Annotated in this window: 50 protein-coding genes, 2 pseudogenes and 1 other annotated feature (2 of these 53 cut by a window edge); of the genes and pseudogenes, 14 read left to right on the top strand and 38 right to left on the bottom strand. The window is 43.1% G+C overall.

Features of this window, described 5'->3' with window-relative positions:
- The 4 genes from CO692_RS12570 to CO692_RS12560 all read right to left on the bottom strand — a co-directional run.
- Positions 1–218, bottom strand: partial view of a GH25 family lysozyme gene (locus CO692_RS12570; RefSeq protein WP_264291233.1) — the beginning only. 1,285 nt of this gene lie to the left of the window's left edge; the window shows 218 of its 1,503 coding nt (coding positions 1–218); it begins with the start codon at positions 216–218; the stop codon falls past the left edge of the window.
- A 38-nt stretch (positions 219–256) separates the two neighbouring features.
- Positions 257–955, bottom strand: a complete 699-nt coding sequence (locus tag CO692_RS18060) for a GH25 family lysozyme (RefSeq protein ID WP_264291232.1) — start codon at positions 953–955, stop codon at positions 257–259.
- A gap of 121 nt (positions 956–1,076) precedes the next feature.
- A complete protein-coding gene (locus CO692_RS12565; RefSeq protein ID WP_016608721.1) occupies positions 1,077–1,985 on the bottom strand; it encodes a phosphate ABC transporter substrate-binding protein PstS family protein in 909 nt (302 codons plus the stop codon).
- Between the two features lie 187 nt (positions 1,986–2,172).
- Positions 2,173–3,342 (bottom strand): pyridoxal phosphate-dependent aminotransferase, encoded by a 1,170-nt coding sequence (locus tag CO692_RS12560; protein WP_096742372.1) that lies wholly within the window; start codon positions 3,340–3,342, stop codon positions 2,173–2,175.
- A 178-nt stretch (positions 3,343–3,520) separates the two neighbouring features.
- On the opposite strand from CO692_RS12560, the gene CO692_RS12555 reads away from it, so the two are divergent.
- The gene (locus CO692_RS12555; RefSeq protein ID WP_096742371.1) at positions 3,521–4,240 is read left to right on the top strand and encodes a DUF2087 domain-containing protein; all 720 of its coding nucleotides are present in this window, start codon (positions 3,521–3,523) and stop codon (positions 4,238–4,240) included.
- Between the two features lie 160 nt (positions 4,241–4,400).
- On the opposite strand, the gene CO692_RS12550 is transcribed toward CO692_RS12555, so the two are convergent.
- From CO692_RS12550 to map, 8 genes are all read right to left on the bottom strand, one after another.
- Complete coding sequence (locus tag CO692_RS12550; protein WP_096742370.1) at positions 4,401–4,928, bottom strand: type II toxin-antitoxin system Phd/YefM family antitoxin; 528 nt, start codon at positions 4,926–4,928, stop codon at positions 4,401–4,403.
- A 101-nt stretch (positions 4,929–5,029) separates the two neighbouring features.
- Positions 5,030–7,387 (bottom strand): heavy metal translocating P-type ATPase, encoded by a 2,358-nt coding sequence (locus tag CO692_RS12545; protein ID WP_096742369.1) that lies wholly within the window; start codon positions 7,385–7,387, stop codon positions 5,030–5,032.
- Between the two features lie 127 nt (positions 7,388–7,514).
- A complete protein-coding gene (copZ, locus tag CO692_RS12540) occupies positions 7,515–7,724 on the bottom strand; it encodes a copper chaperone CopZ (RefSeq protein ID WP_077453509.1) in 210 nt (69 codons plus the stop codon).
- 37 nt (positions 7,725–7,761) lie between these two features.
- Entirely contained in the window at positions 7,762–8,208 is a 447-nt protein-coding gene (locus tag CO692_RS12535; protein WP_008377382.1) for a CopY/TcrY family copper transport repressor, read from the bottom strand.
- Positions 8,209–8,349: 141 nt separating this feature from the next.
- Positions 8,350–9,336: an aldose epimerase family protein gene (locus CO692_RS12530; RefSeq protein WP_096742368.1), complete on the bottom strand. Its 987-nt coding sequence runs from the start codon at positions 9,334–9,336 to the stop codon at positions 8,350–8,352.
- A gap of 285 nt (positions 9,337–9,621) precedes the next feature.
- On the bottom strand, positions 9,622–10,848 hold the full coding sequence (locus CO692_RS12525) for a glycosyltransferase family 4 protein (RefSeq protein ID WP_096742367.1): 1,227 nt from the start codon (positions 10,846–10,848) through the stop codon (positions 9,622–9,624).
- Positions 10,849–10,867: 19 nt separating this feature from the next.
- A complete protein-coding gene (locus CO692_RS12520; RefSeq protein WP_005237256.1) occupies positions 10,868–11,791 on the bottom strand; it encodes a YihY/virulence factor BrkB family protein in 924 nt (307 codons plus the stop codon).
- A 79-nt stretch (positions 11,792–11,870) separates the two neighbouring features.
- On the bottom strand, positions 11,871–12,635 hold the full coding sequence (gene map / locus CO692_RS12515; protein WP_096742366.1) for a type I methionyl aminopeptidase: 765 nt from the start codon (positions 12,633–12,635) through the stop codon (positions 11,871–11,873).
- A 176-nt stretch (positions 12,636–12,811) separates the two neighbouring features.
- Between map and CO692_RS12510 the strand changes: the two genes are divergently transcribed.
- Positions 12,812–13,258, top strand: a complete 447-nt coding sequence (locus CO692_RS12510; RefSeq protein WP_096742365.1) for a flavodoxin — start codon at positions 12,812–12,814, stop codon at positions 13,256–13,258.
- Between the two features lie 54 nt (positions 13,259–13,312).
- On the opposite strand, the gene CO692_RS12505 is transcribed toward CO692_RS12510, so the two are convergent.
- Positions 13,313–13,888, bottom strand: coding sequence for a TetR/AcrR family transcriptional regulator (locus tag CO692_RS12505; RefSeq protein WP_005228861.1), 576 nt, complete (start codon positions 13,886–13,888; stop codon positions 13,313–13,315).
- A 231-nt stretch (positions 13,889–14,119) separates the two neighbouring features.
- Between CO692_RS12505 and CO692_RS12500 the strand changes: the two genes are divergently transcribed.
- The 11 genes from CO692_RS12500 to vanS all read left to right on the top strand — a co-directional run bounded on the left by CO692_RS12500 (position 14,120) and on the right by vanS (position 25,578).
- Positions 14,120–15,355 (top strand): aminopeptidase, encoded by a 1,236-nt coding sequence (locus tag CO692_RS12500; protein ID WP_096742364.1) that lies wholly within the window; start codon positions 14,120–14,122, stop codon positions 15,353–15,355.
- A 143-nt stretch (positions 15,356–15,498) separates the two neighbouring features.
- A complete protein-coding gene (locus tag CO692_RS12495; protein ID WP_015510150.1) occupies positions 15,499–16,146 on the top strand; it encodes a metal-dependent transcriptional regulator in 648 nt (215 codons plus the stop codon).
- A gap of 9 nt (positions 16,147–16,155) precedes the next feature.
- Positions 16,156–17,682 (top strand): glucose-6-phosphate dehydrogenase, encoded by a 1,527-nt coding sequence (gene zwf, locus CO692_RS12490; protein ID WP_081118418.1) that lies wholly within the window; start codon positions 16,156–16,158, stop codon positions 17,680–17,682.
- A 103-nt stretch (positions 17,683–17,785) separates the two neighbouring features.
- The gene (thiD, locus tag CO692_RS12485; RefSeq protein ID WP_086293079.1) at positions 17,786–18,574 is read left to right on the top strand and encodes a bifunctional hydroxymethylpyrimidine kinase/phosphomethylpyrimidine kinase; all 789 of its coding nucleotides are present in this window, start codon (positions 17,786–17,788) and stop codon (positions 18,572–18,574) included.
- Positions 18,571–19,050, top strand: coding sequence for an ECF transporter S component (locus CO692_RS12480; protein ID WP_015510153.1), 480 nt, complete (start codon positions 18,571–18,573; stop codon positions 19,048–19,050). Before thiD ends, CO692_RS12480 begins: the two co-directional genes overlap by 4 nt.
- Positions 19,051–19,055: 5 nt before the next feature.
- A complete protein-coding gene (locus CO692_RS12475) occupies positions 19,056–19,604 on the top strand; it encodes a TIGR01440 family protein (protein WP_077453516.1) in 549 nt (182 codons plus the stop codon).
- A gap of 338 nt (positions 19,605–19,942) precedes the next feature.
- The gene (gene vanC / locus CO692_RS12470) at positions 19,943–20,995 is read left to right on the top strand and encodes a D-alanine--D-serine ligase VanC (RefSeq protein ID WP_086293084.1); all 1,053 of its coding nucleotides are present in this window, start codon (positions 19,943–19,945) and stop codon (positions 20,993–20,995) included.
- Entirely contained in the window at positions 20,992–21,564 is a 573-nt protein-coding gene (gene vanXY / locus CO692_RS12465; protein WP_096742363.1) for a D,D-carboxypeptidase/D,D-dipeptidase VanXY, read from the top strand. Before vanC ends, vanXY begins: the two co-directional genes overlap by 4 nt.
- The gene (gene vanT / locus CO692_RS12460) at positions 21,561–23,663 is read left to right on the top strand and encodes a membrane-bound serine racemase VanT (RefSeq protein WP_086293088.1); all 2,103 of its coding nucleotides are present in this window, start codon (positions 21,561–21,563) and stop codon (positions 23,661–23,663) included. Before vanXY ends, vanT begins: the two co-directional genes overlap by 4 nt.
- Positions 23,664–23,762: 99 nt before the next feature.
- The gene (vanR-C, locus tag CO692_RS12455; protein ID WP_034872470.1) at positions 23,763–24,458 is read left to right on the top strand and encodes a vancomycin resistance response regulator transcription factor VanR-C; all 696 of its coding nucleotides are present in this window, start codon (positions 23,763–23,765) and stop codon (positions 24,456–24,458) included.
- The gene (gene vanS / locus CO692_RS12450; protein WP_312779473.1) at positions 24,448–25,578 is read left to right on the top strand and encodes a vancomycin resistance histidine kinase VanS; all 1,131 of its coding nucleotides are present in this window, start codon (positions 24,448–24,450) and stop codon (positions 25,576–25,578) included. The genes vanR-C and vanS overlap by 11 nt, the downstream gene beginning before the upstream one ends.
- Positions 25,579–25,661: 83 nt before the next feature.
- Here the strand turns inward: vanS and CO692_RS12445 are convergent, their stop codons facing one another.
- The 19 genes from CO692_RS12445 to CO692_RS12355 all read right to left on the bottom strand — a co-directional run bounded on the left by CO692_RS12445 (position 25,662) and on the right by CO692_RS12355 (position 50,408).
- Complete coding sequence (locus CO692_RS12445) at positions 25,662–27,101, bottom strand: glutamate synthase subunit beta (RefSeq protein WP_081118413.1); 1,440 nt, start codon at positions 27,099–27,101, stop codon at positions 25,662–25,664.
- A 1-nt stretch (position 27,102) separates the two neighbouring features.
- A complete protein-coding gene (gltB, locus tag CO692_RS12440; protein ID WP_096742362.1) occupies positions 27,103–31,608 on the bottom strand; it encodes a glutamate synthase large subunit in 4,506 nt (1,501 codons plus the stop codon).
- Positions 31,609–31,973: 365 nt separating this feature from the next.
- Positions 31,974–34,769 (bottom strand): isoleucine--tRNA ligase, encoded by a 2,796-nt coding sequence (ileS, locus tag CO692_RS12435; protein ID WP_096742361.1) that lies wholly within the window; start codon positions 34,767–34,769, stop codon positions 31,974–31,976.
- A 305-nt stretch (positions 34,770–35,074) separates the two neighbouring features.
- Positions 35,075–35,303: a binding site (T-box leader), on the bottom strand.
- A complete protein-coding gene (locus tag CO692_RS12430) occupies positions 35,299–36,054 on the bottom strand; it encodes a DivIVA domain-containing protein (RefSeq protein ID WP_077453523.1) in 756 nt (251 codons plus the stop codon). (Overlaps the previous feature by 5 nt.)
- A 20-nt stretch (positions 36,055–36,074) precedes the next feature.
- Positions 36,075–36,857, bottom strand: coding sequence for an RNA-binding protein (locus CO692_RS12425; protein WP_016613826.1), 783 nt, complete (start codon positions 36,855–36,857; stop codon positions 36,075–36,077).
- Between the two features lie 18 nt (positions 36,858–36,875).
- On the bottom strand, positions 36,876–37,139 hold the full coding sequence (locus CO692_RS12420) for a YggT family protein (RefSeq protein WP_005228822.1): 264 nt from the start codon (positions 37,137–37,139) through the stop codon (positions 36,876–36,878).
- 26 nt (positions 37,140–37,165) lie between these two features.
- Positions 37,166–37,819: a cell division protein SepF gene (locus CO692_RS12415; RefSeq protein WP_077453524.1), complete on the bottom strand. Its 654-nt coding sequence runs from the start codon at positions 37,817–37,819 to the stop codon at positions 37,166–37,168.
- Between the two features lie 16 nt (positions 37,820–37,835).
- Positions 37,836–38,507 (bottom strand): YggS family pyridoxal phosphate-dependent enzyme, encoded by a 672-nt coding sequence (locus CO692_RS12410; protein ID WP_077453525.1) that lies wholly within the window; start codon positions 38,505–38,507, stop codon positions 37,836–37,838.
- Positions 38,508–38,519: 12 nt separating this feature from the next.
- Positions 38,520–39,764 (bottom strand): cell division protein FtsZ, encoded by a 1,245-nt coding sequence (gene ftsZ / locus CO692_RS12405; RefSeq protein WP_077453526.1) that lies wholly within the window; start codon positions 39,762–39,764, stop codon positions 38,520–38,522.
- A gap of 31 nt (positions 39,765–39,795) precedes the next feature.
- Positions 39,796–41,118, bottom strand: a complete 1,323-nt coding sequence (ftsA, locus tag CO692_RS12400; protein WP_081118410.1) for a cell division protein FtsA — start codon at positions 41,116–41,118, stop codon at positions 39,796–39,798.
- A gap of 153 nt (positions 41,119–41,271) precedes the next feature.
- Entirely contained in the window at positions 41,272–42,258 is a 987-nt protein-coding gene (locus tag CO692_RS12395) for a cell division protein FtsQ/DivIB (RefSeq protein WP_096742360.1), read from the bottom strand.
- Positions 42,259–42,344: 86 nt separating this feature from the next.
- On the bottom strand, positions 42,345–43,439 hold the full coding sequence (murG, locus tag CO692_RS12390; protein WP_077453529.1) for an undecaprenyldiphospho-muramoylpentapeptide beta-N-acetylglucosaminyltransferase: 1,095 nt from the start codon (positions 43,437–43,439) through the stop codon (positions 42,345–42,347).
- A gap of 15 nt (positions 43,440–43,454) precedes the next feature.
- Positions 43,455–44,813, bottom strand: coding sequence for a UDP-N-acetylmuramoyl-L-alanine--D-glutamate ligase (gene murD / locus CO692_RS12385; protein WP_077453530.1), 1,359 nt, complete (start codon positions 44,811–44,813; stop codon positions 43,455–43,457).
- Between the two features lie 12 nt (positions 44,814–44,825).
- Positions 44,826–45,788, bottom strand: a complete 963-nt coding sequence (gene mraY / locus CO692_RS12380) for a phospho-N-acetylmuramoyl-pentapeptide-transferase (RefSeq protein ID WP_005237283.1) — start codon at positions 45,786–45,788, stop codon at positions 44,826–44,828.
- Positions 45,789–45,803: 15 nt separating this feature from the next.
- Complete coding sequence (locus CO692_RS12375) at positions 45,804–47,999, bottom strand: penicillin-binding transpeptidase domain-containing protein (protein WP_086293097.1); 2,196 nt, start codon at positions 47,997–47,999, stop codon at positions 45,804–45,806.
- Positions 48,000–48,419 (bottom strand): cell division protein FtsL, encoded by a 420-nt coding sequence (ftsL, locus tag CO692_RS12370; protein ID WP_077453532.1) that lies wholly within the window; start codon positions 48,417–48,419, stop codon positions 48,000–48,002. It abuts the gene before it with no gap.
- Positions 48,420–48,424: 5 nt separating this feature from the next.
- Positions 48,425–49,384 carry a 16S rRNA (cytosine(1402)-N(4))-methyltransferase RsmH gene (rsmH, locus tag CO692_RS12365; protein ID WP_096742359.1) on the bottom strand — a complete coding sequence of 320 codons (960 nt, stop codon included), beginning with the start codon at positions 49,382–49,384 and terminating at the stop codon, positions 48,425–48,427.
- Between the two features lie 25 nt (positions 49,385–49,409).
- Entirely contained in the window at positions 49,410–49,841 is a 432-nt protein-coding gene (gene mraZ / locus CO692_RS12360; RefSeq protein WP_005228792.1) for a division/cell wall cluster transcriptional repressor MraZ, read from the bottom strand.
- Between the two features lie 198 nt (positions 49,842–50,039).
- The gene (locus CO692_RS12355) at positions 50,040–50,408 is read right to left on the bottom strand and encodes a DUF3397 domain-containing protein (protein ID WP_096742358.1); all 369 of its coding nucleotides are present in this window, start codon (positions 50,406–50,408) and stop codon (positions 50,040–50,042) included.
- A 332-nt stretch (positions 50,409–50,740) separates the two neighbouring features.
- On the opposite strand from CO692_RS12355, the gene CO692_RS12350 reads away from it, so the two are divergent.
- Positions 50,741–50,860 (top strand): DUF4044 domain-containing protein, encoded by a 120-nt coding sequence (locus tag CO692_RS12350; RefSeq protein ID WP_005237290.1) that lies wholly within the window; start codon positions 50,741–50,743, stop codon positions 50,858–50,860.
- Between the two features lie 63 nt (positions 50,861–50,923).
- Here the strand turns inward: CO692_RS12350 and cls are convergent, their stop codons facing one another.
- The 6 genes and pseudogenes from cls to secA form a co-directional block, all read right to left on the bottom strand.
- The gene (gene cls, locus CO692_RS12345) at positions 50,924–52,369 is read right to left on the bottom strand and encodes a cardiolipin synthase (protein ID WP_096742357.1); all 1,446 of its coding nucleotides are present in this window, start codon (positions 52,367–52,369) and stop codon (positions 50,924–50,926) included.
- Between the two features lie 122 nt (positions 52,370–52,491).
- Positions 52,492–53,376 (bottom strand): permease-like cell division protein FtsX, encoded by an 885-nt coding sequence (gene ftsX / locus CO692_RS12340; protein WP_077453536.1) that lies wholly within the window; start codon positions 53,374–53,376, stop codon positions 52,492–52,494.
- Positions 53,369–54,055 carry a cell division ATP-binding protein FtsE gene (gene ftsE, locus CO692_RS12335; RefSeq protein ID WP_005237293.1) on the bottom strand — a complete coding sequence of 229 codons (687 nt, stop codon included), beginning with the start codon at positions 54,053–54,055 and terminating at the stop codon, positions 53,369–53,371. The genes ftsX and ftsE overlap by 8 nt, the downstream gene beginning before the upstream one ends.
- Positions 54,056–54,167: 112 nt before the next feature.
- Positions 54,168–55,275 (bottom strand): peptide chain release factor 2 gene (gene prfB, locus CO692_RS12330; protein WP_102136372.1). Its coding sequence is split into 2 segments (ribosomal slippage): positions 54,168–55,202 and positions 55,204–55,275, totalling 1,107 coding nucleotides; the frame shifts between segments, so codons are not numbered across the junction.
- 88 nt (positions 55,276–55,363) lie between these two features.
- Positions 55,364–55,438, bottom strand: a pseudogene (locus tag CO692_RS18150) (SEC-C metal-binding domain-containing protein); the annotation flags it as partial.
- A 45-nt stretch (positions 55,439–55,483) separates the two neighbouring features.
- Positions 55,484–57,671: pseudogene (gene secA / locus CO692_RS12325) on the bottom strand (preprotein translocase subunit SecA); its annotated part runs 194 nt beyond the window's last position; the annotation flags it as partial.

The raw sequence follows: 57,671 nt of genomic DNA, 5'->3' as shown, positions 1-57,671 counted from the left end.
TACTTCTGATTTTGCGGTTCGTATGGATATTGTGCGATCCAAACTTTGTTTTTTCCTAAAGCAACAGGGTCGATCGCGTTATCCGTGACCCACGACACACCTATATAATGATGCGTATTTGAATAACCCAACTCTTTTAATCTATTTTCAAAAACTTTTGACAATTGTGTATGGTCTGCTTTTTTCTTAATGTTTGGCTCTTCAATGTCATTGACCATCAAAGCAGAGGTCGGCAGTTTTAGCTGTTTGGCATAGCTTACAAAATATAATCTGCTTCCGCTTTTGCCTGTGCCTCAGTGGTGAACCAACTGTAGTGATAAGCATGTACAATCAGGCCTGCAGCTTTAGCATTTGCGATTTGACTTGCAGCTAAGGGATTTCGATAAGAAGTTGCCTCTGTCAATTTCACCACCACTGCAGAAACGCCATAACTTTTAATCAACTTGAACTGCTCCACAGTGATCTCTCCGTTGTGGGAGGAAATATCAATAAAGTCTTGCTTTGGGGTTGAGGGATCTCCTGCTGAAATATAAGGAACACTAGAAACAGACCGTGCCGAACGGCTTAAGCTGACTTTCAAATCTGAACGGCTTCGATAGGTTGGGTCTAATCCTGAGCTGATATCATAGACAGAATCCGAAGCATTGTCTGGGCTTTTTTCTTCACTTTCGGCTGTACTGCTATCAACAGTCGTACTGCCCGTTTCACTGCGGTTACTTGATGATGTTGTCTCACTCGTTGAATCAATTGAGTCTTCGCTGGTTTCACCTGTATTCGAGCGAATTGTTTGGCTGTCACTGCTTGTCACATCATTCGTCTCAGAGTAAACAATAGCAGCCTCTTTTGACTCACTTGTTGATTCCGTATCTGCAAAACCAACACGCATGCCAAAAATGACAAAGGCCGTTCCCGCATACAATGCTGCTATTAACATTTTTTTTGGAAATCTTTTCATTTTTTTCCCCTTTCACTGAATATTCATCTATATTCACTATCTATTTTACATAAAAAATAAAAAAAAGGTACAAAAAAAGAAGGAGTTCTTCCCTTCTTTTTTTGTACCTTATGAAAACTGTTTATTCAACATTCGTTACTTCGCCGTCTACACTGCGTTCTACTTTCATATCAGTGATTGGCAAATATCCTAATTCGATAACGATTCCTTGTTGGACATCGTCTGTCATGATGTAATCAAGAAAGGCTTTGACGTTAGCATCTGGCTCGCCGTTCGTGTACATATGCTCGTAAGACCAGATTGGCCATTTGTTATCTGCAATATTTTCAGGAGTCGCTTCTACCCCATCAAGAGATAGCGCTTGGATCGAATCGTCCAAATAGGATAAAGCAAGGTAGCTGATTGCTCCTGGTGTTTCAGCAACAATTTTACGGACTGTTCCAGAAGAATCTTGTTCTTGTGTTTGGATCGTCTCTGCACCATCTAAGCCCCATTTTTCAAAGGTCGCTCTCGTACCGCTGCCTGATGCGCGGTTGATTACAGAGATTTCTTGATCTGCTCCACCTAGTTCAGACCAATTCTTCACTTTGCCTGTAAAGATATCGATTAAATCTTGTTGGCTAAGATCCGTAACGCCTGCGTCTTTATTCACCACTGGTGCCATACCAACTACAGCTACTTTATGGTCAACTAATTTGCTGGCATCCACACCATCTTTTTCATCCGCAAAAACATCGGAATTACCGATCGTCACAGCGCCTGCTTCTACTTGACTTAAGCCAGTTCCGCTACCGCCACCTTGAACAGTAATTGTATAATTGGGATTGTCTGCTGAGAAGCTTTCACCTGCTGCTTCAACCAAGGGTTGCAATGCAGTTGAGCCTACCGCTAAAATTTCTACATTTTCATTTGATGCGGCACCTGATGAAGATCCGCCTGATGCTTGACTGCTCTCAGTGCTTGCGCCACCGCTCCCACAGCCAGCTAATAATAAACCAGTTGCAAAAAATAAAAGTCCCAATTTTTTCATTTAGTAAATCTCCTTTCGTTATATGCTTAGTTTAGCAAGGCGGTGTAAACCCTTGATGGATTTCATGTAAAGAATCGATAAAGCGATGTAAATCTTTTGTAAAGTTCGTCGATTGCCTAAAAAAGCCCCCGCTGCATCCATCAGAGGGGGCTTACTTTATCTAAAAACGAAAGAAACGTTTGTAGAATCAATTGCTTTGCATATAGCGTGTCAAGCGATCCATCGCTTCCACCAAGTTTTCCATACTTGCCGCATAGCTTAAACGAACATAGCCTTCTGCTTCGGGACCAAAGGCGATACCCGGGATGATTGCTAATTGATTCTTTTCGGCTAAGTCGACACAAAAAGCCATTGAATCTTGGTTGAAACCTGCTGGTATTTTGGCAAAAATGTAGAATGCACCAGATGGCTTCGCCATTTCAAAACCAAGGGCAGTCATTTTTTCAAACAAGTAATCTCGGCGTTCACGGTAATCGGCTTTCATGACTTCTGCATCATTGATGCCTTCGATCAATGCCCGCACTGCGGCTTTTTGAGAAATCGTTGATGCCGCAGTCACTAAGTATTGGTGGACCTTAATGATCTGAGCAGTCAACGCTTCTGGTGCAAAAATGAAGCCGACGCGCCACCCAGTCATCGCGTGAGATTTCGACAAGCCGTTGATCACGATCGTTTGGTCACGCAAGTATTCGGCAATGGATACATGGGTTTCATCATAAGTCAACTCACTATAAATTTCATCGCTAATAACAAAAACGGGGTATTTTTCTAAAACTTCTGCCAATGCTTTGACTTGTTCTCGGGTATAAACGACCCCTGTTGGATTGCTGGGATAATTCAAAATGACTGCCTTGACTTGTTCCCCATGTTCTTTTAAGGCTGCTTCTAAAACTTCTGGCGCTAAAACAAAGTCATTGTTCGTCGTATCAAGATAAATCGGTTGGGCATGAGCTAAATGGATGACTGGTTCATAGCCTGGATAAATTGGTGCTGGTAGAATCACTTTATCACCAGGTTCCAGCGTGGCTAATAACGAAGCTGAGATTGCTTCCGTTGCACCGATCGTCACTAATACTTCTGATTGAAAGTCGTAATCAAGCTGATATTTATTTTTCAAAAAGAGACTGGCTGCTTGCCGAACATCTGCTAAGCCTGCCATTCCAGAATAGTGGCTGAAATTTTGTTCGATTGCTTGGACACCCGATTTTTTCACGTGCTCCGGTGTGTTGAAATCCGGCTCGCCTAACGTTAACTTTAAAATATCAGGAATTGAAGAAACCCGTTCATCAAATTTACGAATCAATGAAACAGCTATATTATACACTTCGTGATTGAAGCGTTGGCTTACGTCTGCCATAGTATCACTCCTTTGAATTAAGCAAATTCATTCGCTATTGTTGTTAATCCTAACACAAAAAGGCGACAATTTTAAGCAACGGATGAAATTAATCTAATAACGATAAATTCGTTTGCTCATTTACAAACGAAATCAATTTATGTTAGTATATATCTAAACAACAAAAGGAGAACCCAAAATGAAACCTTATCAAGAGTTTACCATTTCTGATTACCAGCAAGGATATGTCGCAACATCAACGGAATATTGTTGCGTATTTTGTCAGGAGACCTTCGACAAAGAAGAAATTTATCCCGTTGATGGCGCCTTTTTTACAGCAAAAAAACGAATGATGCAGCATATTACTGACCATCACGGAACCGTTTTGTCCGCATTGTTGGCTTTACCCAAAGAACAAACAGGCCTATCAGAAAGTCAGCAGGAGATTTTACAACTGTTTGCCCAAGATATTAGCGATACTGTGATTGCCCAGCGCTTAGGTATCTCTTCTTCGACCGTCAGGAATCATCGCTTTAAACTAAAAGAAAAACAGCGACAAGCGACTGTTTTTCTAAGTATCATGTCCTTGTTGCAAGATAGCCCGCTGCTGCCGCCTCACAAAGGGGCAACGATGCTTGATGATCGCTATGCCATTACAGCTAGTGAAAGAGAAAAGATCATTGCCACTTATTTTGATGAAACGGGGTTTATCAAACAATTTCCCAGTAAAGAAAAGCGCAAGATCGTTGTCTTAAGTGTACTGGCACAAAAATTTGATCCGAAGAAAAATTATTCAGAAGCTGCCGTAAACGATGTATTAAAACAAGCGATCACCGATTACGTCACTGTCCGACGTTATTTGATCGAATACGGATTTATGCAACGGACGAAAGACGGGAAAACTTACTGGCTGACTTAAAACCTAGACTGTAACTGGCTGGAACTTTTGTTGGTTCGATGGACAGTATCTTTCACAGTTTTAAAAAGTTAACAGCTCCAGTTTTTTACAAAAAAAAGACAAAGTACGAAAACACCCGTACTTTGTCTACTGTCTGAAACGCTGGGACAAGTTCCAGCGTTTATTTTTCTTTTAGAAAGATTTTTTTGATGATCAATTTATCAAATAATTGCGTTTGATTGTCTTGTTCCCCAATGACTTCAGCAGTCACCGATTTGCCGTCTTGTTTTTTGCGCAACTGATAAACAATCTTGCCTGTTTCTTTCAATTCGTTCACCATGTCGACGATACCGCCAAAACCTGTTTTACGAGTGATGAAGCCTAACGCCACCATCCGCTCATCTAAATTTTTTGCCGAGATGCTGGCACCGGTGATCAGCGCTTGCCGCATGATTTGTAAGAATTCCTCTAGCCCTGCCACTGGCGGCTGTTCGGGTTCTTCTTCCATCAGCGGTCGCTGACGCAAAGAATCTAATTCCTGCAATAACGTTTCATACTGCTCTTGTGTCAACATGACCCCCGCCACTTTTTCACGATTGAATACATATACTGCTGTTCCTGCTTCTCGCGCTTGATTAAATACATCCATCGGAGATTTTTTTACTTCAGTAATTGAAGTAGTGGGAACATCCAACTTCTTCAGTTCCATAATCAACGTCCTCCTTGTCTCAACGAACACATTATAGCATAAATCCAGAAGCAGATTATAGAGGTATTTCACTGCTCCTAGGAAAAGAAACAAAAAAGCGGCTAATCGCCGCTTTTTTCGATTGATAAGGTCATTGCATTGATGGCAACGATGATCGTACTCATAGACATCAAGACAGCTCCGACTGCTGGGTTCAAAATGATCCCGATCGGTGCGAGCACGCCAGCTGCCAAAGGAATGGCAAAAATATTGTATCCTGCGCCCCACCAGAGATTTTGAATCATCTTGCGCCGTGTTTTTTTCGCCAAAGTCAAGAAGTGCAAGATGTCTTGAGGTTCGCTATTCGTCAAAACGACATCGGCTGAATCGATCGCTACATCGGTACCCGCTCCGATCGCAATCCCGATCGTCGCTCTTGCAAGACTTGGGGCGTCATTGATCCCATCGCCTACCATTACGACGCGCTTGCCCTCTTTGACATAGTCACTGACTAGACGTTCTTTATCGTCCGGCAACATTGCCGCATGAAAGGCTTCGATTCCTAGGTAATCGGCTACGGCTTGCGCCGCTTCTTGGTTGTCCCCTGTAGCCATAACTGGCGTGATGCCTAAGTCTTTTACTTTTTGAATAAATTGACTCGCTTCTGGTTTCACCTTATCCCCTAATGCGACGATTCCTTCCACTTTGCCGTCATGAACCAAATAGCTGATGGTATTGCCCTGTTCTTGATAATTTTTCAAGGAGTTCCCTTGATATTGAATGGTTAATTGCTCCAATCCTTTTTGATTGACGATCAACCACTTCTGTCCATCGATCACGCCTTCCAGACCAATACCCGTCCTTGTTTGAACATCAGTCGCCTTTTTGGCTGTAATGTTTTCCTTTTCTGCTTGGGCTAAAATGCCTTCTGCGATCGGATGATTGGCGGTTTTCTCAAGACCTGCTAGGTAAGCGAGTACTTCTGATGCAGAAAGGCTGCCAGTCGCCTCGATGCCAGTTACGGTAAACGTTCCTTCTGTTAACGTACCGGTCTTATCGAGGATCAGATAATCAACATGATGCGCATTCTCCAGTGCGTTGCGATTTTTTAAGAGCAAGCCATTTTTGGCAGCGATCGATGTTGAACGAGCCACGACGAGGGGAATCGCTAGCCCTAACGCATGGGGACAGGCAATGACGAATACCGTGACCATTCGATCAAGAGCAGTCGGTAGGTCAGCAACAAACAGCCACACAGCAAATGCCAAGACACCAGCAACTAACGCAATATAAAACAACCATTTTGCCACTTTGTCCGAAAGTGCTTCTAAGCGGGATTTATCAGCTTGGGCTTTTCGCACCATTTCCATGACTTTCGCTAAGTAGCTGTCTTCCCCAGTCCCTGTGACTTCCATCGTGATGGTACCATTGCCGTTGACAGATCCTCCAATGACAGTACTGCCGATGGTTTTAGGTACCCGTCTGGATTCACCGGTAACTGCCGACTCATCGATCGTTGTTTCTCCTTCAAGAATCGTTCCGTCTGTAGGAATCTTATCTCCTGAGCGAACGATCAACTGTGTTTTGTTGGTCACTTCTTCTAATGGAATCTGTTCTTCTGATCCATCTGCATTTTTCCGAATCACTTCTTTTGGCAATAGTTCTGCTAATTTCTGTAATGCATTGCCAGCATTAGAAACGGCATTCATCTCGATCCAATGCCCCAACAACATGATCACGATCAGAGTCGCTAGTTCCCAGAAGAAATCCATTACATGAGGAACAGCAAGAAAATGATTGGCGATAAACGCGTAAAGACTATAAAAATAAGAAACCGTGATCCCCATGGCAATCAACGTCATCATGGCTGGTTTTTTTTGTTTCAATTCCATTTTCGCACCACTTAAAAACGGCTGCCCTCCATAGAAAAACAGGACCGTTGCTAAAAGCAATACGACCCAATCTGAACCAGGAAACGTGAACTGAAAGGGCAATTCGATGCCCATCATTGGTGATAAAATGACGATTGGAATCGCCAAAACCAAGGATAGCCAAAACTTTTGCTTAAAATTTCCCATATGCATACTATGATCCATGCCACCCATTCCATGATCCATATGTCTATGATCCATACCAGACATCTCATGATTCATGTGACTATGGTTCATACCAGACATCTCATGGTCCTTGTGGCCGTGATCCATGCCAGATATCTCATGATCCATGTGGCTATGGTCCATACTGGAATCCTTATGATCCATGTGAGCATGGTTACTATCGGCGCTTTCATGCTCCTGCTGTTTTGATGTCACCCCTTGATGATCCACCCCATTCATCTCATGGCTAGGCTCAGGGACTTCCTCCGCCTGTGGGTGTGTTAGTCCTTCTTGCCCTTTATTATCCTGCTCATTCCTAGGTTCATGCCTATGATGGCTTGACGTCTGACGATTGTCTGCAGGTGACGTTTTTTTCTGATTCATCCTAGTATTCCCCTTCCTATTTCATTGCATGTGCGCACAGTCTTGCTCCTTCATACAAAAGCTTCAAGCGGCTGGACACTTTTCATTTGTTTTGATTTTTTCCTTTTCACTTTAGCAATTCCATCGCTTACTCAAATACCCCTTGATAACCCGCTTCGGAGACCGCATTGACTAAGGCTGTTTCTGTCACTTGCGACTCGTCAAACTTGACTGTTCCGCGAGCTTTTTTCAAGTCCACTTTAGCTTTTTTCACACCCGGTACGTCACTAAGCGCTTTTTCAACTTTTGCCGCACAATGGGCGCAATTCATTCCGCTGATTTGCATATTTTTTTTCATTACGATTCCTCATTTCTTTTAACAGTTCGTTGGCTACTTATTTTGTTGCATGGGTTTTGCATTGGCACTGACCAGGAATACAATTACACGAAATCGCTGCTACTGGCACTTTTTGGTCGACTGCTGCTTGGAGCATCGCCAAATCTTCTGCCGTCAATGCTGCTTCTTGGATCATTTCTGCTAATGTCTGCCCAACTTTTTTGGCACAAATATGAGAAAAAAGATTCTCAGCTGCGCTGCGAACGGTTGCTTCTTCGGAAACAAGCGGCGAATAAACAAATTTTTTTCCTTGGCTTTCTGTTTTCAATACGCCTTTTTTGACGAGTCGTCCTAAAAGCGTCTTGACTGTCGCTGCTTTCCAATTTTTATTTTCGCTCAATAAAGCGGTGATCTCTTTCGCGTCGGATTGTCCTAATGTCCAGATCACACGCATGACTTCCCATTCAGAATCGCTGATTTTGATTGGTTCGACCACAGATTGCATTTGTCCACTTCCTTTCATAATTGATTCACATTTTTAAGTTTACATCTGTAATCGGATTTTGTCAAAAAAAAGCATCGCCAAACTTTCTGCGTTTTGACAATGCTTTTTTCTTTTTAATTAAAAATGATTTGGTTCCTATGCTTAAAAGTGGATCTGATATGTCGTCACAGAGTGGAAGGGTTCTTCTGGACGCAGTACGATCTCACCAAAGTGGGGAAATTTTTCAGAGCCAGGAACACCTTGTGTTTCGATCGCCATCCCGCCATGATTGGCAAAAGGACCGGTCTTCATTGGTGCACCAGCTTCTCCTTCACCCGTCGTATAAATAACAACAGCAGGACGGTCGGTGGTTACAGTCAGCTGCACTTTTTGATCGGGACTGGTTACTTTCAGATCCCATTCTTGCCCATGATCCAATAAGAACGGATCATCCAACATCGTCGTTCCCATCGGGCGTTCTTGTCTAAAATCAAATTTTGTGCCTGCGACAGGCGTTTTTTCACCGGTGGTCGTCACATCGTCATTCGTTTCAGCCACATGTTCGGCATTGATTTGAACCAAGTGGTCATCGATCGGCTGTTGCGTATCACCTGTCAAATTGAAATAACCGTGGTTCGTTGGGTTAAATAAAGTCGCTTTGTCTGTGTTGGCATCATAAGCAAGCAATAGTTCATTGTCATTCGTCAACGTATAAGTGACTTGATAACGAACATTTCCCGGGAAGCCGCCATCGCCATCTTGTCGTGTGGTAGTAAAAATCACGCCGACATTGTCTGCTTCCTCAAAGGTTGCAGCGATCCAGATATCGGTGTCAAGTCCCTTGGAACCGCCATGAAGCGTATTGCCACCATCATTGTCTTCCGTTTGGTATTCTTGTCCGTCGATCTCAAAGCGAGTACCGGCGATCCTTCCTGCCACAGGGCCGATCGTTGCGCCATAATAACGTGCTTGACGATGTCCTTCGATCGTATCAAAACCGACCACGATGTCGCGGCCTTCTTCTACTGGAACGACCCAATCCAATAAGCGTGCGCCTTCAGGACTTAGTCTTACGATGGTACCGCTATCATTAGAGAGCTCATAAATCGTCCCCATTTTTTCTGAGGTTATTTGTTTCACATTTGGCATTCGTTCATATCCTTCTTTCTTTAATTAGTCTGCTACTCTTTTTAAGTATAGCCGTTATGGGCTAGATCCGTCAATTCAAGACGGAAGGATTCAGCAGGAATTTATTTTATGCCGGGCCGTTTTACACAAATAAAAAGCGGCAAGAAGGGCCAACGGGTTGATTGAATCATGGTCAGCTGATCGTGAGAGAAAGTACTAGGAGAAGCACTGGCTGCTCCTGTCTTTTCTTCAATGATCAATCACATTCGTTTCACCTGTTGGTCTCCTATGCCGCAATTGTATCGTTTATTTTTTGTGTTTTGCTTGGTAATGTTTTCTCTTTCGTCGCTTTTCTTTGATTTGAGAAGCACTGGAAGCCAAATCAAAATCCTCGCTTCCCTCTTCTTGCTTGTCTTGTCTTTTTTCTGCCCGCGCCATGAGGACTTTTTGCCTGAATCGACGGTTTCCCAAGAATTTCAGTGCACACATCAATGGTTGACGATTTTCTCCTACCAAACCAATCAATTCGATAAACAATTCAATACCGAATCCTGTACTGATGATCAGTAAAATGATTGCGGTGTTGCTGGCATAATTCATCAATAACGCAATAAATGAAAACACCATCGCCAAGGCATAGATTGTCAAAACTGTTCCTCGGTGGGTAAACCCTAAGGAAAGTAAGCGATGATGCAAGTGCATTTTATCCGCCGATGAGATTTTTTGTTTATTAAATTTTCTGCGAATCATGGCATAGACGGTATCCGTGATCGGTACTCCTAATATCAGCATCGGGGTAACCACAGTAATGAAGGTCGCATTTTTTAAGCCTTGCAACGATAGGACGGAGATCATGAAACCTAGAAAAAGTGCCCCAGTGTCCCCTAAAAAAATCGTGGCTGGATAAAAATTATAAGGAAAAAAACCAACGATCGCGGCGATCAGCGTAAAGATCACCATCGGTACTTCAACTGAATTCGGTAAAAAGAAGTAACTGATGATCCCAATGGTCGTCAGACTGATAATAGAGACCCCACTCGCTAGACCATCCAAACCATCAATCAAGTTGACTGCATTCGTGATCGCCAAAATCCACAGGATGGTCATAGGCAGTCCAAGCCACCCCAAATCAAAAACCCCAAGATAAGGGATCGAAACCGTACTGATTTTGATGCCGGCAACAAAATAGATCTCCAAAGCCGCTAACGTCAAGCCTAGCGTTTTTTGCATAGGGGTCAACTCGAAGATATCATCCAATAATCCAGTAACTACGACGATGGCTGCCCCTAAAAGCATCGGCCAGACGTAGTCAAAAGGAATCATTGCGCGAAATTCCCAAAGCAATGCAAAAGAGAAGGAGAGGAAGATACTTAATCCCCCTGCGGTCGGCATTGTTTTGGTGTTGATTCGGCGATCTCCTGGTCGATCGACTGCGCCGATCTTAAAAGAAATCAATTTAATGATCGGTGTTAGGATTAAAGACACGATCATTGTTATAAATAAGCGCATTACAAATTTGAATGCAAAATCCATCGTTTATTCTCGCTTTCCGTTATTTCTCTTTATTGGTAAATGTATCCTCGATTTTCGAAGAAATCCGCTGAACAGGATCTGTTCGTTCTTTGATCTCTTGTCCTGATACATACTCTTCTACCACTGCGTTGATGATTCCACCCAAGATAATAATCGTCGCAGCAAGATTCAACCAGATCATTAAAACAATAAAACTTCCAATAATTTGATAGCCAATGATTTTCGCAGCAAAGTAACGGGCGTATAAGCCAAACACTTGTGACAGCAACATCCAGCCAATCGTTGCAAAGATCGCCCCCGGCAAAGTCGAACGCAACTTGACCTTCGCATTAGGGACTAACCAATAGATCAGCATCATGATGAACAGCAAAGCAACGATCGTGACTGGCCATTTGACTGTTTGGAACGTATCGATCAGATTGTCTTGAAACTTAAAAATCGGCTGCAAAAAATCAAGAATGATTTTTCCAAGCCCAAATACCATCGTAACACCAACGATCGCAATCATAAAGAGCAGGATGATCACAAATGATACTGCGCGCACCACGATAAAATTGGAACGCTGGTCCACACCGAAGGCTTTGTTCATCGCAATTTGCAAGGCATTGATACTTTGACTCGCCGACCACAACGCCGCTAAAGCGGAGATCGACAACAATCCACCAGAGCTAGTGGTGAGAAGATTTTCGATCGCTGGGCCGATAAAATCATAGATTTGATTCGGGATCAATTCCTGTACATAAGATAAAACCGTGTTCGGATCAATTGATAAATAAGGCAAAAGATTCCCCAGCGCAATCATTAACGGGAAAAGTGAAAGCAATAAATAGTAGGCCACGACGACCGAAGTGGTCCCCATTTCTGAATCAGTTATTCTATTTTGCGTCGTTTCGATGAAACGCATCAGCTTTTGATTGCTTTTTACTTTATCAACGATTTTCATGTTTCTTCCTCCGCCAGCGAATCATCTGCCTTTTTTTCTTTGTCATACGTAACAATCAGAAGTCTCCTACCGCCAAAATTTAGTAGGTGCCTTCTTCTCCTTGAGAAGTTAAAATTTTCGGACCATCTTTGGTGATCGCCAAACTATGTTCATATTGGCAGCTTAAGCCGCCATCTAATGTATAGGCGGTCCAGCCATTAGGATCCATTTTCATTTTCCACGTCCCTGTATTGATCATAGGTTCGATGGTAATAACCATACCTTCTTTTAAACGTAACCCTTTGCCGGCTTCTCCGTAGTGAGGGATCATCGGACTTTCATGGATCGTTGGCCCAATGCCGTGTCCTACGAAATCACGCACAACCCCATACCCTTCTTTTTCCGCATACGTTTGAATGGCATGACCGATGTCACCGATTCGGTTGCCCACTTGCGCTTGTTCGATTCCTAGATACAATGCTTTTTTGGTTACTTCCATTAATCGATCAATCTCAGGCGTCGAGTTCCCTACGACATAACTCCAGCAAGAATCAGAAATGGCACCTTTTAAATCAATACACATATCGACTTTGATCAGATCGCCGTCTTTCAATGGTTTTTTTCGAGGAAACCCGTGACAAATCTCATCATTGATACTGCAGCAAGTGGCATATTTGTAATCTTCAAAACCAATTTGGGCAGCGATGCCGCCGTGGCTTTCAATATAATCTCTGACAAACACTTCGATATCCCAACTCGTGATACCTGGTTTGATGAAACTGCGTAATTGTTTGTGGACATCTGCTAACAGCGCGCCGGATTCGGCCATGCGGTCAATTTCTCTGGCAGATTTTAATGTAATCATGTTCTCGTCTCCCTTAATTAAATTCCTCTTATTTTACCATAGAAATCCCTTATTTTACAAAATTCACAGACATTGTAAAGAGTTTTTCAAGTTTTGTTTTCAAACTTTCGTGCATTTGCTATAATCTGTAAGAGAGTTTTCCTTGAGAATAGGAATGAGATTGGAGGAAAAAGCCCATGGCTTTAGCAAAAATCGTCTATGCAAGCATGACGGGGAATACGGAAGAAATTGCGGATATCGTTTCTGAAGCCCTTGAAAACCTTGACATGGAAGTAGAAATGAATGAGTGTACCCAAGTAGATGCAGATGACTTTGAAGATGCTGATATCTGTATCGTTGCAACGTATACATATGGAGACGGAGAACTACCGGATGAGATCGTCGATTTTTATGAAGATTTGCAAGAACTTGATTTAAGCGGCAAAATCTTTGGAGTCTGTGGCTCCGGCGATACTTTTTATGATGACTTTTGTAAATCCGTTGACGACTTTGAAGCCGCCTTTAGCAAAACTGGTGCGACAAAAGGAGTAGACAGCGTCAAAGTTGACTTGGCTGCAGAAGAAGACGATATTCAAAACTTAGAAGCCTTTGCCAATAAACTAGCAGAAGCATTCGCTGAATAAAACAAGAAAACCTCTGACAAAATCACTTGATTCTGCCGGAGGTTTATTGTTTGCTTAATGATAGCTGATATCGATGGGTGTTTCTCTTGCTAAAATATTATCGGTGGTTTCCGTCATCAGCTTAGCAATCTGATCTTCTGTCGGATGAATGATTCCCGAAGACATCAATGCCGCTAAGCCAGTAGCGACGATCCAGACACCGGTGTGCAAAGATTGTAATTTTACATCAGAAAGATCTTGATATTTTGGTTCTTTTTTCACTGATTTCACAAAAAGGTCAAATGAAAACTGTTGCATGGAATCCCCACCACCATGCTCTTCTAAGTATAGCGCTCGGTATAATCGTTTTTCTTTATTTGCAAAGCCAATATAATTTAACGTTAAGTCAACGATGACATCTCCCCGTCTCTCAACTGGAAAGACTTCTGTCGCTAAGTAGTCGTAAATCTGATTGATCAATGCATTTTTTAAGTCATCCATATTTTTAAATTCTAAGTAGATCGGTTGCGTTGAACATTTCATCTTCGCTGCGATATTGCGTGCGGTAAAACGTGTAAATCCTTCGGTTGCGACAACTTCATAGGCAGCTTTTAAAATCTGGTCTCTAGTAATAGTTTTCTTTCTTGCCATAATTTTTTAATCTCCTTAATTCTGCTATACATCGCTTTCAGAAATACCTTTTACTTATTGTATCATGTTTTTTTAAGTTTGCAAAAAAACTTTTAAAATTATTGCCCTTAGTGTTTCCAGTTTTTCAATTTGAAGACCACTGTTTTTTTGCTCTCTTTTTCGTTTGTTTTCAAAAATACTTAGTGCTATCATGAAGACAGTTATAATTTTAGAATAAATGGAGGAATTTTAATGGTTTTACCAAACTTTAATCAGAACCTTGAAAAATATGCCCAACTGATCACAGAAGTTGGTGTGAATGTCCAAAAAGGGCACACCATCGTCATCCAAATCGCCGTGGACCAAGCACCGTTAGCTCGACTATTGACAAAAAAAGCGTATGAGCTAGGCGCTGATGAAGTAATCGTTCAATGGACCGACGATGTGATTCAAAAAGAATTTCTTGCGCATGCAGCTGAGGATCGTTTGTCTACGATCCCTCAACACAAAATTGATCAAACAGAAGATTGGGTCGAAAAAGGTGCGAGCCGCATCAGTGTCGTTTCTGCCAATCCCGATGCGTTAGCGGGCGTTGACTCAGATCGGGTCGCCGCTTTCCAAGCAGCTTCTGGTAAGGCGATGATGAAACTGCGTCAAGCAACACAAGCCAACAAAGTCAGCTGGACCGTTGTTGCTGCTGCAGGTCAAGATTGGGCACAAAAAGTGTTCCCTGATGCTTCCCCAGAAGAAGCACAAGACAAGCTATGGGATCAAATTTTCAAAACGACGCGTATCTACGAAGAAGATCCTGTTGCTGCTTGGAAAAAACATGATGAAACACTGCAAGTCAAGGCAGAAGAATTGAACAAAGAACAATTCAGCGCATTACACTATACAGCACCGGGTACCGATTTGATCATCGGCCTACCAAAAAATCACTTGTGGGAAGGTGCTGGCAGCTACAACACCCGCAATGAAAAATTCATGGCGAACATGCCGACAGAAGAAGTCTTTACTGCCCCAGATAATCGTCGCATCAATGGCTATATTTCAAGTACGAAACCATTGAGCTACGCAGGAACGATTATTTCTGGCATGAAATTCACCTTCAAAGACGGTAAAGTCGTGGACTTTTCTGCAGAACAAGGCGAAGAAGTGTTAGGCAAATTGCTAGCGATCGATGAAGGAGCGAAATCTTTAGGTGAAGTCGCTTTAGTCCCTGACCCTTCCCCTATCTCACAATCTGGCATCATCTTCTTCAATACGTTGTTTGATGAAAATGCCTCAAACCACTTGGCTTTAGGCTCTGCTTATGCCTTCAGCTTACAAGGCGGCACTGAGATGAGTGAAGAAGAACTGGCAGCGGCTGGTTTAAACCGCAGCCAAACCCACGTAGACTTCATGGTCGGCTCTGACCAAATGTCCATCGATGGCATCAAAGAAGATGGCACCACAGTTCCTGTCTTCCGCAATGGTGATTGGGCTTAATAAAAAAAGGCTGAGGTGGAGTAGCTCCCCTCGGTCTTCTTTTTACATAGAATATTGAGAACCGGCGGCTTTTTTCATAGTAATCAGCTGGCTTTTTTGATAAAATCTACTTTGATAGTCTTTGATAAGAGAGGATGGATCCGATGACACCAAATCGTGAAGATTATTTAAAGCTCATCTTAGAGCTTGGTGGTGACCAAAAGAAGATCAATAACAAACAAATCGTGTCAGGTCTGGACGTCTCAGCAGCTTCAGTAAGTGAAATGATTTCAAAATTATTAAAAGAAGGCTTAGTGGAACATTCACCTTATCAAGGGGTACAGTTGACTGAAACTGGTTTAGCTTCTGCAAGTGCCCTCATTCGTAAGCATCGTTTATGGGAAGTCTTTCTTGTAGAGCACCTGCATTATTCATGGAATGAAGTTCATGATGACGCAGAAGTTTTAGAACATGTCACCTCAGAAACATTGGCGAGCCGCTTAGAAGCCTACCTTGATCATCCTCGGTATTGCCCACATGGGGGAATGATTCCTGAACAAGGAGAACTCATTCACGAAGGCGAAAAAAATACCATGAGTTCTTATCCGGTAGGAACCAAGATTCGTATCGCCCGTGTCCTTGACGAACGAGAACTGCTGGATTATCTCGTTTCGATCAAATTGAATATTCATGAAGAATACGAGATCATCGATGCGGCAGCATACGAGGGTCCGATTACGATCAAAAATGACACAAAAGAAATTGCTGTCAGCTACAAAGCCGCCAGCACGATTTTTGTCGATAAACTGTAAGGAGTGAAGATGATGGAAAAAAAGGTCCTTTTTACGATTTTTGGCGGTACGGGCGACCTTGCCCAACGCAAACTATATCCTTCTTTGTTTCGGTTGTACAAAAAAGGCGATTTGAAAGAAGATTTTGCAGTCATTGGTACTGCACGCCGTCCTTGGTCGGATGAACACTATCGTGAAGTGGTGATGGGTACAATCAAAGAGTTGAGTGACTCACAAGAACAAGCAGAGACATTCGCTTCTCATTTCTACTACCAATCACATGATGTAACAGATACGAGCCATTATGATTCATTAAAGGATTTGGCGGAAACCTTAGATCAGAAATACCATTTAGAAGGCAATCAGATTTTTTACTTAGCAATGTCCCCTAATTTCTTTGGGACGATCGTTTCTCACTTGAAATCCCAAGGAATGCTGGATACTGACGGCTACCATCGGGTGATCATCGAAAAACCATTTGGAAGCGACTATGACTCAGCAAAAGAATTGAATGAAGAGATCAATCAAGTCTTTACAGAACAAGAAATCTACCGGATCGATCATTATTTAGGAAAAGAAATGATCCAAAACATTTCTGCGATTCGTTTTGCCAATAACATTTTTGAGTCGATGTGGAACAATCGGTACATTGACAATGTTCAGATCAATATCGCAGAAAACTTAGGTGTTGAAGAACGCGGTGGTTATTATGATAAGAGCGGCGCCTTAAAAGATATGGTCCAAAACCATATTCTACAGATCCTTTCCTTATTAGCCATGGAGCCGCCAGTGGCTTTTTCTGAAAAAGAGTTACGGACAGAAAAAATCAAAGCCTTAAATGCGATCCGTATCTACTCCGAAGAAGAAGTGAAACAACACTTCGTTCGTGGTCAATACGATAAAGGACAATTAGAAGACAAGAAATTTGTTGGCTACCGTGAAGAAGCCAATGTCGATGAAAAATCGGCAACGGAAACCTTTGTTGCTGGAAAATTCTTGATCGATAACTTCCGCTGGTCCGGCGTACCATTTTATGTACGCACCGGGAAACGCTTGACGGAAAAAGGCACTCGCATCAACATTGTCTTTAAACAAGTCCCAGTCAATGTCTTTAAGCAAGACCTGAATGAACAAAAGCAAATCGAGAGTTTGGCACCGAATGTGCTGACGATCTACATTCAACCGACGGAAGGCTTCTCTCTTTCCTTGAACGGAAAAGAGATTGGCCAAGGGTTTGAAACATTGCCAGTGAAGCTCGATTACCGAAATAGTACTGAAATCGTCGAAAACACCCCTGAAGCTTACGAAAAACTGATTCTAGATGCCTTGAACGGTGATGGCACTAACTTTACCCACTGGGATGAAGTTGCCCAGTCTTGGCGCATCGTTGATGTGATCCGTCATGCTTGGGACCAAGAAACACCTGATTTTCCAAATTATGCCGCAGGAACGATGGGCCCCCAAGCAGCCTATGATCTCTTAGCTGCCGATGGATTTGAATGGATCTGGCGTCCCGATGAATGGTATCGTGAGCGAGATTTACTAAATGAGAAATAAGCAAATGGTCAATTGGATGAGGAAAAAACATCCAATTGGCCGTTTTTCTTTTTTACCGACTGTTTATAATAGAAAGAAATGAGAAATGAAAGGAGCAGCAGACATGAAACAAGTCTTATCGATCGCCGGTCTCGACAGTTTGGCAGGTGGCGGCATGACGGCTGATTTGAAAACATTTGAGGAATTCGGGGTGTTTGGCCATGCCCTATTAACATGTGTGGTCGCTATCAAGGATGATCTTATGTTCCATGATCTTCCTGAGCCTGTGGTCCAAGCACAGCTAGATTCACTGCGTTCGGTCGTATCACTAGATGCAATCAAAATCGGGCTGCTTCATCAAACGGCCATCATTGAATTGCTGCGGGATTTTTTACAAGCATTTACCGGACCAATCGTGCTCGATCCCGTTCTCGCCTTCAAAGAAGGAGATACTGCCTTTAACAACTCCTATCAAGCAGGATTGATCTCCTTGTTTCCTTACACAGCATTAGTGACACCTAATCTGCTCGAAGCACAACACTTATCTGGACAAAGGATTACCTCCTTAGCGGAGATGAAAACGGCGGCAAAAAAAATCCATGCATTGGGTGCCCCAAATGTTCTGATCAAAGGTGGCAGTCGACTAACCGGGGAAACAGCCTACGACCTTTTATACCACTCTGGACAGTATACTGTTTTTGAAGCAGAAAAAAGTACCCGACCCACAACCAACGGTGCTGGTTGTACCCTTTCATCGGCGATTGCCGCTTTACTTGCCAAAGGTACTTCATTGGAAACAGCTGTTCAAACTGCAAAAGCATTTGTTTGGGCAGGAATTGAAGAAGGGCTACCTTTAGGTACCTCCGGAAACATCAATCAACTTGCCTACTTCAGAAAGGATGAATACGTATGAAAGTAAGAAACCTAACGACGATCGCCATGCTGACGGCACTCACGTGTGCACTTTCTTTGACCTTTATCATTCCTGTTCCGCAAACGAAGGGTTTTGTGACCTTATGTGAAGCAGGAATCTATATCTCGGCCCTTTTGTTTGGACCTAGCGCCGGGGCCTTCGTCGGTGGAATGAGCGGCGGCATCATTGATTTTCTATCAGGTTACCCTGAATGGGCCTTCTTTTCCATCGTGATTCATGGTGTACAAGGCTGGATCGTAGGCAGAATGAGCCACCGGCCACTAGCAGCCGTCATTGTCGGCAGCTTGATCATGATTGCTGGCTATGCAGCAGCAACAGTTTTACTATTCGGGTTAGGCGCTGGGATCGCCTCGATTCCAAGTAATTTGATCCAAACGGTCTTTGGCAGCATCGTTGCTTTACCTCTGACGCATGCCTTGCGCCGCACGAAAAAGTTTTCTTTAAATGAAAGGTGATTCTTATGACAGATATCAATCAATTAAAAACGGATTTAACTACGATCGTTGAAGAAGTCATTACGACAGCGAACGTTGGTGAAAACGATCTTTTTGTCCTTGGCTGTTCAACAAGTGAAGTCGTGGGCGGCTTGATTGGCAAAAATTCCAGTCAAGAAGTAGGCATGATCATCGTCGAAACACTGCGAGCGATCTTGCGTCCTAAAAATATTCATTTAGCCGTTCAAGGCTGTGAACACCTCAATCGGGCTTTAGCCGTTGAGCGTAAAACGGCTCAGCTCTATCACTTAGAAGAAGTCGCTGTAGTGCCCCAGCTGCATGCAGGCGGTGCTTGCTCAGTCGCGGCTTTCCAGCTGTTCGATGAGCCTATTGAAGTGGAGCACATAGTGGCAAAAGCTGGCATCGATATTGGTGACACAGCGATCGGCATGCATGTCAAACATGTACAAATCCCGATCCGTCCCTCTATTAAGACCCTCGGCGCTGCCCATGTCACAGCTCTGGGATCACGGCCCAAATATATTGGTGGTCCTCGTGCGCATTACGCACAATAAGCGAATCGTATAATAAGCGAAAAGCCATCTTCAAAAGCAAAAAGCATGCTTCGGCGTGCTTTTTTTGTGTCAACAAACCTGCTATTGTCTCCCTTTTCCTTAAGAGTGCTCTCCTTTCACTATTTTCTCCACTCCATCATATGGCAGCTTTTTCTACTTCAAAGGCTAGTTTCTTTCTGGTGTAATAAGAGCGGCAGCTGTCGCCTTCCTTTTGTCATAAATTCGTCAGAATTTCATCACAAAAAGAAAAGAAAGATACCAGTAAGCCCGTAAATTTCTTTTTTCTTTCCTTGATAGACTGAATGTAGCAAGAATCGAAAAGTGGAAGGAAGAAAAACATGAAAAAAATCGCCATTATTTTTGGAGGCAATTCACCGGAATACACCGTTTCTTTAGCCTCAGCAACTAGCGCAATCGAAGCACTCCAATCATCTCCCTATGACTATGACCTCTCTCTGATCGGGATCGCCCCTGATGCTATGGATTGGTATTTGTATACAGGAGAACTGGAAAACATCCGACAAGACACGTGGTTGTTGGATAGGAAACATACACAGAAAATCCAGCCGCTATTCGAAGGAAACGGCTTTTGGCTAAGTGAAGCGCAGCAAACGTTGGTACCTGATGTTTTATTTCCCATTATGCATGGTAAATACGGGGAAGATGGCAGTATCCAAGGATTGTTTGAATTGATGAAGCTGCCTTATGTAGGCTGTGGGGTGGCAGCCTCTGCCTTATGTATGAACAAATGGTTGCTGCATCAAGCTGCAGCAACCATTGGCGTACAAAGCGCCCCTACGATTCTCTTGACAAATCAAGACAACCAACAGCAACAAATCGAAGCCTTCATCCAGACCCATGGCTTTCCAGTTTTCTTTAAGCCTAATGAAGCGGGCTCCTCAAAAGGGATCACAAAAGTAACTTGTGTTGAAGAAATCGCTCCTGCCTTGAAGGAAGCCTTCGCTTATTGTTCCGCAGTGCTCCTACAAAAAAATATTGCCGGTGTTGAGATCGGTTGCGGTATTTTGGGTAACGACTCTTTGACTGTCGGTGCTTGTGACGCTATTTCATTAGTAGACGGCTTTTTCGATTTTGAAGAAAAGTACCAGCTGATCAGCGCCAAGATCACCGTTCCTGCGCCATTGCCTGAAACGATTGAAACCAAGGTCAAAGAACAAGCTCAGTTGCTCTATCGTAGTCTTGGTCTTAAAGGTCTTGCTCGCATCGACTTTTTTGTCACGGATCAAGGAGAACTATACTTGAATGAAATCAATACTATGCCGGGCTTTACGAGTCACTCCCGCTATCCTGCCATGATGGCAGCGGTCGGCTTATCCTATCAAGAACTACTACAAAAACTGCTTGTCTTAGCAAAGGAGGAAGTCAAATGAATCCCTATCTACAGTTAGTTAGCAAAGAGTTTCCATTAGAAAAAAAACAAGAACCGCCTTATTTGGTCCTTGCTGCCTTTAGTGAAGACGAGGTTTACTTGCAGCCAGAAGCAGCCAAACAATGGGAACGCCTCGTCAAAGCCTTAAAACTTGAAGACGAGATCTGCTTATTAGATGGCTATCGAACCGAAAAGCAGCAACGGCATTTATGGGAATATTCCTTAAAAGAAAATGGATTATCCTATACGAAACAATTTGTGGCGTTGCCCGGCTGTAGCGAGCATCAGTTAGGCTTAGCGATCGATGTTGGATTAAAGGGTAGCCAAGATGATTTGATCTGTCCACGGTTTCGTGACAGCGCAGCCGCTGATTTATTTACCCAGGAAATGATGAACTACGGATTTATTTTACGCTACCCCGCAGACAAACAAGAAATTACAGGGATTGGTTACGAACCATGGCATTTTCGTTATGTCGGTTTGCCTCATAGTCAAATCATGGCCAATCAACAGTGGACCTTGGAAGAATACCATCAGTATCTTGAACAGACCACGAGGCAGTTCGCATGAAGAAGAATCAGGGAATCGAGCAGTTTCGAGTGCTATTAGCGATGATGGTGGTGGCGATCCACTGTCTACCCCTTCATCGATTGTGGCCCGATGGTGATATCCTGATCACATTGACTCTTTTCAGAATCGCCGTCCCCTTCTTTTTTATGATCAGCGGATATTACGTGTTCAGCGACTTGGCCACCCAAAACAGCTATCCTGCCAGACAGCGTGTCTGGCATTTTATTAAAAAGCAGCTGCAAGTCTATCTCATAGCCACACTGCTCTTTTTGCCGCTTGCTTGGTACAGCGGCATGTTAGGATTGAACATGCCCCTAGGCACTTTTATTCAAACTTTGCTAGTCAATGGCATCCTTTATCATCTATGGTATTTTCCTGCGATCATTACCGGCAGTCTTTTAGTGATGGGACTCTTGGTGCGCTTTTCTTTTAAACAAGTCTTTTTCATGGCTATCGGTTTATACGTGATTGGTTTAGGTGGGGACAGTTGGTCTGGACTGGCTGCCCAAACACCCCTCGCGTCATTCTATTCACTGATTTTCCAACTATTGGCTGGAACTCGCAACGGTATTTTCTTTGCTCCCTTGTTTTTGCTCTTAGGGGTACTAGCCAGAAGATTTGCCCAAAAATCTGCTTCGCCCCATCGCTATAGTTATCTAATGATTAGTCTGATTTGCTTGCTTTTGGAAAGTTATCTCTTGCATCACTTTACCACGCCGAAACATGACAGCATGTATATCTTTTTGCCCTTCGTTCTCTTGTTTTTATTTCCGATCATTCAGCAATGGCAAGCACCCATGATCTGGAAACAAGCGGGTCGTCTGTCCCTTTGGCTCTATTTGCTCCATCCTTATACCATTGCAGTAACCCATTTTCTTAGTCAGAAACTGCCCTTGCTTCAAAACAATCTAATCAATTACTTCGTGGTCTTAGGATTGACCATTGGTGTGGTTTATGGTCTCTTTACTTTGCAAAAGCTATTGCCGTTTCCGAAAAAAACGCCGCCCCACTTGCAGCGGGCAGCCAAAGAATTCTCAGCCCCCGCCCTGTTGCACAACTTGCAGGAAATCAAACGAGTGATTCCAGCCACAACAAAAGTGATGGCGGTCGTTAAAGCAGATGCCTATGGTTGCGATGCGCAATTGGTCGCTCGTACCTTGGAAAGAGTAGGCGTCGATTTTTTTGCTGTTGCCACCATAGAAGAAGCCATCGAATTACGGCGAGCTGGCATTAAAAGTCGCTTACTGATTTTAGGGTACACTTCTGCCCAACGTGTCAAAGAGCTGAACCGATATTCCTTAATTCAAACTATCGTCAGTGAAGCGCATGGACAAGCGTTAGCCCGATCAGGCCTTCCAATCGAATGCCATTTAGCGGTAGATACCGGCATGCATCGCCTAGGCGTTGCCCCTGACCTTGAAACAGTTAGAAGGCTTTACGCCTTGCCATGCCTCAAGATCACAGGCATTTTTTCCCATCTTGGCTCTTCAGATCAGCTAGATACGGCAAGTATCTTACGGACACAAGCCCAAATCACTTGTTTTGATGATCTATTGGCTGGCTTATCCGCTAGAAATATTGCCTATGGACTGACACATCTGCAAAGCAGTTACGGAATATTGAATTATCCAGAGAAACAGTATGATTATGTGCGCCCAGGTATTCTTTTAACTGGTTCACTAAGTGTCCCGAATGAACCAACAAAACAGAAGATAAATGTACAACCGATTTTGACTCTCAAGGCTCTACTGGTAGACAAAAAAACAGTCGCAGCCGGAGAAGCGATCGGCTATGGACTAGGCACTGTTTTTGATCGACCAGCCACGATCGGGATCGTTAGTATCGGCTACTGCGACGGGGTCCCCCGTGCCCTATCAAATCAAGGATTCCAATTGTCTTATCAAGGGGTTTTACTCCCGCAGATTGGGTTGGTTTGTATGGACATGCTCTTGATCGATTTAACGGACTATCCAGAACTGGCGGTCGAAAGTTCGCTCGAAGTAATCAGCGATTGGACGACTACAGCTGATCAAGCACAAACCATTACCAATGAATTGATCAGCCGCCTAGGTTCCCGTATCACCTCTAGTTCAAAGTAGAAAACGAATGCATTCGCTTACGGATTACGGTATGATGTGGGTAGAGTAAATGGTAATGTAAATGAAAAAATGATCGTAGATAGTTGGAGTGAATCAAGGATGGCAGAAAAAATAATCGTTGTTGATGATGAAAAAGAAATCGCCGAGTTAGTCACGACGTTTCTAAGAAATGAAGGCTTCCAAGTGGAACCTTTTTATGATGGAACGAGTGCTTTGGCTTATCTCGAAAAAGAAACAGTCGATGTGGCAGTTTTAGATGTGATGCTGCCGGATATCGACGGCTTTCAGCTGTTACAGACCATTCGCAAAACCCATTTTTTTCCAGTACTGATGCTCACTGCCAAAGGGGAAGATTTGGATAAAATTACCGGTCTAAGTCTAGGTGCAGATGATTATGTGACCAAACCTTTCAATCCATTAGAAGTTGTTGCTCGGGTCAAAACGCAACTACGGCGATACCAACGATACAATCAGTCAGCTGTTCCGCAGAAGATTGAAGAATACGAAAAGGAAGGCTTACTGTTGAAAATCAACAGCCACCAATGTTTTCTTTATGGCAAAGAGGTTTTTTTGACCCCCATCGAATTTAAAATCTTGCTTTACTTATTTGAACACCAAGGATCGGTCGTTGCCTCAGAAACCCTTTTTGAAGCAGTCTGGAAAGAAAAATATTTAGACAACAATAACACAGTGATGGCACATATTGCCCGTCTGCGGGAAAAGCTAAACGAACAACCACGCAAACCGAAATTAATCAAAACTGTATGGGGGGTCGGCTATATCATTGAAAAATAGAAGTCCATTGATTCGGAAACTTTTGACTCAATATTTTATCACCACAGGTGTTTTAATGCTCCTCTTGATTCTGATCCCTTTAACTGTTCGCTTTGTAGCAGGATTGAGGGTTTGGTACGGCTATGAACCCATTTATCAAATATTACGGCTTTTTGCTGATTATTGGCTCGTCTGTCTAGCCATCGGTGCCTTGCTGATCTGGGCAAGTACAACGATTTATTATATGAGTAAAGCCATCAGCTATTTGAATGAAACGATCCAAGCCACGAATCAATTGATTGCCGAACCCACGAAGCGAATCATTCTCTCCAGCAATCTGAACGATGTGCAAGAAGAAATGAACCAGTTACGGGAAAAAAATCTCCAAGATCAACGAGCAGCCAAAGAAGCAGAGCAGCGGAAAAATGATTTGATCGTCTATCTCGCACATGATTTACGCACACCTTTGACCAGTGTGATCGGCTACTTGACGCTGTTAGAAGAGGAACCACAGCTTTCTACCGAACTACGGGCACGCTATACCAAGATCGCCTTGCAAAAAGCCCAGCGGCTAGAATTATTGATCAGCGAGTTTTTCGAAATCACCCGTTTTAATCTTACAACGATCGCCTTACAGACCGAAACCACGGATCTTAGTTTAATGCTGGAACAGTTGACGTTCGAATTTTTACCGCTGTTAGAAGAAAAGAACCTTCATTGGCAACTGCAGCTACAGAAAAAAGTCTTTGCGACCGTTGATACGGAGAAAATGGAACGCGTTTTTGATAACTTGATCCACAATGCCATCAACTATAGTTATGCCGATTCCCCCTTGCATTTAGCCATCAGTGCCTCTGATGTTATCTTGATTCGATTGACCAATCATGGGAAAACGATCCCTGCTGAAAAGATTGGCTTGATTTTTGAGCCTTTTTATCGGATGGACGCTTCACGAGCGACTGCGACTGGTGGAACCGGTCTGGGGCTGCCGATCGCCAAAGAAATCGTTGAAGCATTAGGTGGAAAAATCTGGGCGGAAAGCCGTGACGAAACCATCGTCTTTTCGATTCGCCTACCAAAGGCAGCAATGGAAAAAAATGAACAGCGATCAAAGCCCCATCCATCTGAGCCAACTTCCTAACATGCAAACAACCTGAGCATTTCACTGCTCCCCTTCTGATTTAGAAGGAGGACGAGCTGCTCAGGTTGATTTTTTTTGATTGCTTATTGATACACCAATGATCGTAACGCTTGGTCGACTTTTTCTGCCGCTAGGCGTCCTTCACGAATCCCCCAGATCACTAAGCTTGGTCCTCTTTTAGCATCGCCTGCCACTAAGACCCGTTCATTATTTGTCGTATAATCATCATAAACTTCTCGCACACCAAAGGCATCAAAGAGTTGGGTCTCTGCGCCAATAAAGCCCATTGCCAACAAGACTAAATCCGCCTTGATCACTTGCTCTGTACCAGGGATCGGCTGAAACTGTTGATCCACAGAGACCGTTTCAATAGCAATCAACTGGCCACGTTCGGCGCCGATAAAGGCCGTTGTGGACACCCCATGATACGTCACTTGTGTTTGCAGCACTTCAGCCGCTTCTTCTTGCCCATAGCCTGTGCGGGCTGTCATTGGGTATTCAGGCCAAGGGTTGCTGTCGGTACGTGTCAATGGCAGTTGGGGCGTGATCTCCAATTGGCGCACAGAAGCGGCTCCTTGCCGAATCGCTGAGCCAATACAATCATTTCCAGTGTCGCCGCCGCCAATCACGACGACGTGCTTGCCAGCAAGTTTTTTACTGGTTGCCGCTTTGCCATGCTTTAATACATCTTTGGTTGCTTCCGTCAAATAATCGACTGCGAATTGGACCCCAGTCAATTCACGACCAGGAATTTTCAAGTCACGAGGAACGCTGGCACCTGTCGCCAAAATGACCCGATCATACTGAGCGGCCAATTCTTCTGCTGACAAGTCACGACCGATCTCCGTATTAGCGACAAAGGTTACCCCTAGCTCTGCCATCAAGTCAATCCGTCGCTGAACGACGTCTTTATCTAATTTCATATTTGGAATACCGTACATCAGTAAACCGCCAAAGCGATCACTGCGTTCATAGACCGTCACTTGATGCCCTAGTTGATTCAATCGCCAAGCAGCGGATAAACCAGCCGGTCCACTACCAACGATCGCCACCTTGAAACCAGTCGCTTCTTGAGGCAACCCGGAAGCTTTGACCCAATCGTTTTCAAAAGCAGTATCGATAATAAAACGTTCATTGTCATGGATCGTGACACCTGATCCATTCAGTGCCTCGGTACAGCCTTTTTCACATGGAGCAGGACAGACACGCCCTGTCATTTCTGGTAGTGGATTGGTTTTGGCTAAACGCTCAAAGGCGGCTTGGAAACGCCCTTGATAAACCAGATCATTCCATTCAGGAATCAGGTTGTCATTGGGACAACCTGAAACCGCCCGTTGACCGCCGTAAAAAGAACCTGTATGACAAAAAGGAATGCCACAATTCATACAGCGCGCCGCTTGCTCTTGACGCTCATTTTCAGGCAACGGCGTCTGTAATTCTTGCCAGTCTTGGATACGTTCTGAAACCGGTCGGGTAGGATTTTCTACTCTTGGGTACTTTAAAAAACCAAATGGATCTGCCATATTAGTCGCGCTCCTTTCCTGGAATAGTCAATTGTGGACCGACGACGGCTTCGAAAGCTTTCGTCACAAGTTCCTCCCCGATAAATCCTTGCTCAGCCAAAGTCTCCGTTGCTTGGATCATCTGATGGTACTCTGTCGGATAGACTTTGATGAAATGTTGCTGCTGATTTTCCCAATCTTCTAGGATCTCAGCCGCCTTCAATGAATCTGTATAGGCAAAATGCTGCTGGATCATCTCCTTCAGCTGATGGTCATCGCCACTTTCGCCAATCCGGTACAAATCAACCATTTCCCGATTGCATTTTTCTGCAAAAGTTTGATCAGGGTCATAGACGTATGCCACGCCACCGGACATTCCGGCACCGAAGTTGCGGCCGGTTTTTCCTAAAATCACCACGACGCCGCCAGTCATGTACTCACAGCCATGGTCCCCAACACCTTCTACAACGACTTTGGCTCCACTATTACGGACGCAAAAGCGTTCGCCAGCAATGCCGCGGAAATAGCCTTCACCCCGATTCGCCCCAAAACAAGCAACGTTACCGACAATCGGTGAATGCTCTGCGTCATAAGCGGCATCTTCAGGCGGCACAATGATCAAACGGGCACCACTCAGTCCTTTGGCTACATAATCGTTGGCCTCGCCAATCAGTTTCAACTGGATGCCCTGGGTGGCAAACGCCCCAAAACTTTGTCCAGCAATGCCGCGGTACGTAAACTGCAACAAACCTGGTGTTACTTCGTAATTGCCAAAGCGTTCTGCGATCCAGCCCCCTAAACGAGCGCCGACTGAACGTTGAACATTATTGATCGTATGATTCATAACGATTTCTTGATTATTGTCGATAGCTACTTGGGCAAAAGCGTCTAATTCTGGCCATTGTCGTTTTTCAAGGAATGGGTCGGTCACTTTGCGCTCGATTGGGATCGTCGTCCCAATCATTCTAGAAAAGTCTAACGACTTTGCTTTGCCCTTGGCAACGAAGCGTGGTGTCAACACTTCCGCGTGTCCTACCATCTCATCAATCGTGCGAAACCCTAGCTCGGCCATTGTTTCCCGTAAATCTTCTGCTAAAAAGTACATCGTATTGATGATGTGCTCAGGTTTCCCTGCGAAAAATTTGCGCAACGCTGGATTTTGCGTAGCAATGCCGACAGGACATGTATTGATACTGCAAACCCGCATCATGACACAACCAACCGCAACTAGCGCTAAAGAGGCAAAGCTATATTCTTCTGCTCCTAAAAGAGCAGCAATGGCGATGTCTCGACCCGTCATTAATTTTCCATCTGTCTCTAAGGTCATTCGCTGCCGCAAATGATTCATAGCTAACGTTTGATGGGCTTCTGCAAGCCCCATCTCCCAAGGCAAGCCAGCATCACGAATCGAATTTCTCGGAGAAGCACCGGTCCCACCGTCATAGCCTGAGATCACGACTACGTCTGCGCCGGCTTTGACGACACCGGTAGCGATCGTACCCACGCCCGTACTAGAAACCAATTTGACATTGATCCGTGCATACGGATTGATGGCTTTTAAGTCATAGATCAGCTGGGCTAGATCTTCAATCGAATAAATGTCGTGATGTGGTGGCGGTGAAATCAATCGGACCCCAGGTGTTGAGCCACGAATCTCGGCGACCCACGGGAAGACTTTATTGCCTGGTAATTGACCGCCTTCTCCAGGTTTCGCCCCTTGCGCCATTTTGATCTGGAGTTCGTCCGCACTCATTAAATATTCGGCATTGACACCAAAACGGCCAGAAGCTACTTGTTTGATGCGACTATTATAATTAATGCCATTCACTGGTTTGAAACGATTTCGGTTTTCTCCACCTTCTCCACTGTTGGATTTTGCCCCGATCGCATTCATTCCTTCAGCAATACAGCGATGCGCCTCTTCACTTAGAGAGCCGTAAGACATCGCACCGACTTTAAATCGTTTGACGATCGTTTCAACTGGTTCCACCTCAGCTAATGGAATACTGCGTCTTGTGTTCGCAAAAGTCCACATAGAACGGAGGGTCGTTGGATTCTCTAACGCGTCTTGGTTCATCTCCGCCGCATATTCTTTATAAAGCGCATAGCTGCCGGTACGAACAGCTTTTTGAAATCCATAAATCGTTTTTGGATTGAACAGATGATGTTCCCCGTCAGCTTTGTATTGGAAACTACCACCCGAATCAAGATAATCCACGCGTTTCTCGCCATACGCCGCTTCATAACGCGTTAAGTATTCTTGCTCGATTTGTGCTAATGAAAGTCCACCGATACGAGTAACCGTGCCGGTAAAGTATTCGGAGATGACTTTCTCAGAGATACCAACAGCTTCAAACAATTGCGCCCCATGGTAACCGGCGATCGTTGAAATCCCCATCCGTGACATAATTTTGACAATACCTTTCTCACAAGCTTTGCGGTAACTTTCAATCTTCTCTGAAAGCTCAAAGTGGGCCAATGTCTGGTAAGCCCCATAAGGGTGGACCCCACTTGCTCCGTAGCCGACTAACATGGCATAATGATGGACCTCACAGACTTCCGCAGTATCCGCAACGATCGATGCCAAGGAACGTTTGCCTTTTCGCACCAAGTAATTGTGCAGGCCTGATACTGCCAAAAGGATCGGAATCGCCACTTTTCCTTCTTGCGGCTGAATGACTTCCCGATCACTTAAAATGACGATCGTTGCCCCAGAATCAATTTTTTGTTCCGTTTCTTTAAAAAGCGCTTCTAACGCTTGCTGCAATGCTGCTCCATTTTCTGGTACATAATCATAGAGAATCGACTGTAAAACTGCTTTTTGACCATTTTGATCTAACTGTTTGATTTTTTCATATTCACTCGTTTTTAACACAGGACTAGCAATCTTCAGCTTATTGCAATTGATTCGAATGTCCTTTGAAACATCACCATCTCGACCTAAAAACAGTTCGGTACCAATTACCAATTTTTCACGAATCGCATCGATTGGCGGATTGGTCACTTGAGCAAATTGTTGTTTAAAGTACGTAAACAAAGATTGGGGACGTTCGCTTAAGATGGCTAAGGGTGAATCAAACCCCATGGAGATCACTGGTTCTTCTCCCGTTTGAGCCATTGGTAAAATCAACGTGCGAATGATCTCATCCGTGTAGCCATTTCGTTTCCAAAGGGTCTGGATCGCATCATCTGCCGTTTCCTCCTGTCTTTCTGCGTCAGGAAGCAGCTCTGGTGTTAATAAGTGATCCGCTAGCCACTCTTGGTAAGGATGGGCGTTCGCATAATGCGCTTTGATTTCTTGATTGCGTAAGATCACCCCTTTTTTGGTATCCACTAAAAACATATTTGCTGGTCCGAGCACCCCTTTTTCAATCACTTCTGACGCTGGCAGATCGACAACCCCTGACTCAGAGGCCACGACTACAAACCCGGCTTTCGTGATCGAGTAGCGAGATGGCCGCAACCCATTTCGATCGAGTGCAGCTCCTACCAGATCTCCATCGGTAAAGCATAAAGCTGCTGGTCCATCCCAAGGGGCCATAAAGCTTGCATTGTATTCATTAAAAGCCGTCAGTTCTGGCGTCAAGCCAGCTTCTTTGGACCATGCTTCTGGCACCATCATCAACAGTGCTTGGGGAATGTCTCGACCTTGACGATACAAGTATTCCATACAGTTTTCCAGCTTCGCCGAATCGGAGTTTTCGTCATCGTAGACTTCGATCTGATGTCCATGCATCCAATTTTCTGCCCCACGTAAGGTGTTGATTTCGCCATTATGAGCTAAGAAACGAAAAGGTTGCGCCCGACTCCAGCTTGGAAAGGTATTCGTTGAAAAACGAGAATGGGTCAAAGCAATACTGGAAGTCATTTCTGGGCTTTGAAGATCTTTGAAAAACAAGCCAACTTGATAGGCATGCAGCATCCCTTTATAAACAACTGTCTTACTAGATAAGCTGCAGATAGACAGCTCATCGGTATGATACGTTTTTTCCAGTTTACGACGTAGCCGATAAAGCTGATCTTCAAAGGGACGGCCTGCAGCTACATCGACAGGTTTTTCAATAAAGACTTGCACAAATGAGGGCATGACTTTTTGAGCCCCTGGCCCACATTGATAATAATCATAAGGCACATCTCGTTGCCATAAAACCGTAAAACCCATTTGTTGAATGTCTTTAGTTACTTCTTCTTGGACCTGTGCTGCTCGGAGCTTTTCTTTCGGTAAAAAAAACATCCCAACAGCATAGGCGCCTTTTTCAGGCAATGGGATTTCGGCCTCTTTTGCTCGCTGTTGAAAAAATGGATCAGGCATCGCCATCAAAATCCCAGCTCCGTCTCCTGTGTCAGGTTCTGCCCCAGTTCCCCCTCGATGGTTCATCCGTTCTAACATCGTTAAGGCATTTTGCACAAGTTCTCGAGAATAGCGACCATCTTTTTGTGCAATAAAGCCCATCCCACAAGCATCTTTTTCAAAAGCGGCATCGTACATCATTTGGTTCGTTTTCCTCATCATCTCTAAATCACTCATGGAATCACACTTTCTTTCAATATTCTGAATATTCCGATTTTTAACAGTTTACAATCTGTTTTTCTATCTGGCAAGTTTTTTTTACTTGATCCGTGCTCGTTGATTTCTTCCTTCAAGGGTTACTTAAATCCATTGAACAAATAGTGACTAGTAAATCACAGGCAGGAATCTTCGTCTAATAAGGTTTTTTTATTATACAATAAACTGTCGGAAAATTATTGCAAACAAATGAGAATCGTTATCAATTAAGTTAGATTTTCTCATTTGGATGTCACAAACAGCTGTTTATGTCCCATTTTCAAGGAACAAGCTTGACTGATTTCAAAAAAAGATGACCCGCAATGGGGTCATCTTTTTTCATTCTTTTATTTTTCAAAGCCTTCTGCAACTGCTTCGGGATAGTTTTCTTTGACGATGGCTGCACAATGGCCGCAAAGTGTTGGCAGTTGCTCTTCTACACCAACATCTACACGGACTTGGCGGCAACGTTCGCACACTTCACCTTCGGCTTTTTCCACTAAGATCGCCACGTCTTCGAATTGATAGGCCGCTTCTGGTGCTGCTTCCCCTGCTTCTTTGATCGTTAAGAAGTCTGGTGAAATGATCAGCAGTTGTGCAATATCTGAATCGATAGCTTTTAGTAATGCCGCAACCGGTTCGGTTGGATAGACAGTCACTTTTGCTTCAAACGATTTCCCAATCAGTTTTGCATTACGCGCTTCTTCCAATGCTTTTAAGACATTGTCACGAAAATCAAGGAAAGCACGCCATAAATCAAGCAGCTCTTCTTGGTTAGCAAATGTATCATAGCCAGGGAACTCCGCTAATTGAACATATTCCTCTTCTTCTTTCAAATGTGACCAGATTTCCTCTGCCGTATGGGGAATGATCGGCGTCAGTAATTTCGTCAACGCAACCGCTGTTTGATAGAAGACGGTTTGCATGGCGCGACGTTGGAAATCATTTTCAGCTTCGATATAAACGACATCTTTTGCAAAATCCAAATAGAAGGATGACATATCGACTGTCAAGAAGTTGATGACTGTCCGGTAAATATGCAAGAAGTTATATTTTTCATAGCCATCTTCCCGAATCGTTTTGATCGTTTGATTCAAGCGAACCATCATGTATTTATCAACAGAACGCAAGTTTTCAAATGGTACGCTGTCTTTTTCTGGATCAAAATCATTCGTATTAGCCAATAAGAAACGCATGGTATTGCGAATTTTCCGATAGACTTCTGACACTTGATTCAAGATATCCATAGACACTCGGACATCCGCTTCGTAGTCAACACTGCTGACCCAAAGGCGCAAAATATCCGCACCCATTTGATTGATCACTTTTTCTGGTGCAATGGTATTACCAAGAGATTTACTCATCTTGCGACCTTCGCCATCTAAGGTGAAGCCTTGAGACAAGACGGCTTTATATGGTGCGACTTCGTTGATCGCAACACTAGTCGTGATACTTGAGTTGAACCACCCACGATATTGGTCAGAACCTTCCAAGTACATGTCAGCTGGGAATGTCAATTCTGGACGTTGACGTAACACCGCTTCGTGAGAAGAACCTGAATCAAACCAAACATCCATGATGTCAGTCTCTTTCGAGAATTTTCCGTTTGGTGAGCCTGGATGCGTGAAGCCAGCTGGCAGTAATTCTTCTGCTTCTTTTTCAAACCAAATCGTTGAACCATGTTCAGCAAATAAGTTTGCCACATGCTCAATCGTTTCAGGCGTAATGATGGCTTCGCCGTTTTCTGCATAGAAGATTGGCAACGGAACGCCCCACGCACGTTGACGAGAGATCACCCAGTCGCCGCGGTCGCGAATCATATTGTACAAACGGGTTTTGCCCCATGGAATGATCCAATCTACTTTTTCGATCTCATCCAAAATATTTTGACGGAACTTATCAATAGACGCAAACCATTGTGGCGTTGCCCGATAGATGACTGGTTTTTTCGTCCGCCAATCATGTGGATAGCTGTGAGTAAAGAAGTTTAGTTTTAATAGGGCTCCTTTTTCTTCTAAAAGCTCAGTGATCATTGGATTGGCTTTGTCATAAAAGATCCCTTCAAATCCTGGCGCTTCTTCTGTGAAGATCCCGCGACTATCGACTGGTGATAAGACATCCAACCCATATTTTTTGCTGACGATGTAGTCATCTTCCCCGTGTCCTGGTGCAGTGTGGACCAAACCAGTACCGGCATCCAATGTCACATGGTCCCCTAACATTACTAGAGACGTACGATCATAAAAAGGATGTTGTGCCGTCATTTTTTCCAATTGATCGCCAGCCAATTCTTGTAATACTTCGACAGATTCCCAACCGATCTCATTCGTCACGGTTTCTAATAAATCTTTTGCCACGACGAATTTACGACCATCAGCCAAGATTTGAACATAGGCAAAGGTTGGATTCACAGAGATTCCTAGGTTCGCTGGTAAGGTCCATGGTGTCGTCGTCCAGATAACAAAAGCTGTATCTGAATCAAGCAAATCTTTGCCATCTGCGACTGGAAAAGCCACATAGATTGATGGTGATTTCACATCTTTGTATTCGATCTCAGCTTCTGCTAATGATGATTCACTAGATGGTGACCAGTAAATTGGTTTCAATCCTTTGTAGATGTAGCCTTTTTCTGCCATTTTTCCGAACACGCGGATTTCTGCTGCTTCATAATCTGGTGTCAATGTGATATATGGATGATCCCAGTCACCAGAAACGCCTAAACGTTTGAAATCAGCTCTTTGTGTATCCACTTGTGTCAAAGCATATTCTTCACATTTTTTGCGATATTCTGCCAAGCTCATTTCTTTGCGCTTGATCCCTTTATTGGTCAGTACTTGTTCGATCGGTAAACCATGAGTATCCCAACCAGGTACATAAGGGGAACGGAAACCTGACATCGATTTGGAACGTACGATGATGTCTTTACTGATTTTGTTCAATGAGTGTCCGATATGGATATTTCCATTTGCGTAGGGAGGGCCATCGTGTAAGACAAAGGTTGGCTTACCTTCATTTAATTCTTGACGACGCTGATACAATTGATTTTCTTCCCATTCTTTTTGCCAATCCACTTCGCGGTTCGGCAAGTTGCCTCGCATTGGAAAAGCGGTTTTTCCAAGATGCAGTGTTTCTTTCATTTTCATTCTTGTTTCGCTCCTTTTCGTCTCTCAACGTTTTGGTATAGTTTCAAAATCCATCGACTCGATCAACCGATTGCTTCTATTGAACCTGTCAAATGGATTGGTTGCCATAAATTCAAAGCATTCAGGATTCACTGATTGTTAACAGCTGGCTAGCGTCTGCTCTGTTCCGCTTTGCGGACCAATCATTGTGATTCCTAGTAAGGTTACTACGCTCCCTATAGTCGCCTAGTACTGTTCATCATCTATTCTGTCTTGCTTCGCAAGCCAATCATAGTGATTCACAGCAAAAAACACGTCCGTCCCTGGCAAGGGACGAACGTGTTCGTGGTACCACCCAAATTTAATTGTCATTTGACAATTCTTTGATGATCGGTAACGGGATCAGGCGTCGTTCTCTACTCGAGTCTTTGAAAAGTCAGCTCTTTCAAGAACGCAACTCACAGATGATCTGATTTCTTACAGGGTTTTATTTGGCTTCCACTCTCCCAAACTCGCTTGAAAAATATAAGAAATTTTTCTGTTCTGTGTCTTAGTTGTTATCTGTTTTGTTCAACTCGTCTAATAAGTTTCTCGCATCATCTAACGTTTTCACTTCAGGGCTTTCACTTACATCAACGATTTTTTCATCTGATTCAACAATGTCCACATCAAATGTTTCCACTGCTTCTGAGTTTACTCCAGAACCATTTTCACTGTCAAGTTCTTTTGACAAAACTTCTCTGATCACTTGGTGGGAATCTTGTACATAGCTTGAAAATGGCGCCAAAATTTCTTCCCATTCAGGACTCTTCACTTGTTCTAATTGCGTTTGCAACATAACTAACAAGTTGTTATGGAAGACTCTGGTTTTCTTCTTCAAGTCATTTGTTTCTGTCGCCAATTGACGTGCGTTATTTGTTGCATCTGTCAAAATCTCTTTGGCTTTTTCTTCTGCTGAGGTCATCAAGGCATGGGCATGTTTTTCTGCAGTAGCAACCATCTCATCCGCACGGTTTTGGGCAGAAGTAACGATTACTTCTGATTCTTTGCTTGCGCTTGTTTTTACTTTATCCGCCGTATCTTGAGCCACGATAATGGATTGGTTCAAGGCGTCTTTCAATTCATTGAAGTATTCGAGTTTTTCTTCTGCATGTTTCAATGATTTCTCTAACTCACGATTGCGTTGAACAGCTTCTTCATAATCACGAACAATCATATCCAAGAAGTCATCGACTTCGTCTTGATTGTAGCCTCTCATTTTTACTGAAAAGTTTTTATTTTGAATGTCTAATGGAGTTAATGCCATATTCTATACACCTCTTTGATTTATTTACGTAATACACCTAATAACAATCTAACTTTTTCTTTTTTCGTGGTTCCTTCTAACCCCTGTATTTGAATCCGACCAAATCCTCTTACTGAAACGATATCCAGTAAATCCAGAACAAAATCTGGTCGTAATGCTTCTGTCCAGTTTACTTTTACTTTTCCTGATTCGATCAACTGTTTCGAACGCTGACGAGAGATGTTGTACACGGCGGAGATCACTGTATCAAGACGCAATGAACTAACCGTTTCTCTTTCCTCGGTCCAGCCATCTTTAGGCACGATCAAATCGGTATATTTCGTTTCTTCCAAACGTACCGATACGTTGCCGATTTTATCCACTTGTAGTTGAATAAAATGACTGACTTCAGTAGCAACGAATACTTGCCATATTTCACCATCGGAAAGAATGTCTCCAAAGTATTCCCTCTTGACTCCAGTCCCCATTAACGTGCCCAAAACTTTTCCATGACTCAAAACCGTAAATTTTTTCGGGTATTGAATCGTAAATAAAGTCATGTCAAACTCATCGGTGGTGGGCTCATAGTAATCAGGATAAATTAAACAGCGTCGTCTTTCAGCAGCTTCGTATCCGCCAAAAAAACGGAAGCTTAAATCCGTTGATTGACGAATCAAGCTTTCTAAGATATACGCTTGTCTTGGATCTAAGAAATCAGTCAAGTATGGCGCATACTGCATTTGCACTTGTTCGATCCATCCTTGAGCGGAATCAATAAAAGGGCGTTCATCGTTTCGAAAATGTTGATAGACATTTGCGTTCACCGATAACCACCCCTTACGTTAAAATAAAATTGATTGTAGGATCAATATCAATGCTTGTGATGCTAGCTGTAAGACAATAATTGCAAATGCAATCGTAAAATCGATACCAGCAAAACTTAATTTCAATCGATCAAATAAACTCAAATACGGTTCACACACTTTTGCCAAGAAACGGCCAAAAGCGGATTGATACCCTCCTGGAAACCAAGACAAAAGTGCATAGATCACTAATAAAATGGTATACAGATAAACAGCATCACTCAGTAATTTAACGAATCTCAAGAATAAAATTGGCGTTCCTCCTCACTTTAGATATCAAAAAAATTGGTATCTGCTAATGTTTGGGCAGTGCCTTCAATTTCCATACCCTTAGGCGTGCAAAGAAAAATTTCATCGCCAACGCGCTTGATATCACCATCTTCAGCGTACACTGTTCCTGTTAAAAAATCAACTATTCGACGAGCTTGGTACTCTTCAATTAAATGAAAATTAACAAGTACAGCATCACCATTGATGACTTGCTTCGCAATCCCCATTGCTTCAGAGTAAACACGTGGTTCTACGATCGTTATTTTTCCTGCCACTTGCGAGGAAGTTTCTTTTGCTTTTGTATCTTTGACTCTCGTATTGGTTCTTTGTTGCGCCATCGGAACGACTTTTTCTTCCGTCTTAGGTACCGATCTTACTCGTTCAGCCGCAGCTGAGGATTGTTGATAAGCAGCAGTTTGAGGTTGCTGTCTGTATTGATAAGCTTGATTTTGTGGTTGACTTGTTGTACGGGTTGCCGCTTGGCCAGATGCATACGTATTCGCGGATGTTCTGGAGGCCGTAAAAGCTCCTCCTTGGTTCACAGCCGGTTTAGATGCTGTTCGTGCCGGTTCTTCAGTGGCATATGTTTCTTCGTAATAATCTTCTTCGTCAGTCAATCCAAAAAAATTGGTCAGTTTCTCTTTGAGCGACATCGGTCAACCTCCTTTTTTATTGAAATAATGCTGTTCCTACACGAATAAATGTTGCGCCTTCTTGGATCGCAATGGGAAAGTCATTACTCATTCCCATACTCGTTTCTAAGCAAGGGGCATGTGTAAGATGCAGGTCAGCGATTTGTTGTTGAATCCTTTTTAATTCTTTAAAAATCTGATGCTGCTCGTCTTTGGAAGCAGTGAGCGGGGCCATCGTCATCAATCCAACAACACGAATTTTATCGAACGAAGCGAGTGCTTCAATAAAAGCCATCACCTCTTCTACGAAAATCCCTTGTTTCGTTGCTTCCTGCGAAACATTTACTTCCACAAAGCAGTTGATCGGATGCTCTGCTCGTTTTTGAATTTCTTGTGCCAGTTTGATTGAATCTAACGCATGGAAAAAATCAATCTCGTTTATAATTGATTTTACCTTTCTACGCTGCAAATTGCCAATAAAATGCCAACGGACATCTGGAAAATCCGTTAATGCTGCTTTTTTTTCAAGTAGTTTTTCTACTCGATTTTCAGCACAATTCCGCACACCATTTTCTAGAAGTTCTCTTGTCGTTTCTGTATCGACGGATTTTGTTACAGCTGTCAAACAGACCTCACTGGCGTTTCTAGAAACAAGAGCACAGGAGTCCTGTATCTCTTGCTGGATCTTGTGCAAGTTCTCAGAAATCATGTGCTCTGCCCCCTAGCGTTTACGACGGAAAAATGGTGGTGTGCTTAATTCGTCGTCATCATTCGAGCGTACTTCATCACGGCTGAAGGTGTCGAATTCTTTCTTTTCTACATTTTCAAATGTATTTTCTTCTACTTTAGGTCGTACATTTTGTTCTTTACGGATATCCCAATCGCCGAAACCGTTGCTTTCCTCTGCTTGCGCAGGGCGTGCTTGGTCCATATCTAATGTTGGTTTTTGTGGGATAGAATGAATTTGGCTTTGGCTTTGTCTGCCAGAACGAGACCCACGTTCTTTTTTAGAAGGGTCAATGCCAGTTGCAATGACAGTCACACGGATTTCATCGCCTAGGTCTTCGTTGATTGAGGTACCTAAGATAATATTTACATCACCTGTTGCTGCATGAGCGACGATATCAGAAGCATCTTGTGCTTCAAATAAAGTCATATCCAATCCGCCGGTGATGTTCAATAGTACTTGTTCGGCACCATCGATCGAAGTTTCTAGTAATGGTGAAGAGATTGCTTTTTTCGTTGCTTCGATTACACGTTCTTCGCCGCTAGCAACACCGATTCCCATTAAAGCGGTGCCTTGATTTTCCATCACTGTTTTCACATCAGCGAAGTCCAAGTTAACGTAGCCTGGAGCAGTGATCAAGTCTGAGATCCCTTGAACCCCTTGACGCAAGACATTGTCTGCTTCACGGAATGCTTCAAGCATTGGTGTTTTCTTGTCGACAACTTCTAACAAGCGATTGTTCGAGATGATCAATAGTGTATCGACATTCTCTTTTAATTTAGCAATTCCTTCAGCCGCAAAACGACCGCGTTTTGGTCCTTCAAAAGTAAATGGGCGAGTAACGACACCGACTGTCAATGCGCCGATTTCTTTGGCGATTTTAGCCACGATCGGTGCAGCACCGGTCCCGGTTCCGCCACCCATACCAGCGGTAATGAAAATCATGTCCGCGCCTTCTAATGATTCACGAATAGAATCTTCACTTTCTTCTGCTGCTTTTTGACCAACTTCTGGTTGAGAACCAGCGCCAAGACCACGGGTATATTTAGGGCCTAATTGAATCACTGTTTCTGCTTTTGAATTTTTTAATGCTTGAACGTCAGTGTTGGCCGCAATAAATTCTACGCCTTTGACATTTTCTTCGATCATACGGTTGACTGCGTTGCCGCCACCGCCGCCGACTCCGATGACTTTGATCACAGCGCCGTCATTGATGTTATTATCAATTGAAAATTCCATAGTTTATCTTCCTCCTGAGAATCGTTTTAGATTATTCAAAGATATTTGAGAAGAAATCTTTTACTCGGTTTGTGATCGACTCACCTTTTTTCTCTTCTTCTACTTCTTCATAAGTTTCTTCTGGAGCTTCATATTGTTCGTAATGTACTTCTTGTTGTTGAATAGCAACGGGCTGTTGCGCGACTGTTTTTTCACCGGTGATCGCACTTTTGGCAAGCTGATAGACTTCGCTTAAGTTTGCTGAATAGTCAACGATACTGATTACATTGGTGAATACAGGATTTCTAAGTCCCATATGATTAGGAACGTAAAGCTTAACGTTTGTTTCGAATACTTCTTGAGCAAGATCTACGACACCTGGCAGGCTTGCAGCGCCACCAGTTAAAATCACGCCACCTGGTAAATCAAGTCCATCAATTTCGTCTAAGACTTCTTTTGATTTAGTGAAAATTTGTTCCATACGGGCTTCAATGATTTCTGACAAATAGCGTTCATCAATCTTCACAGGTTCTGATTTTCCAATCACATCGACCGGAAACTCTTCGCTAGCTGAAGTTCGTTCAGGATACGCATCCCCATAATTGATCTTCAATGCTTCTGCATTGTTGAAAGAGGTATTTAAAACCGTTGAAATGTCTTTGGTGACAAATTCGCCGCCCTCTTGGTTCACATGAGTAAATTTCAATTGTTTGTCGTGCATCGCAGCTGTCGTTGTTTGGCCGCCACCGATATCGATAACGATCGTGCCAAAATCTTTTTCACCATCAGATAAAATCGATTCTGTCAATGCTAATGGCGTAATGACCACTTCATTGACGATCAGTCCGGATTTTTCCACACACTTTCGAATGTTGTGAATGATGGTTTTTGGTCCTGTATAAACCACACCAAACATTTCTAAGCGAACACCGATCATGCCACGAGGATCTTTGATCCCTTCAAACCCATCCACAGTAAATTCTTGCGGTAAAATAGCAATGATCTGTCTTTCAGGAGGGGTTGAACGTACAAGTGCTGCGGAAGCAACATTGCGGACGTCCTCGTCGGTGATCTCTTTTGATTCACTATTGACCGCGATCATCCCTTGACAATTTTCCACTTCAAGAAGATTGGCTGGTACACCAACACTTACACTGCGAATTTGAATTCCTGCTTTTTCTTCTGCTTGTCTTACTGCTCTTTGAATGGCTTGTACCGTTTTATCGATATCTACAATAATCCCACGGTTGATTCCTTCTGATTTTGCATTTCCTACACCAATGATATTCATTTGGCTGTCAACGTATTCGGCTACTACAACTTTTACAGATGTCGTACCGATATCAAGGCCAACATACATTCCCGTTTTTGCCATGGATGGGGTTCCCTCCTACTTAAATTGGATATATAGCGAACCATCACAGTCCGTTTTTAGAGTTCATTCGAATAATTTGTTCACTGTTACCAATTCTACCATATAATGGCGCTTTTTAGAAACAAGTTAATGAAAAAAACTCTTGAATTTTTCCTAAGAATCACTATCAGCTGTTTGATTTTCGTCTGCATCGTCTTCTTGTGTATTTGAAATAGGATACGTAAAGATCCCAACTTCCATATCCACAATACTGTCCTCGGTCAAATCTTTGGCAATTTGCGGATAATACTGCATTTGACTCACCATATTTGAGATGTTGACGATCACTTGATTGCCATCATTCATAAAGAGAGTCAACAGCTCATCATTGCTGTCACGGGGGGTGTATTTGATTTGAGAAATGCCATCGCGAATTTCTGAACTTAATTCTTGATAGGCACTGAGTGTCGCTTTGATTTTATCTTCAGCCGAAAAATTTTCTAAAACCGGCAATCCTTCCTCTGGCTGCTCACTGATGTCTTCCAAAACAGCGCCATTTTCCAAAACTGGTGCATAGCCGCCGTCTTTGGCTAATAAAGCCACTTCTTGAAATTCAGTAACAGTGATATCGAAACGATTAATACCAGATAGGGAAATGGAAGCATTTTTTATGCGCGGCAATTCTTTTTTGATTGCGGCCACACTCTGATTCCGTTCAAAAAATTGCGGCCACATCTCTTCATTGACGGCTAGGTCAGAATTTTCGAGAATCGCTTCTGCGGATACTTCTTGATTGCCTTTGACCACCACATTAGCCAAACGACTAAGCGGCGAAACAAAATACAAAACAATCAACAAAGGAATCATCAGTAGACCGATAATCAGCGCTAAGCGGCGAATCAATACTTGATTACGGTACGCCTTTAGATTAGGCAGCCGATCAGCGAAAGAGCGAGCTTTTTTTTCTGGCTCAGTCACTCCTTCTTTCTCATCGTCTGTTTCTTCTATCGCTTGTTCTGCTTCAAAAAGTGTTTCTTCTGTCAACTCATCTTCATGTGCTTGGGACATGTCTTCTGTTTCATCAGAAGCGGATGACGACCAAGCTGGCTGATTGCCTTTTTCTTGCAAATATTTTAGATTTTCTTTTTGCCAAGGGGTCAACTCTTCCGTTGACGAGGGGGTTTGATCATCATGAGGTGTTTTGTCTTTACTAATGATAATCGCTCCTTTCTATCCCACACATTGTACTATTTGATTACCTCTTGCACAAGTCGAAATAATCGTTCCGAGGCATCGCTGATCCCTTGTTCTTTTGAGGCTTTGGCCATCTTACTACGAAGGGCTTCATCTTGCATGATACTATCTACTGCTTCCACGAGGTTTTGGCTGTTTAATTCATGATCGGCAATCATTTTGACTGCTCCTGCATTGGCTAAACTTTGGGCGTTCTTCGTTTGGTGGTCATTAGTCACATAAGGACTTGGAATCAGAATCGCTGGAATCCCTAATGCCGTAAATTCGGCGATCGATGTGGCACCCGCTCGACCAATCAACAAATCGCTATTTGCCATCACTTCTGCCATTTGATCGATATAGGGACGAATACTGATATTAGGAAAGGCATCTTTTGACATCCCAATTTTTTCTTCGATCTCTTTGTAATACCTTTCGCCAGATGCATAAAGTAACTGATACTCTTTTTGAGCAAACAGCGGCAGCGCATCAATGATCGCTTGATTGATTTTCAGAGCTCCTTGACTCCCACCAAAAACCAAGACTGTTTTTTTCGCCGGATTTAAATCGTAAGAAGACAAAATCGTCGACTTTTGACTATTCCGTACTTCTTGACCACGAGGATTGCCCACCAACACCGTTTTCTTCGCTGGAAAGTATTGAGAAGCATCGTGAAAAGCAATGGCGATTTTATCCACATATTTGGTTAGAAATTTATTGGTGATTCCAGGTACACTATTTTGTTCATGAATAATGGTAGGTATTTTCAACTTCGAGGCAGCAAAGACCACGGCGCCGGAAACATAGCCGCCGGTGCCGATCACTACATCCGGTTGGAACTCTTTGATGATTTTCTTTGCTGCGTAGTAGCTTTTCATAAAAAGCTGGATCGTTTTTACGTTATCCAAAGATAGCTTACGCTTAAAGCCTTGAATCTCTAGTGTTTTAAAAGGAATACCTGTTGGAGGGACGATTTTATTCTCTAAGCCCCTTGTTGCACCAATGTATAAAAATTCGGCTGTCGGGTCAATCTCCTTCACGTAATCCACAAAAGACAACGCTGGATAGATGTGTCCGCCAGTACCGCCGCCAGTCACAAGTATTTTCATATCCTTCACTCATTTCTATTTAAGTTCTGCTACTGCCGCCATAAATTTGTCGCCGCGAACTTCAAAATCAGGGTATTGATCCCAACTTGCATTCGCCGGTGACAATAGAATCGTATCTCCAGCAGCACTTAAAGAAAAGGCTAATGGGACGGCTGTTTCAACATTCTCTGTCATTTCAATCGTTTTTACACCAGCTGCTTGAGCAGCAGCGGCTAATTTTTCTTTTGTTTCTCCAAACACAACGATAGCTTTGAGCCCATTTAGTGCTGGAACCAACTCATCAAAGCTGTTGCCACGATCCAATCCGCCTGCCAGTAAGACCAATTTTTCATTGTCAAAACCACCTAAGGCCATTTCTGTTGCTAAGATGTTGGTTGCTTTGGAATCATTGAAAAATTTCACCTGATTGATGGTGGTGACATACTGGGTCCGATGAGGCACCCCAGTGAAGGTCTGTAACGCTTGTTTGATTGCTTCGTTCGACATATCGCAAAGTTTCCCAACAGCGATCGCCGCTAAGGCATTTTCAATATTATGTGCCCCAGGTACACCGAGTTCCTCCGCTGCCATAATTGCTTCTTCTTTATAGTAGAGCATCCCATCAAGCATATATGCTCCCGCTACTTTTTTCTTAGTGGAGAAAGGAATGATTTGCGCTTTTGACTTGGTTGATAGTGCTTCTAGTTCTGGTTGGTTCCAGTTAATCACTAAATAATCGTCAGCGGTCATTCGTTGTTGCAAGCGCCATTTTGCTAAGACATATTCCGGGCGACTACCATGGTAATCGATATGGGCTTCATAAATATTCGTGATGACAGCGATTTTCGGCCGCAAGGTATCGATTCCCATCAATTGGAAACTTGAAAGCTCCATCACCAAGCGATCTTCAGGCTTAGCTGTTTGAGCAACGGAACTTGCAGGAAACCCGATATTTCCAGAAAGCAATGCCTGTCCTTTTTCCATTCCAGCATTCAAGACATTGGCGATCATGGTCGTTGTAGTGGTTTTTCCATTCGTACCAGTAATACCGATAATCGGCGCTTCAGAGATTTGATACGCCAGTTCCACTTCCGTGATCACAGGAATTTTTTTCTCTAAAGCTTTTTGGACAAGAGGTTGTGAATAAGGGATCCCTGGATTTTTAACAACTAGCGAAAATCCTTCATCCAATAATTCAATCGGGTGGCTGCCAGTGATCACTTTGACCCCTAAAGCCAAAAGATCTTGTGCTTCTGGATTTTCAGCAAATGGCTTTCCGTCATTAACGGTCACAAGTGCGCCCAAATCATGTAACAATTTGGCCGCACTGAATCCACTACGCGCTAATCCTAGCACAAGAACTTTTTTATTTTGATATGTTGTAATTTTTTTCATTTTCTTCATCTCCTACCATACAAGGGCTATTGTGAGCAACGAGCAACCTAACGCGATACACCAAAATACAGTGTCGATCTTCCACTCAGACCATCCACTCATTTCAAAATGATGATGAATGGGTGACATCTTGAAGATTCGTTTGCCCGTTAATTTGAATGAGGCAACTTGCAGCATCACGCTTGCTGTTTCACAAACATAGACCAATCCGACAAGCAAGAGGGTCCATTCTTGGTGTAAAAGAATCGAGATAGCTGCCAGCAGACCGCCTAAAGCCAGTGAGCCGACATCCCCCATGAAAATTTTTGCCGGTTTGCGATTGTAGGGAAAGAAGCCGATCAATCCGCCAATGATCGCAAGACAAACGATCAAAACATCGATTTGATCTTGTCGCCAAGCAATCAGTGCGTATGTTGAAAAAGAAATCGTGCCCAGTCCTGCGACTAGTCCATCGATCCCATCCGTCAAGTTGACTGCATTTGAAAAACCAACAAGCCAAAAAATGACGAATAAGCCATAAAAAATCGATAGCGATACATCGATCCCAAAGAAATTCAGTACATCCGCATTGCCTTCAGATCGGAAAACAAAGTAAAAGACGAGTCCGCCTAAAATCTGTCCAATCAGTTTTTGCAGCGAGTTTAAGCCCATATTTCTTTTGCGGAAAATCTTGATGAAGTCATCAAGAAATCCTAATGCACCATAAACCAAGGTAATGAACAAAAGAATGAACAATGAAGCAGTCAATTGATTTTGCCATGCTCCTACCCAGATGGCAGTGATCATTGCAGAAATCAAAAATACAAACCCACCCATCGTTGGTGTTCCGGCCTTTACATTGTGCCATTTGGGACCGTCACCACGTATTTCCTGTCCGTATTTCTTCATTTGAAAATAGCCGATAAACAAAGGCATTGTGGCTGTTACGATCGCAAAGCCACTTGCCAAAGGTAATATCATCTCTGTCCATTCCATATTGTTCTCTCCTATTTATTCGTTTTCACTTAGTGTAAACTTGATCGATTGCCCCGATAATTCGGTGTAAGGCTCAACGCTTTGTTTGGTACAATAGCCGTCTCCTTCAAAACTGACATCTACATTTAGTAGACTGCCAAATTTAATCAAATCTGCTTTTGACCAGGAAGTTGTATCCGGCATATAGTACTTATCGCTATCGGTAACGAGCAGTACTCGTTCTCCTGGCATGATCGAAGTTCCACTGTCAACCGATTGGGCAATGACTTTTTCACCATCCCCGATGACTATTGGAATCAACCCAGCTTTTTGAACGTCGGTTGCAGCAGATTCTGTATCGAGATTGCGATAATCCCCCACAGTCGTTTCGCTACCAGATGTTGTGCTTTCTTCTAATGCAGAGTTTTTCAGATCCATGACCCGTTTCATCAATGGATTGGCAATCTCACCTAACACGGTACTTTCATGCTTCTCTGGTAGTTTAATGGTCAAATACAAAATATATTCTGGTTCTTCTGAAGGAAACATCAAAACGACAGAATACAGATAATTGGTGCCTCCAGACAAATACTTGCCGGTTGTTGGATCAGCTACTTGGGCCGTCCCGGTTTTCGCAGAAATGTTGTAGCCAGGTAATTCATAAACGCCATAGGCACTTCCGTAATTTTCACTTTCGACAACATCACGCATATATTCGCGAACCTTCGTTGCCGCTTCTTCTGTGATGGGGTGCCCCACCTCTTCAGGTTGCGTGACCGTTTCTTCTCCAGTATTGCCATCAACGATTTTACTAATAAATTGTGGTTTCAGCATCGTTCCATTATTGGCGACCGATGTAAAAGCCTGCATCATTTGGAAATTCGTCACACCAATCGCTTGACCAAAAGAAGTCATCGCCTGGCTGACAGGATTATCTTCTGGGGTGATTCCCGTATTTTCGTTAGGCAATCCTGAATAGGTGCTACGACCAAAGCCAAATTCTTTTAAGTATTGTTGCCAGCGGTCAGCCATTCGCTGTTCCAAGGTCACCATTCCAATATTACTAGACCACGAAAGAGCTTGGCGCATCGTCAAGGTTCCTTTTTGACCAAAGTCCCAGTCATTGATGGTGGCATCATAAAGTTTCAATCCATCAGGGCTTGGGGTAAAAGTTTCGTTCTCATTGAAAATACCTTGATCGATGGCAGCTGCCGTCGTTAAGATTTTCATGGTGGATCCTGGCTCATAGTTGTCTTCAACCAATAGATTTTGCCAATCATTGATTGAATCCAAATTTTCTGGATTGTAGGTTGGTCGTTGCGCCATCGCTATGATTTCGCCGGTTTTGGCATCCATTAAATTGGCTGTTAAGTTTTCTGGTTTGTTTTCTTTAAAGACACTGTCCATCAGCGTTTCCAAATAGCTTTGGATACGACTATCGATGGTTGTATAGACGTCTTTTCCATCCACCGCTGCGACGGTTTCGGCAACTGTTCCTGGTAGCGGGTTTTGATTGTTATCTTTTTGATAAACAATCTCGCCATCAGTTCCCGATAACACATCATTGTAGGCAGCTTCTAACCCGGTTTTACCGACTAGACCAGTATCGTCGTCATTGGCAACCGCATAGCCGATAAAGTGAGAAGAAAAGACCCCATTCGGATAAAGGCGAGCTGGATGGCTATCAAAATGGAAGCCAGCAATATCTTCTTGTTCCATCGCATCTTCAATCGCATTTTTTTGTTCTAATGTAATATTATTTCCCTTACTCCCAAAAGACACTCGCCACAATTGTTGCTCAAGACCATCCTCTAACGTATTGACTGCTGTCTCTTGATCAATGGACAAGACATCTGACAAGATTTTGGCCAACTTATTGAAGTTTGCTTTTTCTGCAAAGAGATTCTTCTTACCATCTTTGTAATTTTGATTTAAAACAGCGTAAATAGAGTATGAGGTCACGTCCTCAGCAATCGGGATTCCATTGCGGTCATAGATCGTTCCTCGTTTCGCCTTGATGACTTCACTGCCCTCATAGAGATTTTTTGTTTTTTCTGCTAATGAAGTCCCCGCAACATCTCCGACAATGACGATATAGCTCAAACGCGTGACAAACAAAAAGAACAATCCAATACTCGTAGCAAACAGAATAATACCTACTTTTTTGCGATTGTTCGTTGTAGTTTGATTGTTCTTTTTTAAGTATTGCTTGAATTTATCTGTTAACTTCATTTAGTCCACTTTCCTTAAATTGCCATCATCGATCGACAATCCATTATCCTCAGCAATCTTTTGGATCCGTTCGGTTTTAGAAAGCTCATTTTTCTCTTGTTCCAACTGTTCTGCTTGTGTCGTTTTTTCACTGATATCCGATTGGATAAGAGAAATATCATGTTCGACTTGGCTGATATTGGTCCGAATATTGATGGTCAAGATCGCCAACGTCAATACAGCGATGATCACAAAGGCAGCAATCAGTTTTTCTAGAGTAGAAATACTTTTTAACCGACGAGCCGGAGATGCTGGTACACGGATGACCTCAGGACGCTGGGGATCAGTAGGCAGTTTTTCAGTTGTCGGTTCAGAGTGATCCAAAGGTTGTGATTCAAGTGGTTCTCTGAATTCATAGTCATGAACTTTTAGTTCTGCCATAGTTGTTACCCTTCGCTTTCCTTGATTTTTTCCGCGATTCGTAGTTTCGCACTACGAGAACGATTATTTTCAGCTACTTCTTCCTCAGTAGGAAGCAGTGGTTTTCTTGTTATAAGTTTTAGTGTTGGTTGAAATTCTTCTGGTATCATCGGCAGACCTGGCGGCATGTCCTTCGGTGTACTGTATTCCTTGAACATCGATTTCACGATTCGATCTTCTAATGAGTGGAACGTGATCACACTGACACGTCCGTTAACTGATAAAAGATGAATTGCTTGTTCAAGAGATTCTTCAATTACACCTAGCTCATCATTGACTGCAATTCGAATGGCTTGGAAAACCCGTTTTGCTGGGTGACCGCCCTTTCTTCTTGCTGGAGCTGGAATGGCTGTTTTGATGATATCGACCAATTCCCCCGTTGTTTCGATGGGATGATCTTGTCTCACCCGCTCGATTTCACGAGCGATTTGTTTTGAGAATTTTTCTTCTCCATAGCGGAAGAAGATTTTGACTAATTGATGGTAGTCGAATTGATTGACCACTTCATAGGCAGTCAATGCTGCAGTTTGATCCATCCGCATATCCAGCGGTGCATCTTGGTGGTAGCTGAAGCCACGTTCGGCTTCATCTAATTGGGGTGAGGAAACACCTAAATCGTACAAAATCCCATCGACTCGGCTCACACCGTGTTGATGCAATGCTTCCTTTAAATAGCGAAAATTACTTTTAATAAACGTGACCATCCCTTTAGCAACATATGGTGCTAAACGTTCTTTGGCATGGTCGATGGCGGTTTGGTCTTGATCAAAGGCAAAGAGATGTCCCTCTTCAGATAGTTGTGACAATAGATATTCACTATGACCGGCTCCACCTAATGTACAATCGACATAGACGCCTTCTGGACGAATCTTTAACCCATCAACGGTCTCCTGTAGCATAACGGTGTAGTGTTGAAAATCTGCCATGTGTTTTTTCCTCTTCCTATCAAGCCTATAAGCCAAAGTCGATCATTGTTTCAGCAATTTCATCAAAGTTTTCTTCTGCTTCTTCAGAGAATGCTTGCCAACGCGTTTCATCCCAAATCTCAATCCGGTTTGAAACCCCGATGATCACGCAGCTTTTAGTAAGGTCTGCATGATTTCTCAATGTAACAGGGATATTGATCCGACCTTGTTTATCGATCTCGCACTCTGTTGCAGCAGAATAAAAGAAGCGGACAAATGTCCGAGCATCCTTTTTCGCTAAAGGCATTTCGTTTAGTTTTTCTTCAAGTTTTTCCCATTCAGATAAGGGGTAGCCAAATAAACAGCCATCTAATCCACGTGTCACCACAAATTTTTCTCCGAGTTTTTCTCGTAGTTTTGAAGGGACGATTAGTCGGCCTTTTGCATCTATCGAATGTTGAAATTCTCCCATAAACATCGATAAATAACCCCCGATCTCCACCTGATATTCACAGTCTACCACAATCCCCCACTTTCTACCACAAATTATATGAAATTTGAAAGGGAAGTTGTTTGACTTTTCTTTACCAAATGAACAAAAAGGGAGAAAAAGACTTCATAGAGTTTTTAAAAAAACTCTAAGAGAAAAAATGGACGTTTATCAATGGTCAAACTACTATAAGTAACTTACAATATTTAAAATGATCAAAACGATATGAAAGATGATCGTAAAGAGGAACATACTGCGCCAATACATTTTAAAATAGCGACTATATTGGATTTCTTCATAGTAGTACGCCTGAAAGACGGCCAGTAGAATGCCTAATAGAAAAATGGAGATCAAATAGTACAATGTGATCGCTTGATCAAAAGTATATTTTGATAATTGGTGAATCCCCACCATTAAAAATGGTACCGCTAAATCCGGTGCCTTCACATGGAAACGATCACTCAACGAAAGTGCAGAAACGATAAAACGACAAGCAAAATAAACGAGCACAGGAAAAATATACCAAAACAAAACGATTGGATTAAATCCAGACATACAGCAAAATCCTTTCTAACAACTAGTGTCACTATACTTTATTTTCTTTACATCCATGTTTCAGTTCTTTTAAAAATCTAAGCCGGAATAAGACAGCCATGAAATTTTTTAAGGAGGCTCTTATTTCAGCAACTAACTTTTGAAAGTTTTAAAGAATGTATTTCTTTACCTATTAAAGCAGAAGGGCGTAGCTTCAACAAGCCTATCTTGCCATTCTAACGAATTTTTTTATGGTGAAATTGAAATTTTCTTAATTTATCCTTGGATCAACTTGAGTTCTTGAGAAATTGAGGGTAAACTGTCACTAGAATAACTCTAAAAGGTGGATTAGAATGAACGAGAAAAAACCAAAAAGTACCTTTGCAAAAATCACACAAGTCGTGATCTGGACCATGCTTATTCTCACTGTCGGCTCGATTTTCTTAGCAGCATACACAAGTATTATGGGTTAATCCTATTAAAAAGTGCCCTTTTCCAAAATGATGGCTTCCATCTTTTGGAAAAGGGCACTTTTTTTATAGTAACGGTGACACAAGACGTGCCAAACCTTCTTTGATTTTGATCGTCAACTTTCTTTGTTGATATGCTTCGATCGTTAGTGGCTTTGAATCGATCGAATCTGCTAGAAACGCTTCTTTCGTTTTGGTCGCTAGCTGCGCATCATAGATGATTGTATTAACTTCAAAATCTAGGCGAAAAGATCGGACATCAATATTTGCCGAACCAATCGATACAAGTCCACTGTCAATGATCATCGTTTTTGCATGCATAAACCCTTTTTCATAAGTCTCGATGATTGCGCCAAAGCGGAGCAATTCAGCCGCAAATGAATAGGTCGCCCAATAAACTAAAGGATGATCAGGTTTGTTCGGAATTTGTATATGAACTTTCACCCCAGAGAGCAGGGCTAACTTTAAGGCATTATGAATGGCTTCATCCGGAATATAGTACGGCGTTTGGATTAGGATCTCTTTTTTAGCTAAATTGATCATTTTCAAATAAGTCATTTTGATTTCTTCATGTTCCGTATCAGGACCACTAGTGATGACTTGGGCAGCGACTGTCCCCGTTTGTTTGATCTCAGGAAACAATGCCGGATCATATTTGATTTCCAAGGCATGTTGTGAGTTCCAGTCCATTAGAAACCGATTTTGCAGCGAATAGACTGCTGAGCCGGCAATTCGCAAGTGATTATCTCGCCAATAACCGAATTTTTCCACTTGTCCTAGATACTCGTCTCCCACATTAAATCCACCTGTATAACCAATCTCACCATCAATCACCACGATTTTACGATGATTCCGATAATTGATTCGCGGATTGACATAAGGAACGAACAAAGGAAAGAAAAAGGCAATTTGCCCGCCATGTAGACGCAACTCATCAAAAAACTTCAAGGATACTTGGGTACTGCCCCAAGCATCTAATAAGACTCTTACTTTCACACCTCGCTTTGCCGCTCGTACCAATGCTTCTTTGACTTCATTCCCTAATGCATCGCTGCGATAAATATAATATTCCATATGAATATGATTTTTTGCCTGTTCGATATCAGCAATCAAAGCATCAAATTTCTGCCGTCCATCGGTATAAAGCGTCATGCTATTGGCTGTCGTATAGAGAGATTGACCAAAGACCGTCAACAGATAGACTAACTGCTGGACTTCTACTTGAGCAGTCGGCGGATGCGGAAACAAATGACGCGAAAGTGCTTGTTTTTGCTCTTCTAGTTCAACATTTAGACCAATCTTTGCTTGCGAGCGCATATCAAAGATCTTTTCCTTGGAGATCCCTCTTCCGAAGAAAAAGTAAAGAACAAAACCAACAATAGGAATAAACATCAAGACCAAAAGCCAGGCCCATGTTTGAGCAGTCTGCCGCCTTTCTCTGAAAATGATAATAATTGATAACAAAATATTGACTATAAATAAAATGGTTACTAGATTGTCCATTACAACCATTTTTTCACCTCTTCCCCGATTTCCCGCTACTAAAGCATATCAAAAAATAGTACCTAAAGTAAAGAAACACTGTGAGGAAACAAAAAAAGCCGATCTGACGATCGACTTAAGAAAACATCGGTTTAGAATTTTAAGAATCGGCGCATCGATAAGACGGAACCAAGTGAACCGATCACGATCCCAATCAACGCCATCACACCACATACTTGAATCAAGAACAGATTTGGTGCAATTAGACTGTAATTTGAACGTAGCAAGGATGGATTGACCATTGCATAAACTTGATGATACCCGAAGTACATCAACGCAATTGGGACGATTGATCCTAAGAGTCCGATCCAGCCGCCTTCAAGAAAGAATGGCCAACGAATGTAGCCGTTTTTCGCCCCTACCAGACGCATGATTTGAATTTCTCTTTGACGAGATAAAATCGTGATCCGAATCGTATTGGAGATCAGGAACATTGCTACAAAAATCAGTAAGACTGCCGCCGCTAAGCCCCAAGTCCGCACAGCCGCAGACAATTCAAAGATTCGGTCAGAAGAATCTCCGCCGTAATCGGCTTTGAAAACATTTGGCAATTCGCCCGCTTGTTCAGCGATCTCTGTCGTATACTCTGGATCTGTTGCACTGACGACAAACACGTTATAGAGCGGATTGCTGTCGCCTTCGAACAAGTTCCATGAATCTCCCATGGCATCTTGGATCTTCTGCAATTCTTCGTCTCGACTAGAAAATTTCACTTCCGAAACGTTAGGTAGATCGTTTAAGGATTGTTCTAAAGCATCCATATCTTCTTGTTCCGTACCAATATCAACGAAAACCGAAACATCCACATTCTCACGAATGTCTTCGGCTAATTTTGTTGCATTTAAGATTACACCTAGAAAAATACCGACTAATGTCAGTGTGATCGTTACCGCACTCAACGACGCGATGGTCATCCAGCCGTTACGCTTTAAACTTTTGATACTCTCCAGGAGATGACGGAAAAATGTTCTAATCATCGTAACCATATTCTCCTTCCGCTTGGTCGCGAATAATGCGGCCATTCTCAATCGCGATCACGCGATGACGAATCGTATTTACGATCGTACTATTATGGGTCGCCATAACGACCGTTGTTCCTTGGGCATTGATCCGATCAAGCAATTTCATGATTTCCCACGAGTTTTCAGGATCTAGATTCCCCGTTGGTTCATCCGCAATCAATACTTTCGGCGTATTTACGATGGCACGAGCGATTGACACACGTTGTTGTTCCCCACCGGAAAGCTCACTCGGAAATACCCGTACTTTATGTTTTAGTCCGACTAAATCCAGAACTTCCATCACCCGTTTTTTGATATCACGGGGTTTGCGTCCGATAACTTGCATTGCATAAGCAACATTTTCAAAGACCGTTTTCCGCGGTAAAAGTTTGTAGTCTTGGAAGACCACGCCGATTTCTCGGCGCATCAAAGGGATCTCACGGTTTTTCATGCCGACCAAATCATATCCTGCGACATTCAAAACGCCTTTTGTTGCTCTTTCTTCTCGATACATCAATTTGATAAAGGTTGATTTTCCGGCACCGGATGGTCCAACGACATAGACAAACTCCCCTTGATCAATTGAAATCGAAAGGTTGCGGATAGCAGTCGTACCATTAGAGTACTTTTTCATTATATCTTTCATTTCTATCATACAGCTATCTCTCCATCTCAAATTTTCATTCTGGCTTATTATAGCATGAATATATTTCACCTTGCTTGCAACAGATTACAATTATGTTTCAATCTGTTTAAGTCACACCAGGTTATTTTTGATTCAGTTTTAGCTTCAAATACGCATCGATAAAGCCATCCAAATCGCCATCCATGACTGCCTGTACATTCCCAGTTTCGAAATTTGTCCGGTGATCTTTGACCATCGAATAGGGATGGAAGACATAGGAACGGATTTGCGAGCCCCATCCAATTTCTAACTGTTCGCCTCGCAAAGCTGCTGCTTCTTGTTCTTTCTTTTCCACTTCTAATTGATACAGCTTAGCTTTCAACATCCCCATCGCTTGCTCGCGGTTTTTCAATTGTGAGCGCTGGGCTTGGCTAGCAACTACCGTACCTGTCGGGATATGGGTGATCCGCACAGCAGATTCGGTTTTGTTGATGTGCTGTCCACCAGCGCCGCTTGCGCGGTACGTATCGATCTTCAAATCATCTGAGTTGATCTCCACATCGATCGCCCCATCTAATTCCGGCATCACATCCACCGAACAAAATGACGTATGCCGTCTCTTAGCAGAATCAAAAGGTGAAATACGGACCAAGCGATGCACGCCTTTTTCCGACTTCAAATAGCCATAGGCGTTGTGCCCTTTCACAAGTAATGTGACACTTTTGATCCCCGCTTCATCACCGGCTTGATAGTCCAAGGTTTCCACCTGATATCCATGTTGTTCGCAAAAACGAGTATACATCCGTAACAGCATGCTGCCCCAGTCTTGCGACTCGGTACCGCCTGCGCCCGGATGGAGCTCGATGATCGCATTGTTCCGATCATAGGGTTCATCTAACAACATCGACAATTCATAAGAAGCCATTTTCTCATTTAACTTACCGATTCGTGCTTCAAGTTCTGCTTCCATTTCCGGATCAGCTTCTTCTTGAATCATTTCTAGCATCACTTCGAGCTCTTCCAATTCTTCTGCTAGCTGATTGAATTGATCGTAGGTCTCTTTGTTGGCATTGTTGGCGTTAATGACTTGTTGGGCTTTTTCCGAGTCATCCCAAAAGGTGGGATCTGCCATTTGGTGCTCCGCTTCTGCAATGTCCTCTTCTAACTGATCTAAGTCAAAGAGACCCCCTAAAACTGATTATTTTTTCATTCATCTGGGTCAATTGATTCCGAATATCTGCGATTTCCATTAAAATTCCTTCTTTCTTTTTTTCTTACAAACGAAAGTAGACTGGACAAAAACGTCTGCCAGCCTACTCTCACCTTTTTCAAAACTTGTTACATATTTTTCCCGTGGCAATTCTTGAATTTTTTCCCGCTTCCGCATGGACAAGGATCATTGCGGCCCACGTTTTTGAAACTTGGCGCTTGGGCAGCCGGTGCTTCTTCTACCCCTTGCGCTTCTCCTTGGGCTACTTGTTCCCGTTGAACGTTTTGACGAATCTCTGCCTTCATAAACAGACGCGTTACTTCATACTCGATGGCTCCAACCATGTTTTCAAACATATTGAATCCTTCTGTTTGGTACTCAACTAACGGATTGTTTTGTCCATAAGCCCGTAACCCAACCGATTGACGCAACTGATCCATAGCATCGATGTGATCGGTCCACTTCGTATCAACGACTCGTAAAATCACTACTTTTTCAAATTCCAGTAATTGTTCTGGACTATTAAGTTGTGTTTTCTTTTGTTCAAAGACTTCTTCTGCCCGTTGGTTTAGATAATCTTTGATCTCTTGAGCTGATTTGCCCTTGATGTCTTCGATGCTGATGGTATCTTCATGAACAAGCGCATTGGCCGCAAAATCAACGATTCCTTCATAATTCCAATTGCTTTCTTCTAATTGCGTATGACTGTCAACGACCCGGCTGATGGAGCGTTTCACCATATTCATTAATTGTGGTGAAAGATCCGTTTCTTCCATGATCACTTCTTGACGTTGTCCGTAAATAACTTCCCGCTGTTCTCGCATTACGTCATCGTATTGCAAGACGTTTTTCCGGGTATCGTAGTTATTCCCTTCCACTCGTCGTTGGGCAGATTCTACTTGTTTTGAAAGCATCTTACTTTGGATCACGGCATCGCCTTCATCGATTTTCATCCGATCCAAGAACACTTTGATTCGTTCAGAACCAAAACGCTTCATTAAATCATCTTCTAGCGATAAGTAAAATTGCGACATCCCTGGATCTCCTTGACGTCCCGCACGTCCCCGCAACTGATTATCGATCCGTCGTGATTCATGACGCTCAGTACCGATAACTGCCAAGCCGCCTAGTTCTGCAACACCAAGACCTAACTTGATGTCCGTTCCCCGACCAGCCATATTGGTCGCGATCGTTACAGCGCCTTTTTGTCCCGCATTCAAAATGATTTCTGCTTCTTTAAAGTGATTCTTGGCATTCAATACTTCATGAGGAACTTTCTCACGATCAAGCATTGATGACAATAATTCAGACGTCTCAACAGCGACCGTCCCTACAAGCACGGGTTGTCCTTTGCGGTGACGCTCTTTGATGTCTTGAACGACTGCTTGGAATTTGCTCGTAAGCGTTGGATAAAGCAAGTCCGCACGATCATCCCGTAAGATCGGTTTGTTCGTAGGAATCTGAATGACTTGCATGTTATAGATTTCTCGAAACTCTTCTTCTTCTGTTTTCGCTGTACCGGTCATCCCAGACAGTTTTTTGTACATCCGGAAGTAGTTCTGGAATGTGATCGTCGCCATCGTTTTGGTTTCATCTTCGATCTCGACACTTTCTTTTGCTTCGATCGCTTGATGGAGCCCGTCAGAATAGCGGCGGCCATCCATGATCCGACCTGTAAATTGGTCAACGATCATTACTTTCCCATCTTGCACCACGTAATCAATGTCGCGAATCATAATGTAATTCGCTCGTAGCGCTTGGTCCAAGTGATGGGTCAATGCCGTGTTTTCAATATCATACAAGTTTTCTAAGCCGAAAGTCTCTTCCGCTTTTTCGATCCCACGCTCTGTCAAACCGATCGTTTTTGATTGGATATCGATTTTGTAGTCTTCTTCCGTCAAGCGTTTGACAAAATTGTCGACCCGGGTGTATAGCGCAGTTGATTTTTCTGCTTGTCCTGAAATGATCAACGGTGTTCTCGCTTCATCGATCAAGATCGAATCGACCTCATCGACGATGGCATAGTTTAATGGACGTTGTACCATTTGATGACGGTAAACCACCATGTTGTCCCGCAAATAGTCAAACCCTAATTCATTGTTTGTACTGTAAGTGATGTCACAAGCATACGCCGCACGTTTTTCTTCTGCTGATTTTGAGTTGATGTTCAAGCCGACCGTCAAGCCTAAAAAGTTGTACAACTCCCCCATCTCAGTCGAGTCACGAGTTGCCAAGTATTCATTGACGGTTACGACGTGGACGCCTTGACCACTCAAGGCATTCAAATAAACAGGTAATGTCGCCGTCAAGGTTTTCCCTTCACCGGTACGCATCTCTGGAATATTCCCATCATGTAAGACGATCCCACCCATTAATTGGACGTGGTAAGGATACAGACCCAAAACGCGTTTTGCAGCTTCACGAACTACTGCAAAG

Origin of the sequence: Enterococcus sp. FDAARGOS_375 (assembly GCF_002393265.1) — a bacterium.
Taxonomy (GTDB): Bacteria; Bacillota; Bacilli; order Lactobacillales; family Enterococcaceae; genus Enterococcus_D; species Enterococcus_D innesii.
This window is presented reverse-complemented; position numbering and strand designations above follow the sequence as displayed.

Bases quoted from the DNA above. Each gene is read 5' to 3' on its own strand.
- vanC (WP_086293084.1), top strand. From the start codon at position 19,943: ATGAAAAAAATCGCCATTATTTTTGGAGGCAATTCACCGGAATACACC.
- CO692_RS12520 (WP_005237256.1), bottom strand. From the start codon at position 11,791: ATGAAAATCGTTGATAAAGTAAAAAGCAATCAAAAGCTGATGCGTTTC.
- CO692_RS18060 (WP_264291232.1), bottom strand. From the start codon at position 955: ATGAAAAGATTTCCAAAAAAAATGTTAATAGCAGCATTGTATGCGGGA.
- CO692_RS12355 (WP_096742358.1), bottom strand. From the start codon at position 50,408: ATGTCTGGATTTAATCCAATCGTTTTGTTTTGGTATATTTTTCCTGTG.
- CO692_RS12475 (WP_077453516.1), top strand. From the start codon at position 19,056: ATGACAGATATCAATCAATTAAAAACGGATTTAACTACGATCGTTGAA.
- copZ (WP_077453509.1), bottom strand. From the start codon at position 7,724: ATGAAAAAAAATATGCAAATCAGCGGAATGAATTGCGCCCATTGTGCG.
- CO692_RS12375 (WP_086293097.1), bottom strand. From the start codon at position 47,999: ATGAAGTTAACAGATAAATTCAAGCAATACTTAAAAAAGAACAATCAA.
- vanR-C (WP_034872470.1), top strand. From the start codon at position 23,763: ATGGCAGAAAAAATAATCGTTGTTGATGATGAAAAAGAAATCGCCGAG.
- thiD (WP_086293079.1), top strand. From the start codon at position 17,786: ATGAAACAAGTCTTATCGATCGCCGGTCTCGACAGTTTGGCAGGTGGC.
- map (WP_096742366.1), bottom strand. From the start codon at position 12,635: ATGATTACATTAAAATCTGCCAGAGAAATTGACCGCATGGCCGAATCC.
- zwf (WP_081118418.1), top strand. From the start codon at position 16,156: ATGATGGAAAAAAAGGTCCTTTTTACGATTTTTGGCGGTACGGGCGAC.
- vanXY (WP_096742363.1), top strand. From the start codon at position 20,992: ATGAATCCCTATCTACAGTTAGTTAGCAAAGAGTTTCCATTAGAAAAA.
- CO692_RS12530 (WP_096742368.1), bottom strand. From the start codon at position 9,336: ATGCCAAATGTGAAACAAATAACCTCAGAAAAAATGGGGACGATTTAT.
- CO692_RS12495 (WP_015510150.1), top strand. From the start codon at position 15,499: ATGACACCAAATCGTGAAGATTATTTAAAGCTCATCTTAGAGCTTGGT.
- ftsE (WP_005237293.1), bottom strand. From the start codon at position 54,055: ATGATAGAAATGAAAGATATAATGAAAAAGTACTCTAATGGTACGACT.
- CO692_RS12560 (WP_096742372.1), bottom strand. From the start codon at position 3,342: ATGGCAGACGTAAGCCAACGCTTCAATCACGAAGTGTATAATATAGCT.
- ftsA (WP_081118410.1), bottom strand. From the start codon at position 41,118: ATGGCAAAAACGGGAATGTATGTTGGCCTTGATATCGGTACGACATCT.
- CO692_RS12430 (WP_077453523.1), bottom strand. From the start codon at position 36,054: ATGGCATTAACTCCATTAGACATTCAAAATAAAAACTTTTCAGTAAAA.
- murG (WP_077453529.1), bottom strand. From the start codon at position 43,439: ATGAAAATACTTGTGACTGGCGGCGGTACTGGCGGACACATCTATCCA.
- CO692_RS12445 (WP_081118413.1), bottom strand. From the start codon at position 27,101: ATGGCAGATCCATTTGGTTTTTTAAAGTACCCAAGAGTAGAAAATCCT.
- CO692_RS12350 (WP_005237290.1), top strand. From the start codon at position 50,741: ATGAACGAGAAAAAACCAAAAAGTACCTTTGCAAAAATCACACAAGTC.
- mraY (WP_005237283.1), bottom strand. From the start codon at position 45,788: ATGGAATGGACAGAGATGATATTACCTTTGGCAAGTGGCTTTGCGATC.
- CO692_RS12565 (WP_016608721.1), bottom strand. From the start codon at position 1,985: ATGAAAAAATTGGGACTTTTATTTTTTGCAACTGGTTTATTATTAGCT.
- vanT (WP_086293088.1), top strand. From the start codon at position 21,561: ATGAAGAAGAATCAGGGAATCGAGCAGTTTCGAGTGCTATTAGCGATG.
- cls (WP_096742357.1), bottom strand. From the start codon at position 52,369: ATGGTTGTAATGGACAATCTAGTAACCATTTTATTTATAGTCAATATT.
- ftsL (WP_077453532.1), bottom strand. From the start codon at position 48,419: ATGGCAGAACTAAAAGTTCATGACTATGAATTCAGAGAACCACTTGAA.
- ftsZ (WP_077453526.1), bottom strand. From the start codon at position 39,764: ATGGAATTTTCAATTGATAATAACATCAATGACGGCGCTGTGATCAAA.
- CO692_RS12480 (WP_015510153.1), top strand. From the start codon at position 18,571: ATGAAAGTAAGAAACCTAACGACGATCGCCATGCTGACGGCACTCACG.
- CO692_RS12410 (WP_077453525.1), bottom strand. From the start codon at position 38,507: ATGATTTCTGAGAACTTGCACAAGATCCAGCAAGAGATACAGGACTCC.
- murD (WP_077453530.1), bottom strand. From the start codon at position 44,813: ATGAAAAAAATTACAACATATCAAAATAAAAAAGTTCTTGTGCTAGGA.
- mraZ (WP_005228792.1), bottom strand. From the start codon at position 49,841: ATGTTTATGGGAGAATTTCAACATTCGATAGATGCAAAAGGCCGACTA.
- CO692_RS12525 (WP_096742367.1), bottom strand. From the start codon at position 10,848: ATGGATTTTGCATTCAAATTTGTAATGCGCTTATTTATAACAATGATC.
- CO692_RS12500 (WP_096742364.1), top strand. From the start codon at position 14,120: ATGGTTTTACCAAACTTTAATCAGAACCTTGAAAAATATGCCCAACTG.
- ileS (WP_096742361.1), bottom strand. From the start codon at position 34,769: ATGAAAATGAAAGAAACACTGCATCTTGGAAAAACCGCTTTTCCAATG.
- CO692_RS12505 (WP_005228861.1), bottom strand. From the start codon at position 13,888: ATGGCAAGAAAGAAAACTATTACTAGAGACCAGATTTTAAAAGCTGCC.
- CO692_RS12415 (WP_077453524.1), bottom strand. From the start codon at position 37,819: ATGTCGCTCAAAGAGAAACTGACCAATTTTTTTGGATTGACTGACGAA.
- ftsX (WP_077453536.1), bottom strand. From the start codon at position 53,376: ATGATTAGAACATTTTTCCGTCATCTCCTGGAGAGTATCAAAAGTTTA.
- CO692_RS12550 (WP_096742370.1), bottom strand. From the start codon at position 4,928: ATGGAACTGAAGAAGTTGGATGTTCCCACTACTTCAATTACTGAAGTA.
- rsmH (WP_096742359.1), bottom strand. From the start codon at position 49,384: ATGGCAGATTTTCAACACTACACCGTTATGCTACAGGAGACCGTTGAT.
- CO692_RS12555 (WP_096742371.1), top strand. From the start codon at position 3,521: ATGAAACCTTATCAAGAGTTTACCATTTCTGATTACCAGCAAGGATAT.
- CO692_RS12535 (WP_008377382.1), bottom strand. From the start codon at position 8,208: ATGCAATCTGTGGTCGAACCAATCAAAATCAGCGATTCTGAATGGGAA.
- CO692_RS12510 (WP_096742365.1), top strand. From the start codon at position 12,812: ATGGCTTTAGCAAAAATCGTCTATGCAAGCATGACGGGGAATACGGAA.
- CO692_RS12545 (WP_096742369.1), bottom strand. From the start codon at position 7,387: ATGAATCAGAAAAAAACGTCACCTGCAGACAATCGTCAGACGTCAAGC.
- gltB (WP_096742362.1), bottom strand. From the start codon at position 31,608: ATGAGTGATTTAGAGATGATGAGGAAAACGAACCAAATGATGTACGAT.